Source organism: Acinetobacter sp. F9 (assembly GCF_019195275.1).
Classification (GTDB): Bacteria; Pseudomonadota; Gammaproteobacteria; order Pseudomonadales; family Moraxellaceae; genus Acinetobacter; species Acinetobacter pseudolwoffii.
On sequence record NZ_CP078068.1, the window covers coordinates 202684 to 260354 of the forward strand.

52 protein-coding genes and 2 pseudogenes are annotated in these 57671 nt (G+C 45.0%); 16 read left to right on the forward strand and 38 right to left on the reverse strand.

Translation table 11 applies throughout. From position 1 onward, the window contains the following. Positions 1–91 precede the first annotated feature (91 nt). From fusA to KT990_RS00945, 4 genes are all read right to left on the reverse strand, one after another. Positions 92–2227 carry an elongation factor G gene (fusA, locus tag KT990_RS00930; RefSeq protein WP_005096016.1) on the reverse strand — a complete coding sequence of 712 codons (2136 nt, stop codon included), beginning with the start codon at positions 2225–2227 and terminating at the stop codon, positions 92–94. Positions 2228–2355: 128 nt separating this feature from the next. After that, positions 2356–2826, reverse strand: a complete 471-nt coding sequence (gene rpsG / locus KT990_RS00935; protein WP_004279240.1) for a 30S ribosomal protein S7 — start codon at positions 2824–2826, stop codon at positions 2356–2358. Between the two features lie 178 nt (positions 2827–3004). Then, a complete protein-coding gene (gene rpsL / locus KT990_RS00940; RefSeq protein WP_002050319.1) occupies positions 3005–3379 on the reverse strand; it encodes a 30S ribosomal protein S12 in 375 nt (124 codons plus the stop codon). Positions 3380–3533: 154 nt separating this feature from the next. Further along, complete coding sequence (locus KT990_RS00945) at positions 3534–5036, reverse strand: EcsC family protein (protein ID WP_218208970.1); 1503 nt, start codon at positions 5034–5036, stop codon at positions 3534–3536. 275 nt (positions 5037–5311) lie between these two features. Between KT990_RS00945 and KT990_RS00950 the strand changes: the two genes are divergently transcribed. The 3 genes from KT990_RS00950 to KT990_RS00960 all read left to right on the forward strand — a co-directional run bounded on the left by KT990_RS00950 (position 5312) and on the right by KT990_RS00960 (position 8490). Then, on the forward strand, positions 5312–6541 hold the full coding sequence (locus KT990_RS00950; RefSeq protein WP_218208971.1) for a beta-ketoacyl synthase N-terminal-like domain-containing protein: 1230 nt from the start codon (positions 5312–5314) through the stop codon (positions 6539–6541). 23 nt (positions 6542–6564) lie between these two features. After that, positions 6565–7017: a CopD family protein gene (locus KT990_RS00955; protein ID WP_218208972.1), complete on the forward strand. Its 453-nt coding sequence runs from the start codon at positions 6565–6567 to the stop codon at positions 7015–7017. Positions 7018–7365: 348 nt separating this feature from the next. Beyond that, the gene (locus KT990_RS00960) at positions 7366–8490 is read left to right on the forward strand and encodes a hypothetical protein (protein WP_218208973.1); all 1125 of its coding nucleotides are present in this window, start codon (positions 7366–7368) and stop codon (positions 8488–8490) included. A gap of 111 nt (positions 8491–8601) precedes the next feature. Here the strand turns inward: KT990_RS00960 and KT990_RS00965 are convergent, their stop codons facing one another. The 4 genes from KT990_RS00965 to KT990_RS00980 form a co-directional block, all read right to left on the reverse strand. Next, on the reverse strand, positions 8602–10041 hold the full coding sequence (locus KT990_RS00965; protein WP_180050555.1) for an amino acid permease: 1440 nt from the start codon (positions 10039–10041) through the stop codon (positions 8602–8604). Positions 10042–10193: 152 nt separating this feature from the next. Beyond that, entirely contained in the window at positions 10194–10556 is a 363-nt protein-coding gene (locus KT990_RS00970; RefSeq protein WP_159138579.1) for a RidA family protein, read from the reverse strand. A 45-nt stretch (positions 10557–10601) separates the two neighbouring features. Next, positions 10602–11714, reverse strand: a complete 1113-nt coding sequence (gene alr / locus KT990_RS00975; protein WP_218208974.1) for an alanine racemase — start codon at positions 11712–11714, stop codon at positions 10602–10604. A 23-nt stretch (positions 11715–11737) separates the two neighbouring features. Then, the gene (locus KT990_RS00980) at positions 11738–12997 is read right to left on the reverse strand and encodes a D-amino acid dehydrogenase (protein WP_100328927.1); all 1260 of its coding nucleotides are present in this window, start codon (positions 12995–12997) and stop codon (positions 11738–11740) included. A gap of 138 nt (positions 12998–13135) precedes the next feature. On the opposite strand from KT990_RS00980, the gene KT990_RS00985 reads away from it, so the two are divergent. Then, on the forward strand, positions 13136–13603 hold the full coding sequence (locus tag KT990_RS00985) for an Lrp/AsnC ligand binding domain-containing protein (protein WP_005095994.1): 468 nt from the start codon (positions 13136–13138) through the stop codon (positions 13601–13603). Positions 13604–13721: 118 nt separating this feature from the next. On the opposite strand, the gene lysM is transcribed toward KT990_RS00985, so the two are convergent. The 6 genes from lysM to KT990_RS01015 form a co-directional block, all read right to left on the reverse strand. Continuing rightward, positions 13722–14219 carry a peptidoglycan-binding protein LysM gene (gene lysM / locus KT990_RS00990; protein WP_005095992.1) on the reverse strand — a complete coding sequence of 166 codons (498 nt, stop codon included), beginning with the start codon at positions 14217–14219 and terminating at the stop codon, positions 13722–13724. A gap of 185 nt (positions 14220–14404) precedes the next feature. Continuing rightward, on the reverse strand, positions 14405–14641 hold the full coding sequence (gene acpP, locus KT990_RS00995) for an acyl carrier protein (protein WP_004646101.1): 237 nt from the start codon (positions 14639–14641) through the stop codon (positions 14405–14407). 83 nt (positions 14642–14724) lie between these two features. Beyond that, a complete protein-coding gene (gene fabG / locus KT990_RS01000; protein WP_005172385.1) occupies positions 14725–15459 on the reverse strand; it encodes a 3-oxoacyl-ACP reductase FabG in 735 nt (244 codons plus the stop codon). Next, positions 15456–16442: an ACP S-malonyltransferase gene (gene fabD / locus KT990_RS01005; RefSeq protein WP_005095987.1), complete on the reverse strand. Its 987-nt coding sequence runs from the start codon at positions 16440–16442 to the stop codon at positions 15456–15458. Before fabD ends, fabG begins: the two co-directional genes overlap by 4 nt. A gap of 222 nt (positions 16443–16664) precedes the next feature. Further along, a complete protein-coding gene (gene rpmF, locus KT990_RS01010) occupies positions 16665–16847 on the reverse strand; it encodes a 50S ribosomal protein L32 (protein ID WP_004279227.1) in 183 nt (60 codons plus the stop codon). 77 nt (positions 16848–16924) lie between these two features. Further along, positions 16925–17482, reverse strand: coding sequence for a YceD family protein (locus KT990_RS01015; RefSeq protein WP_074384127.1), 558 nt, complete (start codon positions 17480–17482; stop codon positions 16925–16927). A 97-nt stretch (positions 17483–17579) separates the two neighbouring features. Between KT990_RS01015 and KT990_RS01020 the strand changes: the two genes are divergently transcribed. From KT990_RS01020 to rluB, 6 genes are all read left to right on the forward strand, one after another. Then, positions 17580–18242 carry an elongation factor P hydroxylase gene (locus KT990_RS01020; protein WP_005095983.1) on the forward strand — a complete coding sequence of 221 codons (663 nt, stop codon included), beginning with the start codon at positions 17580–17582 and terminating at the stop codon, positions 18240–18242. A gap of 87 nt (positions 18243–18329) precedes the next feature. After that, complete coding sequence (locus KT990_RS01025; protein ID WP_005095982.1) at positions 18330–18947, forward strand: L-threonylcarbamoyladenylate synthase; 618 nt, start codon at positions 18330–18332, stop codon at positions 18945–18947. Between the two features lie 41 nt (positions 18948–18988). Then, positions 18989–19273: a hypothetical protein gene (locus KT990_RS01030; protein WP_005095980.1), complete on the forward strand. Its 285-nt coding sequence runs from the start codon at positions 18989–18991 to the stop codon at positions 19271–19273. 322 nt (positions 19274–19595) lie between these two features. Continuing rightward, positions 19596–20390, forward strand: coding sequence for a segregation and condensation protein A (locus tag KT990_RS01035; protein WP_180000227.1), 795 nt, complete (start codon positions 19596–19598; stop codon positions 20388–20390). Next, positions 20387–20977, forward strand: a complete 591-nt coding sequence (scpB, locus tag KT990_RS01040) for an SMC-Scp complex subunit ScpB (RefSeq protein WP_159516622.1) — start codon at positions 20387–20389, stop codon at positions 20975–20977. The genes KT990_RS01035 and scpB overlap by 4 nt, the downstream gene beginning before the upstream one ends. A gap of 41 nt (positions 20978–21018) precedes the next feature. Beyond that, on the forward strand, positions 21019–22110 hold the full coding sequence (gene rluB, locus KT990_RS01045; protein WP_074384125.1) for a 23S rRNA pseudouridine(2605) synthase RluB: 1092 nt from the start codon (positions 21019–21021) through the stop codon (positions 22108–22110). Between the two features lie 54 nt (positions 22111–22164). Here the strand turns inward: rluB and KT990_RS01050 are convergent, their stop codons facing one another. The 7 genes from KT990_RS01050 to ftn form a co-directional block, all read right to left on the reverse strand. Next, the gene (locus tag KT990_RS01050) at positions 22165–23901 is read right to left on the reverse strand and encodes an ABC transporter ATP-binding protein (protein WP_218208975.1); all 1737 of its coding nucleotides are present in this window, start codon (positions 23899–23901) and stop codon (positions 22165–22167) included. Positions 23902–23911: 10 nt separating this feature from the next. Continuing rightward, the gene (locus KT990_RS01055) at positions 23912–25063 is read right to left on the reverse strand and encodes an ABC transporter permease (protein ID WP_218208976.1); all 1152 of its coding nucleotides are present in this window, start codon (positions 25061–25063) and stop codon (positions 23912–23914) included. Positions 25064–25070: 7 nt separating this feature from the next. Continuing rightward, positions 25071–26009, reverse strand: coding sequence for an ABC transporter permease (locus KT990_RS01060; protein ID WP_005172401.1), 939 nt, complete (start codon positions 26007–26009; stop codon positions 25071–25073). Between the two features lie 12 nt (positions 26010–26021). Further along, the gene (locus KT990_RS01065; RefSeq protein ID WP_180040307.1) at positions 26022–28028 is read right to left on the reverse strand and encodes a M3 family metallopeptidase; all 2007 of its coding nucleotides are present in this window, start codon (positions 28026–28028) and stop codon (positions 26022–26024) included. A gap of 19 nt (positions 28029–28047) precedes the next feature. Beyond that, the gene (locus tag KT990_RS01070) at positions 28048–29853 is read right to left on the reverse strand and encodes an ABC transporter substrate-binding protein (RefSeq protein ID WP_100534764.1); all 1806 of its coding nucleotides are present in this window, start codon (positions 29851–29853) and stop codon (positions 28048–28050) included. Between the two features lie 22 nt (positions 29854–29875). After that, positions 29876–31633: an ABC transporter substrate-binding protein gene (locus KT990_RS01075; protein ID WP_218208977.1), complete on the reverse strand. Its 1758-nt coding sequence runs from the start codon at positions 31631–31633 to the stop codon at positions 29876–29878. A gap of 518 nt (positions 31634–32151) precedes the next feature. Next, positions 32152–32616, reverse strand: a complete 465-nt coding sequence (gene ftn, locus KT990_RS01080) for a heteropolymeric bacterioferritin subunit Ftn (protein WP_005095949.1) — start codon at positions 32614–32616, stop codon at positions 32152–32154. A 342-nt stretch (positions 32617–32958) separates the two neighbouring features. Between ftn and KT990_RS01085 the strand changes: the two genes are divergently transcribed. Continuing rightward, complete coding sequence (locus KT990_RS01085) at positions 32959–34026, forward strand: SDR family oxidoreductase (protein WP_218208978.1); 1068 nt, start codon at positions 32959–32961, stop codon at positions 34024–34026. A gap of 120 nt (positions 34027–34146) precedes the next feature. Here the strand turns inward: KT990_RS01085 and rlmF are convergent, their stop codons facing one another. The 6 genes from rlmF to KT990_RS01115 form a co-directional block, all read right to left on the reverse strand. Next, on the reverse strand, positions 34147–35121 hold the full coding sequence (rlmF, locus tag KT990_RS01090) for a 23S rRNA (adenine(1618)-N(6))-methyltransferase RlmF (RefSeq protein ID WP_218208979.1): 975 nt from the start codon (positions 35119–35121) through the stop codon (positions 34147–34149). Between the two features lie 226 nt (positions 35122–35347). Then, a complete protein-coding gene (gene ligA / locus KT990_RS01095; protein ID WP_218208980.1) occupies positions 35348–37387 on the reverse strand; it encodes an NAD-dependent DNA ligase LigA in 2040 nt (679 codons plus the stop codon). Positions 37388–37495: 108 nt separating this feature from the next. Then, the gene (locus KT990_RS01100; RefSeq protein ID WP_218208981.1) at positions 37496–38488 is read right to left on the reverse strand and encodes a cell division protein ZipA C-terminal FtsZ-binding domain-containing protein; all 993 of its coding nucleotides are present in this window, start codon (positions 38486–38488) and stop codon (positions 37496–37498) included. A gap of 1 nt (position 38489) precedes the next feature. Continuing rightward, positions 38490–41942: a chromosome segregation protein SMC gene (smc, locus tag KT990_RS01105; protein ID WP_218209364.1), complete on the reverse strand. Its 3453-nt coding sequence runs from the start codon at positions 41940–41942 to the stop codon at positions 38490–38492. Positions 41943–41953: 11 nt separating this feature from the next. Continuing rightward, positions 41954–42649, reverse strand: a complete 696-nt coding sequence (locus KT990_RS01110; RefSeq protein ID WP_074384116.1) for a GntR family transcriptional regulator — start codon at positions 42647–42649, stop codon at positions 41954–41956. Between the two features lie 200 nt (positions 42650–42849). After that, entirely contained in the window at positions 42850–43653 is an 804-nt protein-coding gene (locus KT990_RS01115; RefSeq protein WP_218208982.1) for a sulfite exporter TauE/SafE family protein, read from the reverse strand. 27 nt (positions 43654–43680) lie between these two features. Between KT990_RS01115 and KT990_RS01120 the strand changes: the two genes are divergently transcribed. Together KT990_RS01120 and KT990_RS01125 are read left to right on the forward strand one after the other, a co-directional pair. Further along, positions 43681–44436: a biotin--[acetyl-CoA-carboxylase] ligase gene (locus KT990_RS01120; RefSeq protein WP_074384114.1), complete on the forward strand. Its 756-nt coding sequence runs from the start codon at positions 43681–43683 to the stop codon at positions 44434–44436. A gap of 13 nt (positions 44437–44449) precedes the next feature. Beyond that, complete coding sequence (locus KT990_RS01125; protein ID WP_180040317.1) at positions 44450–45193, forward strand: type III pantothenate kinase; 744 nt, start codon at positions 44450–44452, stop codon at positions 45191–45193. Here KT990_RS01125 and KT990_RS01130 read toward each other — a convergent pair. From KT990_RS01130 to ffh, 3 genes are all read right to left on the reverse strand, one after another. Continuing rightward, complete coding sequence (locus KT990_RS01130; protein ID WP_180050605.1) at positions 45144–45749, reverse strand: RBBP9/YdeN family alpha/beta hydrolase; 606 nt, start codon at positions 45747–45749, stop codon at positions 45144–45146. The two genes, KT990_RS01125 and KT990_RS01130, sit on opposite strands and share 50 nt — an antisense overlap. Before the next feature lie 137 nt (positions 45750–45886). Then, complete coding sequence (locus KT990_RS01135; RefSeq protein ID WP_005095930.1) at positions 45887–46459, reverse strand: RBBP9/YdeN family alpha/beta hydrolase; 573 nt, start codon at positions 46457–46459, stop codon at positions 45887–45889. Positions 46460–46609: 150 nt separating this feature from the next. Then, positions 46610–48016, reverse strand: a complete 1407-nt coding sequence (ffh, locus tag KT990_RS01140; RefSeq protein WP_218208983.1) for a signal recognition particle protein — start codon at positions 48014–48016, stop codon at positions 46610–46612. 138 nt (positions 48017–48154) lie between these two features. Between ffh and KT990_RS01145 the strand changes: the two genes are divergently transcribed. Further along, positions 48155–48964 (forward strand): cytochrome C assembly family protein, encoded by an 810-nt coding sequence (locus tag KT990_RS01145; protein WP_218208984.1) that lies wholly within the window; start codon positions 48155–48157, stop codon positions 48962–48964. Between the two features lie 60 nt (positions 48965–49024). Here the strand turns inward: KT990_RS01145 and KT990_RS13620 are convergent. Further along, a pseudogene (locus KT990_RS13620) lies at positions 49025–49291 on the reverse strand (class I SAM-dependent methyltransferase); the annotation flags it as partial. On the opposite strand from KT990_RS13620, the pseudogene KT990_RS01155 reads away from it, so the two are divergent. Both KT990_RS01155 and KT990_RS01160 read left to right on the forward strand, forming a co-directional pair. After that, a pseudogene (locus KT990_RS01155) lies at positions 49280–49672 on the forward strand (cytochrome C assembly family protein); the annotation flags it as partial. The pseudogenes KT990_RS13620 and KT990_RS01155 sit on opposite strands and share 12 nt — an antisense overlap. 102 nt (positions 49673–49774) lie before the next feature. Beyond that, positions 49775–50251 (forward strand): hypothetical protein, encoded by a 477-nt coding sequence (locus KT990_RS01160; RefSeq protein WP_180076419.1) that lies wholly within the window; start codon positions 49775–49777, stop codon positions 50249–50251. Positions 50252–50306: 55 nt separating this feature from the next. Here the strand turns inward: KT990_RS01160 and KT990_RS01165 are convergent, their stop codons facing one another. The 7 genes from KT990_RS01165 to KT990_RS01195 all read right to left on the reverse strand — a co-directional run bounded on the left by KT990_RS01165 (position 50307) and on the right by KT990_RS01195 (position 57634). Continuing rightward, positions 50307–50906, reverse strand: coding sequence for a DapH/DapD/GlmU-related protein (locus tag KT990_RS01165; protein WP_180076402.1), 600 nt, complete (start codon positions 50904–50906; stop codon positions 50307–50309). A 31-nt stretch (positions 50907–50937) separates the two neighbouring features. Next, a complete protein-coding gene (gene paaX / locus KT990_RS01170) occupies positions 50938–51876 on the reverse strand; it encodes a phenylacetic acid degradation operon negative regulatory protein PaaX (RefSeq protein WP_218208985.1) in 939 nt (312 codons plus the stop codon). A 63-nt stretch (positions 51877–51939) separates the two neighbouring features. Further along, positions 51940–53232, reverse strand: coding sequence for a phenylacetate--CoA ligase PaaK (gene paaK, locus KT990_RS01175; RefSeq protein WP_218208986.1), 1293 nt, complete (start codon positions 53230–53232; stop codon positions 51940–51942). Between the two features lie 60 nt (positions 53233–53292). Beyond that, entirely contained in the window at positions 53293–54504 is a 1212-nt protein-coding gene (pcaF, locus tag KT990_RS01180; RefSeq protein WP_218208987.1) for a 3-oxoadipyl-CoA thiolase, read from the reverse strand. An 11-nt stretch (positions 54505–54515) separates the two neighbouring features. Further along, positions 54516–56069, reverse strand: coding sequence for a 3-hydroxyacyl-CoA dehydrogenase (locus KT990_RS01185; RefSeq protein ID WP_218208988.1), 1554 nt, complete (start codon positions 56067–56069; stop codon positions 54516–54518). Between the two features lie 3 nt (positions 56070–56072). After that, positions 56073–56864, reverse strand: coding sequence for a 2-(1,2-epoxy-1,2-dihydrophenyl)acetyl-CoA isomerase PaaG (gene paaG, locus KT990_RS01190; protein ID WP_159138556.1), 792 nt, complete (start codon positions 56862–56864; stop codon positions 56073–56075). Further along, the gene (locus KT990_RS01195; protein WP_218208989.1) at positions 56864–57634 is read right to left on the reverse strand and encodes an enoyl-CoA hydratase-related protein; all 771 of its coding nucleotides are present in this window, start codon (positions 57632–57634) and stop codon (positions 56864–56866) included. The genes paaG and KT990_RS01195 overlap by 1 nt, the downstream gene beginning before the upstream one ends. Positions 57635–57671: the final 37 nt, after the last annotated feature.

Consider the following 57671-nt stretch of genomic DNA (forward strand, 5'->3'; position numbering starts at 1 on the left):
AGATCTTCCTTTTTAAACTACTCATGCAGGATCACTGCATGAGCACTTGGGTTTAACTATGAATTAGTTTGGGCTTATAGTAATCGAAAGATTACTCGTCGTCACCTTTTTTACCGCCAGACTGGAACTTAGAAATGATGCCTTCAGCCACGTTACGTGGAGTTTCAGCATATTTAGCAAATTCCATAGAGTAAGTCGCACGACCTTGAGACATAGAACGCATATGAGTTGCGTAACCAAACATCTCAGCCAATGGAACTTCAGCACGAATGGCTTTAGTACCACCAGGTAAATCGTCCATACCCTGAACCATACCACGACGACGGTTTAAGTCACCCATGATATCGCCCATGTAGTCTTCTGGAGTTTCTACTTCAACTTTCATGATTGGTTCAAGCAAGATTGGATCTGCTTTCATGAAACCATCACGGAAGGCATAAGAACCCGCCATTTTGAATGATAATTCGTCAGAATCGACATCATGGTAAGAACCGTCGAACAATGTCGCTTTGATGCCCACTACTGGATAACCAGCAAGTACACCATTCTTCATACGTTCTTGGATACCCTTGTCAACCGCGCCGAAGAATTCTTTAGGTACTACACCACCTACAACTTCTTCAACGAATTCGTAGTCTTTACCAGCGTCTTCAGCAAGCGGTTCTAGACGTACGTATACGTGACCGAACTTACCTTTACCACCAGTTTGACGTACGAATTTACCTTCTTGTTCAACTGACTTTTTGATCGTTTCACGGTAAGAAACCATTGGTTTACCAATGTTGGCTTCAACACCGAATTCACGCTTCATACGGTCAACAATGATGTCAAGGTGAAGTTCACCCATACCAGCAATAATGGTTTGACCTGATTCTTCATCAGTACGTACGCGGAATGATGGATCTTCTTTCGCCAAACGACCTAAAGCAACTGACATTTTTTCTTGGTCAGCTTTAGTTTTAGGCTCAACTGCAAGTGCAATTACTGGCTCAGGGAATTCCATACGCTCTAGTGTAATTACGTGGTTTTCATCACATAATGTATCACCAGTCGTTGTGTCTTTAAGACCTACACATGCCGCGATGTCGCCCGCACGAATTTCTTCGATATCTTTACGGTCATTCGCATGCATCTGTACGATACGGCCAACACGCTCACGCTTCATTTTTACTGGGTTATAACACGGGCTACCCGCTTTAAGAACACCTGAGTAAACACGAACGAAAGTCAAGTTACCTACGAATTTGTCATTCATAATTTTGAATGCAAGTGCAGAGAACGGAGCTTCGTCAGACGCTTCACGAGAACCTTCAGATTCGTCTTTGTCGTCAAGGATACCCTTGATCGCTTCAACGTCAGTCGGTGCTGGCAAGAATTCAATTACAGCATCCAACATACGTTGAACACCTTTGTTTTTGAATGCCGAACCACAAAGCATCGGTTGAATTTCGTTTGCCAATGTACGCTTACGGATACCAGCAACGATTTCTTCTTTAGTCAGCTCTTCGCCTTCTAGGTACTTGTCCATGAGTTCTTCTGATGCTTCCGCAGCAGCTTCAACCATATTAGTACGCCATTCTTCAGCAGTAGCAACTAAGTCAGCAGGGATGTCGCCATATTCGAATTGCATACCTTGAGATGCTTCATCCCAAATGATTGCTTTCATTTCGATTAGGTCAACAACACCCTGGAAGTTTTCTTCTGCACCGATTGGAACAACGATTGGTACTGGATTACCGCCAAGACGTGTTTTAACTTGTTCAACTGCACGGAAGAAGTTCGCGCCAGTACGGTCCATTTTGTTAACGAACGCAATACGTGGAACTTTATATTTATTTGCTTGACGCCATACCGTTTCTGACTGAGGCTGAACACCACCTACAGCACAGTAAACCATGCACGCACCGTCAAGAACACGCATAGAACGCTCAACTTCAATCGTGAAGTCAACGTGTCCCGGGGTGTCAATTACGTTAATACGGTGTTGTTCGAACTGGTTCGCCATACCTTTCCAGAAGCATGTTACAGCTGCTGAGGTAATGGTAATACCGCGTTCTTGCTCTTGTTCCATCCAGTCCGTAGTTGCCGAACCTTCGTGAGTTTCACCAAGTTTATGGCTCTCACCTGTGTAGAACAAAATACGTTCAGAAGTGGTTGTCTTACCTGCGTCAATGTGCGCAGAAATACCAATGTTACGGTAACGAGAAATTGGGGTTTGACGTGCCATGATTTCTAGCATTCCTAAATTTTGTTGTTTAAAACAGGACGCTTTAAGCTGCATAGCAACTTAAAGCGCTTTGGTGACAAAACCATGACGGTTTTAGCACTTTCCTGAATAGGGCCTGTTTTATCTGCTTAGAAACGGTAGTGAGAGAATGCTTTGTTGGCTTCAGCCATACGGTGCACATCTTCACGTTTCTTAACCGCAGCGCCTTTGCCTTCAGATGCATCAAGCAACTCGCCAGCAAGACGTAAAGCCATAGTTTTTTCAGAACGCTTAGCAGCAGCATCTACTAACCAACGCATAGCTAGGGCAGTACGACGGGATGGGCGTACTTCCATAGGTACTTGGTATGTAGCACCACCAACACGGCGTGCTTTTACTTCGACCATAGGACGAACTTTTTCAAGAGTAGTCTCGAAAAATTCAACTGGGTCTACTTTAGATTTTTCTTGAACGCGGTCTAAAGCACCGTAAACGATACTTTCAGCAATAGATTTTTTACCATCTTGCATTACGTGGTTCATGAATTTAGCGATTGTTTGGCTGCTGAACTTAGGATCCGGAAGGATTTCACGAGCAGCGACTACGCGACGTCTTGGCATTTTAAACTACCTATAAAGATGACACTTCAGGTTTATCCAGCATGAGCACAAAGTGTCATGTGCATTCGCTGGCCTTACTACACGTCGCTTGAATTTCACAAAATTAAATGCAGAAATCAGACAAGCGAGACGATAAAGGATTGCGGTTCTACGTTCTTAAAATTTAATTCTCGACGAATTATTTCTTAGGACGTTTAGTACCGTATTTAGAACGAGACTGGTTACGATCTTTAACACCAGCACAGTCTAAAGAACCACGAACGGTATGGTAACGTACACCTGGTAAGTCTTTAACACGACCACCACGGATAAGAACAACACTGTGCTCTTGCAGGTTATGGCCTTCACCACCGATGTAGCTAGAAACTTCAAAACCTGAAGTTAAGCGAACACGGCAAACTTTACGCATTGCTGAGTTAGGTTTTTTAGGTGTAGTTGTGTAAACACGTGTACAAACACCACGGCGCTGTGGACAAGCCTTCAACGCAGGAACTTTAGATTTTTCAACTAAAGTCGTACGACCCTTACGGATCAACTGATTTGTTGTTGCCATTTGGCAATTCTCCCGTTAATAAAAAGCCCCAAAAACATACTGCTTTTTGAGGGCATGCAATTGTAATTCAAGATGTAAAATTGGTCAACCTGCTCAGGTCGACCAAATATAATAACAACTATACGCTATGCTGCTATTTTCTCTCAGAATTCATTTACTTTTTCGGATTCTTCGCAGTTTTTTTTGTAACATCTTGAGCTTTAGATGTTGTTGAGGCTGTTTCAGATGCAGAATCAGGATCCTCCTGCCCCTCTAGCCCCTCATTTTCCACGGTCTCCGATTCATTTTCAGCAGTATTATCTGCTTGTATCTCTGCTTCCACGTCAGGATCAAAAGAAGTTTTGGTTAAAGCAGGCTGTTGCGATTGTTTATCTGCCACAGGTTCAACCAATTCATCACTGAGGGCATCTAGACCTTCACTGACTTTTTCATCTTTTTTCACTTCAGCTTCTTCAGAACTGAGATCATTCTTTTCTTTCTTAACCAGTTTGACCTGAGTAATTGTATCATTGCCTTCAATTGCAATATCCTGATCCAGAATTGGCTCGTCTTTTGGCGCCTCGATCGACTGAGATGAACTGTCTAATAATTTAGGTGCAGCCTGTTGCAATAAATTGACTGCTTTTTCATAGGCCGCATAGGGAGACAATTGCGAATCTTGATGCTGAATCAGATATTGTCGAGCATGTGAGAAAGCTTCTTGAGCTTTCTGATTTACATCATCAACAAAACGGTGACTATAAACTGCTCCGATTCCAGCACTTGCCAATGGTGTCAATTTCGTTAATTTTTCTAAAATAGAAATTTTTGGCAGATTGTTCACCCATTCCCATTTTGCCTCGCCCTCATGGTTGTTTAACCATTGCTTGATGGCATTCATATCATTATCAGAACCCAGCATGGCCTGAAGCTGGGAAATATCGTGGGTTTTAATTGTATTACTCAGCGCTTTTAAGCCCAATAATAAGGTTTGCTTTTCAGCAATCAGGCCGAGGTCCAGCTGTCTAAAGATATGTTGTACGATTTCCTGATCATCATCTTTGCTCAGGTCAAAACCATAAGAACGACCGACCTGATAAATGGTACGTAGCGCCATTAACAAAGAAGCCGGAATATCAATCGCTGTACCAAGCACCCCAGAAGCACCGCTGATTGCACCCTGTACCGTTGCAATCCATTTGTTTTGCTCACCCAAAGCCTGTGAAATTCGCTTGGAACGATCGACATCCTGAGTCAATTCTTCCAAGTCTTTTGCCCCTGCTTCATTCAGAATGGCATCGACCGAACTGCTCTGGTTACTAAACTGGTTAAGGCGGTCATAAAAATAGTCTGATACTTTCTCCGTCAGTTCAGGAGAAACAAAATGCGCCACGTTATTGACGGTATTAAAACGGTGTCCTAGAAGTTGGCGAGATACATTTGGCAGATGTTCACGAAGCATTTGCTGTGGATTATCATATTTTTTAGCCGAAAAAACGCTTTTTGTCTTCGCCGAACCGTCAATCACCTGACCGGAATTTGACGGCTTAAGTGCTTTCGTCACCGAGTCTGGTACAACATGATTCAATAAATCCAATCCGGTTGAACTGAACTTTTTCGCCACTCCAAAGGCATCCGAAATCAGACCATTAGATTGTTTATTATTAGCATTTACCATTTTTTACCTCAGCATTCACGTGCTTGTATTTGATATAAATACTAGGTGTAGTCAGCATTTATCTCAACTTTATTCTGTGTCATTTAGTAAAATCCCTACATGCCGACTCACAAACCCAACCGACTGTCACACGGCATAACATTTGCCATAAGATTTCAAAAGTCTTTCTGCTATCATGTTCTCCATCATGAAATAAGGCTAGAGGCCGGATTTGGCGATTTTATATAGCCCATTTTCTGCCACTGGACGTAGAGCTAAACTATAAGGATCTGTAGATGAAACGTGTTGTCATCACTGGCATGGGTATTAACTCGTGTATTGGTAATACATTAGAGGATGTAAACCATTCTTTACAAAATGGGATTTCAGGAACACGTTTTAATCCGACTTATGCTGAACTCAATTTCAAAAGCCATGTGAGTGCTGCGGCCGAACAGGATTTCGACGGTATTGACCGTAAACTCAAACGCTTTATGGGCGTATGCGCAATGTATGCCTACAATTCGGCACTTGCTGCAGTTGAACATGCCGGTTTAAAGGTTGAAGATCTAGCTGGCAAACCACGCTATGGTATCGCGGGTGGTTCAGGTGGCGGTTCAACTGCTTCTGTTATTGAAATGAACGAATTATTGCAAACCAAAGGTGCGCGTAAAGTCGGTCCTTTCTTTGTACCACGTAACATGACCAACACCATTACGGCTAACGTTGGTGTTGCTTTTAAACTGCAAGGTGTAGCACATACCATTACCAGTGCATGTGCAACCTCTGCGGATGCGATTGGTTATGCCTACAACCTGATTCAACTCGGCAAACAAGATTTAATGCTGGCAGGTGGCGGTGAAGAAGATCACTGGTCACAAAGCTTGTTGTTTGATGCGATGGGCGCACTTTGCTCTAAATACAATGACAGCCCTGAAACAGCATCACGCCCTTATTCTGCAGACCGTGATGGTTTCGTGATTGCCGGTGGTGGCGGTTTTGTGATCCTTGAGTCTTTGGAACATGCGCAAGCGCGTGGTGCAAATATCTTAGCTGAAGTGGTTGGTTATGCTGCAAACAGTGATGGTGCTGATATGGTTGCACCATCTGGTGAAGGTGCAACACGTTGCGTACTGATGGCTTTAGAAGAAGCAAAACAACACGGTGTCGATAAAATTGACTATGTAAACACACATGGTACTTCTACTCCAGCGGGTGACATCACAGAACTTAAAGCAATGGAACGTGCTTTTGGTGAAGGTCAGGTTCCTCCATTAAGCTCAACCAAATCAATGACGGGTCACAGTCTGGGTGCTGCTGGTGTTCAGGAAGCGATTTATTCGGTTCTGATGATGCAAAATGACTTTATTGCGCCAAACATCAACGTGACCGAGCTGGATGAAGGCGCGAAACCGTTTGATATCGTGCTTGAAAAACGTGACGCAAAATTGAATACTGTGATGAGTAACAGTTTCGGTTTCGGCGGCGTAAATGCTTGTCTCATTTTCAAAAAATGGGAAGGCTAAGCTGCCCAGTTTAGGGTGACTTGATGGATGCTCCTTCTGATGCTTTCTTGTGGGTAAAAGCATTACATATTATTGCGGTGGTTTGCTGGTTCGCGGCTTTGTTCTACTTGCCACGGTTATATGTTTATCATGCCATGAGCGAAGATGCTGTGAGCCATCGACGCTTTGAGATTATGGAACGTAAGCTGTACCGTGGCATCATGTGGCCAGCCATGTTGGCTACCTTGGTTACGGCGCACTTTCTGGTGGATTGGGGTGATGCAACGCGTCACTATCATGAAGCCTTATGGTTTTACCTCAAAGTCGGTCTGGTCGGCTTATTGGTGATTTACCATCTGATATGTGGTTATTACCGCAAGAAGCTGATTGATAATGCACATTACAAGTCACACAAGTTTTGGCGTTATTTTAATGAGATGCCAACCCTGATCTTATTTGCCGTGGTGATTTTAGTCGTGGTTAAACCGACTTTCTAATTCATTTGCGCAATAAAAAAATCCCCGATCAGTCGGGGATTTTTTATGTCTGAATATTTAAATCTGCACACAGCTGTCCGTTTTAAGATTCAATTCAGAAAGTTTGTGTCTTGGAAATGACTGCACTATACATAACTCTTCCTCTTTTTGAGAAAATTACCTGTATTTTGAAAACTTGATTACTTTATTTTTATTCAATTTTTAATATAATATCTTAAAAATCAAAATACTATAAAAATGAAATCAGACTCATGTACACAACAAAAAAAGAGTAATCTGGATATTTCTGAACGGACTCTTTCCTTTAGCTAACACAAAAACAAGATCATGAAAAATAAAAGGTCAATTATGCAGAACTTTTCATCCGCAGAAATTAAAACAGCCTCAACACCTGAAGCTCAAAAATTATATTCAGATGCTGTGAAAAACTTTAAAAAATTGCATGGCCCAAAGCTTAAGCTTCATCAAAAAATAAAAGCTCGCTTTCATTGGATTTTTGCTATTGGCGCGATTTATCTTGTATGGAATTCTAATAATCCACAACTGACTATTTCTGTACTTTTTCTTGGGCTGTTTACATTAAATGAAATAGAGGGTTTGTATCTATGGCTATATGCTCGAAAAACACGAAAACAATATTCCGACCAATACCTCAAGACATTTGGCAAGATCACCAAAGTTTCAAAATATGATCCCAAATTAAAGCAGCTTAATATTGAACTTAAATTTTATGATTTAAAAAATGAAACCCATAAAAAGACTTTTAATATTCGCTATCCCGATTTCTTAATTTTACAACCCATAGAAGTTAAACCTGAACAACTTGTAGGTCAATCAGTTGAAGTGTGCCTTACACCTGATTTAGCTCTTATTTTACAAATACGTGCTTATCATCCCAACCCTGACGAATTGCCAATTTTCACCCATAATTTCCACAAACACCCACTGTGGCAACGGCATGAAAATTATCTACTGCACCCAAGTTATTTTTATCCAGAATCCATGTTATCGATTCATTTTATCCGCAATGAATACGCTGGAAATTTTCAGCTTGTCTTTCAAGATTTGAATCAGGATTTTAGTGTTAGCACAGCATCACCAAGTTTAGAGCAGATCGAAAATTATATTTTTGCCTCATATTCGGATTTTTTTATGAAGCATGATGCCTTACAGCCCGCTTATAGTGAATACCGACAACTTAAGTTTAGCAATGAGCCAATAAAAATCGAATTGTGGAAAAATCAGACTAAACCAATGTCAAATCAGGAAATTCAAGTCGTTGTAAAACAAAAAAAGAAACGTGTATTGGTATGGATAATCCCGTGTTTGCTCATCATCCTTTTATCATCTTTGTTTGTTTCGCCAGTAGCAAGGCTTGCATTATTTATTCTATGTATTTATACCTGTTTAATTTATTTCGAATATACATCCAATCAAAGTAAATTTTATCAGCGCTGTGTTCCTCAACTTTAATTATCTGAATGATGATTTGGCTTTTTTAGAAAATAGAGGAAGGATGATTCACAAATGATTCATCACACCATAAAAAAATCCCCGATCAGGCGGGGATTTTTTTGAGCTATTTTATTGTGTTTCTAATGCCGCTTTTCTCGCGGCTGCGACACGTGGCCGATACAGTACATAATAAGTCACTGCCAAAATAATCAACCATAATGGACTGATTTTTAATGCATTGAATGTATCTGGCTCCAAACTTAAAATGACCAGAGCGAAAGCCAGAAAAGTTAGTACGATATAGCTCATCCATACCCCACCCGGCATTTTAAAGGTGGAGTTGGCATGCTGTTCAGGGCGTAATTTACGGTAGCGTAGATAACACACCATAATTAAGCTCCAAATACTAATAAACAAAATCACGCACAGCGACGTCGCTAAAGTAAAAGCTTCCAAGGTATTGGGCACGAAGTACTGCAAAGCTGCACCAGCCATAATAAAGGCACATGAGAACATTAAACCCTTGGCTGGTACAGAACGTTTCGATAGATGCGCCAAAGCGGCAGGTGCCTGTTGACCACGCGCCAATCCGAAAAGCATACGACTGGTGGAGAATACACCACTATTCATGGAAGACATGACGGATGACAAGACCACCAGATTCATGATGATCGCCGCCGCACCAATACCGGCATGCATGAATAAGCTGACAAAAGGACTTTGATCCGCAGGAATTTTAGCCCATGGAGTCACTGACATCACTACAAACAATGACAACACATAGAACAAGATAATACGCGTTGGAATTGCATTGACGGCTTTGGGTAAATTTTTCTCAGGATCTTTGGTTTCAGCTGCCATCGTACCGAGCAATTCCACACCCACAAAGGCGAATAAGGCAATCTGGAAGCCTGCCAGGAAGCCATCCGCACCTTTGGGGAACATACCACCCGACCAGACATGGCTAAAGCTTGCAGTACTGCCATCTGGTGCCTGAAACTGGTTCAACACCATAAAGCCGCCAATAAAGATCAGGCCTAAAATGGCTAAAATCTTAATCAGGGCAAACCAGAATTCAATTTCACCAAACAGTTTGACCGTCAGCAAGTTCAAACCCAGAACCAGCAATACACAGCCGACACTGATCAGTGCCTGCCCGATGGGGGTAAAGGCCACATCCTCGGGCAACCAGAAACTTAGATAATTAATAATCGCTGCTAAATCGGCAATCCCGACCAGAACCCAACCGAGCCAATAAGACCAGCCAATATAATAGGCCGCGCCCGGACCTATCAGGTCGCGCGCCATATCAATAAATGATTTGTAATGTAAATTAGCCAACAATATCTCACCCAATGCGCGCATCAGGAAAAAAAACATAAAGCCAATAATCATATAAATAAATAAAATTGAAGGGCCGGCCAAAGAGATAGTTTTACCCGATCCCATAAATAAACCGGTACCAATTGCACCACCAATGGCAATTAACTGCAGATGCCGATTGGAGAGCTTGCGTTGTAGCTCATGTTGCGACGGCGCTGCGTCATCTTTAGCGGATGTTGTATTCATGTTTAGTTCCTTTTTTTGCATCAGACCCTTGCTCATCTGATCGGATTTCTTCCTGAAATCCTGAATGCAGATGAAGTTCCATTTAAAAAGCTAAATGACCGGATCTGATGTCCTTACAAAATTAAGTTGGGAGATATAAAAACCAAAACAACTCAAGCCTGTGCTGCAATCACTGCAATTTCAATCAGCCAGTCAGGATTGACCAGATCTGCCTGAATGGTGGCACGTGCCGGAGTTCCCTGTCCTTGCAACCAGTGAATCCAGATCTGGTTCACGGTTTGAAAATCTTCCAGATTTTTCACAAATAGTTGTGCCGACAGCAGTCGGCTTTTGTCTGTTCCTGCCAGCTTGAGCAGCTGATCAATTTTCGTCAGCACTTCCTGCGTTTGACCGCTAATATCCTGACGGGTGCTATCCGGCACCTGCCCGGATAAATACACGGTCTGGTTGTGAATGGTGACAGCACTCATGACCTGATTGCTGTTAATACGCTGGATATCGGTGTGTTCCATCATCATATGTCCTCTCAATTTCTTCCGTTATTTGGTCAATATTTAGTTTTAGCTTTCGATCCGAACCGGTACACGAGCCGTAATCGCACACATCAATTCATAGCCTACGGTTCCTGAACCGGCCGCGACCTCATCAATTGATAAAATTTCACCTTGCGAAGATTTCCCCCAAAGCACAACTTCACTCCCCACAGTCGCCTGAGGGACAGCGGTCAGATCGACGGTAAGCATATCCATACTGACCCGACCAAGAACTTGAGTCTGCACTGAATCTACCAGAACTGGTGTACCTGTGGCTGAAATGCGCTGATACCCATCGGCATATCCACACGCCACTACACCAATGCGCATCGCCTGCTCCGCAACGAAGTTAGAACCATAACCCACACTTTCATCAGCCTGAATATACTGAATCGCAATGATTTCACTGCGCAGGCTCATGCCGGGCTGCAGATTCCAGTCATCAATAGTATGGTCAGGATAGTCAGGCGAACTGCCATACAGCATGATGCCACTACGCACAATGTCGGATTGAATATGGTGATGATGGCGCAGGATGGCTGCACTATTACTGACAGAAGTTTTCCCTGCTAAGGGTTCAATGATTTGCGTGAACATTGAATATTGATAATCAATGCCGTTCTGGCCAAAGCGCTGACCATCTGCATCGGAAAAATGCGTCATATGGCTAACTGAGCGCACATTGCCCAGTGCCTGGACTTGCTTAAAAATATCCGTATATTCGTGGGCCTGAAAACCCAAACGGTTCATACCGCTGTTAAGTTTTAAGTACACATCAAATTTTGCGTCTGGATTGATCTGCTGAAACTGCGTTAACCAGGTGATTTGATGCTGGCTATGTAGACTAAAACTTAAATCTAATGCAGCACAGACGTCTAAATCGTCTACAGCAAAAATTCCTTCGAGCAGTAAAATTTTGCCCTGCCAACCGAGCGCACGCAGACGCTGCGCTTCAGCCAAATCCAGCAAGGCAAAACCATCGGCTGATTGAAATACTGAATAGACTCGCTCAATACCATGACCATAGGCATTGGCTTTAACCACAGCATAGACTTCGGCACTGGGCGCTGCGGCTTTGGCGATCTTCAGGTTATGCTGCAATGCATCTAAGTGCACTACAGCTTGAATTGGGCGTGGCATAGCTTCTTCCTTGAAACAGCAATTTAGGCCGCGTGTGAATAACGTCCGAGTGAAAGTCCTTCAGTGCTGATTTCGGTTTTATGATTCAACACCATGTCACTGATTAACTTGCCCGAACCACAGGCCATGGTCCAACCCAGGGTGCCATGTCCAGTATTCAGGAACAGATTTTTAAAACGCGTTACACCAATAATCGGGGTACTGTCTGGGGTCATTGGACGTAAACCGGTCCAGAAACTCGCTTCTGCCAGATCCCCGCCTGGGAACAATTCCTGAGTGACCATTTCCAGAGTGGCACGGCGATTGTCTTTCAAATTGTGGTTAAATCCACTTAGTTCGGCCATGCCGCCAACACGGATCCGCTGGTCAAAACGCGTAATGGCAATTTTATAGGTTTCATCCAGCACCGTAGATTGTGGTGCAAAGTTGGCATCAACAATTGGAATGGTCAGTGAATAGCCTTTGACTGGATAAACCGGCAAATCCAGATTCAAAGGTTTTAAGAAATCACGCGAATAACTACCGAATGCCAATACATATTTATCAGCCGTCAGCACTTCACCATTGACCACGACACCCTTAATTTCATCGCCTTCAATCACCAAACGCTCAACATTTTGGTTAAATTTAAACTGCACGCCCAATTCTTTGGCAACATTGGCTAAGGCATTGGTAAATAAATAACAGTCGCCTGTCTCATCATTGGGTAAATGCAAGCCGCCCACCAGTTTATCCTGGGCATGTGCTAGGGCTGGCTCAACTTTGGCCAGATCAGCGCCCAACAACAATTCATGCGGTACGCCGCATTCTCGCAATACCGCAATATCACGTTGCACCATCTCTAATTGCGCTTCGTTACGAAAGACTTGCAAAGTACCTTTAGAACGGTGCTCATAGCTGATCCCGGTTTCTTTACGCAATTCACGTAAACAGTCACGGCTATATTCAGCCACACGAGTCATACGTTCTTTGTTAATCGCATAGCTGGCTGGATTACAGTTTTTCAGCATTTGTGCCATCCAGTTCAACTGCCACATACTGCCATCTAAATTAATGGCCAAAGGTGCATGATGCTGGAACATCCATTTCACTGCTTTAAATGGAATGCCCGGTGCTGCCCATGGCGTCGAATAGCCCGGAGAAATTTGTCCGGCATTGCCAAAACTGGTTTCTTCAGCCGGCCCGGTTTGACGGTCGAGCACTTTAACTTCTGCACCCTGCTGCGCCAGATAGTAGGCACTCGCCACACCGATTACACCACTGCCTAAGACCAAAACGCGCATCTTACTACCCTCAAATTTTTCTAGTTGATTTAACTAGTATATTTTTGGATCAATAGTGAATTTAACTATATTGAGATGATATATTTAGTGAAATAAACATTTTTTTCGGGCAGAATTAAAAAAAAGAGGGAAATATTGATGCGTAAATTAGACCGCATTGATCGCATGATTCTGGATATCTTGCAACGCGATGGCCGGATTGCCATTAGTGAGCTGGCAGCACGTGTGAACCTGTCAACCACACCCTGTTCAGAACGGGTAAAACGGCTGGAGCGCGAAGGCATTATCATGGGTTATTACGCGCGCTTAAATCCGGAACTGCTAGAACGCAATTTGCTAGTCTTTCTGGAGATTAAGCTTTCTGCAAAATCGGGTGATGTATTTGATCAGGTGGCGCGTAATCTGACCGAAATTCCAGAAGTACTGGAGTGTCATTTGATTTCCGGTGACTTTGATTATCTGGTCAAGGCACGTCTCAAAGAGATGAGTGCCTATCGGCGTCTGTTAGGCGATTTGCTAAAAAAATTACCTGCTTCTGCCTCCTCACATAGTTATGTGGTCATGGAGGAAGTAAAAGAAAGTCTCTATCTGGATCTTGGCGGGTAATTATTTTTATCTTTCAACATTCAGCGCTCAAGCTGTTTCCAAAAAAATAATGCCCCAAATGGGGCATTATGGTGAACAAGATATTTAGATATTTAGATATTTATTTTCGACTTAAAAATCAGGCCGGAATACGCAATACCTGTCCCGGGAAAATATCATCAGCATCTTTGAGCAATGGGCGATTGGCCTCAAAGATCTTATTGTACTGATTGGCATCACCATAAAATTCTTTCGAGATTTTTGACAAGCTATCCCCCGATTTTACCGTATAGAATTTGCTTTCCGGTTCAGGGCTGCTGACCGTAAGCTGATCATCCACTTTGGCCACATGATCAATATTCCCCACCGCCAGAATAATTTTTTCACGATCGGCCTGACTTTGCACCTGACCTCTGACCGTGGCCAGATCCGAGGTTGAATTATAACTGATGGATAAACCAGTGATCGGAAGACCCAGACCTTTTACATGACCAAGTAATTTATTTGCGACTTCTTGGGCAGAAGGCTCTGCGGGCTGTGCTGCTGCGGCTGGAGTAGTATTTGCTGGTGCGGCCTGCGGCTCTGCGGCAGCTGTATTTTTCTTACCGATACCTTTTACAAAATCAAAAAGACCCATATGGAACTCCATTCTTGTCGTTAATGTCATATCACTCTTATTTTTATAATGAAAATAGCCAAGGCATAGTTAGTCATTGGTGACAGAAAGGTAATCGATTGTAAAATTTCCATTTAGGTGAAAAGCAGACACAAAAAAACCACCGAGAGGGTGGTCTTTATGCTCAGCAAAGCTGAAATCGGCGATTAACCCAGTTTCTTAGAAACATAGTCAATTGCAGATTGAACAGTTGTGATTTCGTTAGAATCTTCATCAGGAATCGTGATGTCGAAATCATTTTCGAAAGACATAACCAGTTCAACTAGATCTAGAGAATCTGCACCTAAGTCATCCATGAAAGACGCTTCGTTTTTAATCTCTTCGATTTTGATACCAAGTTGTTCTGCAACTGCTTGCTTAACACGTTGTTCGATATCGCTCACAGGAATTCTCCTCATTGCTTGTGGCGTTTTTAATGCCGTTAGTTTAATTGAATCTAAAAAATTTGGAAAGTTTATACTTGAGCTTAGCTCATGTATAAGCCCCCATTTACATGCATAACTGTACCAGTAATGTAACTGGCTTTGTCTGAAGCCAGGAAACTTACAGCATTTGCGATATCTTGTGGGTCACCCAAACGGTTTAACGCCACTTGCTCAGTCATTTTTTTACGAATTTCTTCGCTTAACTGTTCCGTCATTTCAGTTGCAATAAAGCCTGGTGCGACCGAGTTAACCGTAATCTGACGGCTACCCATTTCTTTGGCCAAACTACGACTGAAGGCTTCAATTCCGGCTTTGGCAGCAGAATAGTTGGCCTGCCCCGGGTTGGCAAAGTGTGCCACCACAGAGCTGATGTTGATGATGCGTCCGAAACGTGCCTTGGTCATGCCTTTCAGCACACGTTTAGACAGACGGTAAACGGCTTTCAGGTGAATATTTAAAATATCATCCCAGTCATCTTCAGACATGCGAAGCAATAAGTTGTCTTTGGTAATACCGGCATTATTAACCAACGCCAGCACTGGACCATAGTTCTGTTCGATCTCCGTCACCAGTGCATCAATCGCAGCACCATCACGTACATCTAAAACTTTGCCCGCACCATTTTCAGCAAACTGTGCAGATAATTTTTCAGCGCCCGCTTCAGAGGTCGCAGTACCCACGACAAAATAACCATCCTGAATCAACTGTTGTGCGATCGCAGCACCAATACCACGACTTGCACCTGTTACCAAGGCAACTTTCGGTTCCTGTGTCATGCAATTTTCCCTTCTGCCGTCAATACGGTGTTCAATGCATCTTCCAGACGAGATTTGCTATCCAGTGGAAGTGCTTTTTCGATATTCGGTAGGCGTTTCGCCAAGTTACTCAATACATTGCCCGGACCACATTCAACGATGTACTGAATGCCTTCATCTTGAAGGAATTGCAGGGTTTTGGTCCATTGTACTGATTCATAAAGTTGCGCTGTTAAAGCCTGACGCAATGCAGGGACATCAGCCGCAGCTTCAGCGCCTACATTTTGTAATACAGGAATGCATGGCAGCTCAATGGCGGTTTGTTCCAATGCAGGCGCAAACTGTTCTGCCGCAGGTTTCATCAGTGAACAATGCGATGGAACCGATACCGGCAATGCAATCGCCTTAGCGCTATTTTCTTTGGCCAGTGCCATCACTGCTTCAACGCGATCTTTATTGCCTGCAACCACAACCTGCCCTTGGGCATTGTAGTTTGCCGCTTCAACAGAACCTTCACCTGCTGCAGTTGCCTGTGCACACAGCTCAATCACTTTGGCATCATCCAGACCCAAAATGGCAGCCATTGCACCGACACCCTGAGGTACAGCCGTCTGCATCAGTTTACCGCGCAGGTTGACCAGTTTGACTGCATCACCCAGGCTTAGGCTACCCGCTGCCACCAGCGCGCTGTACTCACCCAGTGAATGGCCTGCCAGATATTTCGGTGCCACACCGCCAGATTCCAGCCACACACGCCATAAGGCAATACTTGCAGTCAGCAATACCGGCTGGGTAAATTCAGTTTGATTTAAGTTTTCGCCAGTTTGCGCAATCTGCCACAGATCGAAGCCGACAGCTTCAGAGGCTTCTGCAAATGTCTCACGAATAGCAGAAAACTGCTCTGCAAGTTCAGCCAGCATGCCGGCTTTTTGTGAGCCTTGACCCGGAAATACAAATGCAGTTTTCGTCGCTTGTGCTGCTTGTTCGAGTTGTGTCGCAGACATAATAAAATCCTTTCATTCAAGAGGTGTCATCTTCAGTTGTAGCAAGAAGACTGGCCAATAAAGCCACCTAAATCATTGTGGAGCGCAATTTAGCATGTAATTTTGCTGGCGGTAATTGCCAAATACAACAAAAAACCGATGCAAGCAAAAATCAAGGACAAAAAAAAGGGAGCTAAATGCTCCCATTTTTTCTACTAAGCTTGACGCTTAATACATCATCAATTATTCAGCAGATGCTTTAGCGAATAATTGACGACCACGGTAGATACCATCTTTAGATACGTGGTGACGACGGTGAGTCTCGCCAGTAGCTTGGTCTACAGTTAATGCATTCTCGGTTAAAGCGTCATGTGAACGGCGCATGTCACGGCGAGAGCGACTTTTACGGTTTTGCTGAACGGCCATGATGGCTCCTTACAAAGATCGAAAAAATGGATCAGAACAAATTCGATTGTCTTATACACAAGAGTATAACACAAAAATTAGTTAAGTTTACCCTTCAGAGCTGCCAAAACATCAAACGGATTATCTCGTTTTTCTTCGACAACTTCTTCTATGGCAGGCTGATGCTTATGTTCGCAAAACTCATGTTTAGGCGACAACGGCACCAACAATAACAGTTCATCTTCTATCAGCGCGAGCAAATCAGCGGTCGCAGGTGCATCATAGTCACCTTTGGTCGTTGCTTCACTTTCACCTAGGACGATGAAATCAGCATCCTCATCCAAGCGCTCTATCAGTGACTCATCATCCACAAGTGCCAAATGGAACGATGAAACCAGTTCAATCTCTACAGTTTCCAGACAACGCTGGCATTCCATAGGAACTTTTGTTTCAACGTGACCATCTAGCCATGCAATACGATGATAGGCATCCATTGATAGCTTACAGTCTATGTTAATCAATTGATCATCAATTGATCCAACAGCTTCACGAGCGATACGAACAAAGCGGGATAAAGGCAGTTGACCTGACCATTTAAAGCCCTGTTCAGCCCATTTAAACGGCTCAATCTGTGCCGGAAAGGTATTTGCTGACATAATTAAGGCGGCAATTCTACAAATTCATCAGTACTCTGTCAAAGATTAAGATACAATTTTGTACTTATTTCGACAGACCATTTGGGTAACTCAAGTCATGCATCTGTTGCAGCCGCAAACAGAAGTGAATGTTTCATCACTCGTTAGCACAATTCCAAGCCTTGATTCTGACAGTTCAACACAACAAGTGCAACTCTCGCCATGGACGAATTTATCGTCAGAAGCGCAGCAGGTGGACTGGCTCATCTTACACTTTAATCACTGGTTTTCCCATTTAAATGTGACTTTAGTCCGTGGCGAATTTGAACCTGAATATTTTCCTGCCGATGCCGATACTCCTGCCCGGATTCAGTTTGCACATGGATTCTTTAATAGTGCCTTGCATGAAATCAGCCATTGGACAATTGCCGGGGATAAACGCCGGGAACTTCCGGATCTTGGTTACTGGTATGCCCCGGATGGGCGTACAGCCGAACAACAAGCGCTGTTTGAACAGGTAGAAATTAAACCGCAGGCAATCGAGTGGATGTTTGCCCAGGCCTTTGGGCGTAAATTTCGGGTGTCGCTGGATAACCTGACTGGTGACGGCGGTGACGGAACCCGCTTTAAAGATCATGTCTATGCACAAGTGCAGGCTTATTTTCGTGGTGAGGCAAAATTGCCACGGGATGCACAACGCTTTATTCAATGTATCTGTGCCTGTAGCAGAGGTGGCAAAAGTTTACAATCTGATGAGTTTATACGTGAAATGCTTGATTAAATTACACAAATCTACCTTTTTGGTGATTGCCAGACGCTGCCTGAGCGCCACATAATAAGCCATCAGCCCAAGCTTGGAGTAGCCTCTATGCTGCATTTACGCGTACACCCCGATAACCCGCAACCGCGCTTAATCAGTCAGGCGGTAGAACGAATCCGTGCTGGCGATGTGGTGGTCTATCCCACGGATGCTGCCTATGCGATTGGTTGCCAGATTGGGAATAAAAGTGCCATGGAACGCATTGCGCAGATTCGCGGACTTGGCCCAAAACATCAATATGCAATTTTGTGCTGTGATTTATCCGATATTGCCACCTATGCCAAAGTGGACAATGCCATGTATCGCTTACTCAAAAACAATACACCAGCAGTCACCACTTTTATTTTACCGGCCACCAGTGAAGTGCCGAAACGCTTGATGCATCCCAAAAAGAAAACCATTGGCCTGCGCATTCCGAGCAATCCGGTGTGTCAGATGCTGCTCAAAGAACTGGGTGAGCCTCTCTTGACCTCTACCCTGATTTTGCCGGACCAGACCGATCCGCTGGATGATCCTTTTGAGATTGAAATGCAATTGGGCAAACGCATTGATGTGTTTATCGATAGCGGTTTAGGTACATTAAGCACCACCTCGATTATTGATTTATCTGGTGATCATCCAGAAATTATTCGTCGTGGCGTGGGTGATGTCAGCGCATTTGAATAAAGAATGCCATCTTATTTCCAGCCGACTGCAGGAGTCAGTCTATGGATTTATTTTATATCCTGCTGAATCAGCATGAATTCTCTGCCCAATATTGTATCTATGCAGAACTGCCTTGGACACTTCAATCCAGGGCCATCATGATCGAAGCATATCCTTCGCCCAGTCCCACTCTAAACATTGATGCTACTGAATATCAGTTTTTCATGAATTTGGCTTTGCTTCGACAGCTATTACAGATCTATTCAAGCCAGAACCTATGCCTGGCAGAGACTTGCCAACGTATGATTGAGTTTGCACTGAGTGAATATCCTTCCTCACCGCGCTGAAGTTCTTAGCACTCAGATAGGTATTAATCATATCGCAGGATACTAAAACAGATACTAAAACATGGATATGGTCATAGCTTCCACCCGTAACACATTGACTCTTTGCCCCGCTTATCTGGCTGTTTTTTTGGGGCCTTCTTTTAAATTGCAAATAAATTCCATTATTTTTTCAAGTTTTTATGCCTTTGACTCCTTATTTAATTTATTTAGAGTTACTTTTCCAGTACAATGACGGCACTTAATTCTATGCTTTTTCTTTCGATGAGATACCGAAGATCAAGCCTTTGCATGCCTTTGAAAATTCGCGTGGCCTATAATTGTAATGACTCAAATTATCCATAACACAATGGAATCTGCTCCGCACATTCGGGTTCTGGATGAATGGCAGGATACTATTCCAGAGGATCTGTATATTCCTCCCGCCGCATTTGAAATCTTGTTAGAACATTTTGAAGGCCCACTCGACTTTTTAATTTACCTGATTCAAAAAAACGGTTTTGACCTGTTGCAAGTCGATATCGCGCCGATTGCAGCGCAATATTTATCCTATATGGATGCAATGAAATCCCTGAATATTGAGCTGACCGCAGATTATATGGTGATGGCTGCTTTATTGGCAGATCTCAAATCGCGTCTGTTATTGCCTAAACCGAAAAGCCTGTCTGCGATTGAGCAAGATCCAAAACAAGAACTGATCGACCGTTTAGAAAATTATTTAAGAATTAAACAGGCAGCAGAACGTCTGGGGCAAATGCCTATTCTGGAACGTGATACATTCCTGACCCATGTCAGTCTGGGCGACGTTCAGCAGAATAATGAAGGCTATTCGATCGATTTACTGCGTGATGCCTTGTTGTGTGTTTTTAACCGTCCTGAACCGGTGATTCATCAGGTGCAACAGGAACCGGTACTGCTCGAAGAACGGATTGCCTATATTGAAAGCTGTCTGGAATCTGGCGAAGTCTTATCTTTTGCCGATTTACTCAAACCGAGTCAGGGACGCATGGGTATGGTGGTGACCTTTATGGCAGTGCTGGAGCTGACCCGGCAACAAAAAATCCAGATTATTGCTACAGGTATTGAAGCCCCGCTCGCAGTTCAAGGAGCCAGTCAATGACACTAGAGCCAAATACGCTGTTTTCTGCAGAAGATAATCTGCATGAGGTGTTGATGCAGCTTGAGGCGATTATTTTCGCCAGCGACTCTGCGGTTTCACTGGCGCGTCTGAAAGAGGCTTTTCAGGATCGCTATAGCAAACAGGAATTACGTCAGTATTTACAACAACTTTCCATGTTAATGCATGGCCGTTCGATTGAACTGATTGAAACAGCACAAGGTTACCGTTTTCAAGTGCGTGCAAAATATCGTAATATTATTGCACAGACCTGGCCTGAGCGACCAACTCGCTTGTCGCCAGCCTTACTTGAAACACTTGCAGTGATTGCTTATCACCAGCCGGTGACCCGAGCCGATATTGAACAAATTCGTGGTGTGACGAATAACAGTCAGATTTTGCGTACGCTATTTGACTGGAACTGGATTAAAGAATCCGGATTTCGTGAACTCCCTGGAAGACCTGCGTTGTTAATGACAACGCCACAATTTTTAAATGCGTTTGGCTTGAATTCTTTAGGCCAATTGCCTCCCCTGCAGGATGCCAAGGAAGCTTTTATGGCCCTCGATGCAAATGCACCGAAGTCATAAATAGGTGAACTGTTGATAATTATTTCTAAGGTTATGCTGTCATGAGTGAAAAATTGCAAAAGGTGCTTGCACGCGTTGGTTTGGGTTCTCGCCGTTATATGGAAGAAGTCATTGCCGCGGGTCGTGTAAGCGTCAATGGGCAAATTGCCCAAGTGGGTGAACGAATCGAACCAGGTGATGAGCTTCGCATCGATGGTCGTAAAGTTGCATTTCAGATTGAAGACGAAATTCGTCGTCGTGTGATTATCTATTATAAGCCTGAAGGCGAGATCTGCTCACGTAGCGATCCTGAAAACCGCCCGACCGTGTTTGAACAGTTACCTGCGATTCCGGGCGATCGCTGGGTGATGGTCGGCCGTCTGGATATTAACTCGACCGGTCTGTTACTGTTCACCAATGATGGCGAACTTGCCAACCGCTTGATGCATCCATCCAATGAAATCGAACGTGAATACGCAGTTCGTGTCATGGGTGAAGTGACACCACAAATCAAAAACACCATGCTTAAAGGCGTGGTATTAGATGACGGCCCAGCAAAATTCGAATCGTTCTCTGAACTCGGCGGTGATGGTATTAACCGTTGGTTCCAGGTCGTAGTAAAAGAAGGGCGTAACCGTGAAGTACGTCGTATCTTCGAATCACAAGGTCTGAAAGTGAGCCGTCTGCTGCGTACCCGCTACGGTACTGTGATTCTGCCACGCGAACTGCGTACCGGTCGCTGGATTGAACTGGATAAAAACGATATCGACAACCTGACCAAAGCTGTGGAACTGAAACCACGTCAAGGTACAGGCCTGTTTGGTATGGCGAAACGTCGTAACGAGCGTATGCAGGATAAACCGATGGCTGCACGCCGTGGCGGTTTCTTGCGTCAGCAACGTCGTGACAGTGATGAACAACAACCACAGAATAACCCTGGCCGCGAGCGTCGTGATGACAATGCTTATGGTCGTCGTGACAGAAATGAAAACCAAAATGGTACGCAGTTCGTTCGTCGTGACAACCGTGATGGCAATACTCAATTTCCTCGCCGCGAAACTCGTCCAGATCAAGCTTTTGGTCGCCGTGAAGAGCGTGATGAAAATGCGCCACGTCGTCCATACGGTGTCAATAAAGGCTTTAAAAAGTTTTAATTGATATAAACAAAAAAAGTCAGGCAAATGCCTGACTTTTTTATGCATTATGTATCAGGCGCTTTGTGGAATCCCCTGCGGAATGGCACTGAGTAAACGCTTGGTATATTCATGTTGTGGTGACTGATACAATTCATCTGAATTGGCAATTTCCACCAGTTCCCCATGATTCATCACCATGATCTGATCTGAAATATACTTCACCACCGATAAATCATGTGAAATGAAAATATAACTGAGTCCAAATTCATCCTGCAAATCTTGCAGTAAATTCAAGACCTGTGCCTGTACCGATACATCCAGCGCCGAGACGGACTCATCACAGATTAAAATCTCAGGCTTCAAAGTCAGGCAACGCGCGATCGCAATTCGCTGGCGCTGACCACCGGAAAATTCATGTGGATAGCGATAAAAAGCTTGGGCAGGCAAGCTGACCCGCTCCAACAGATCCAAAGCCATTTGCTTGCGCTCTGCATCATCCTGACCAATTTTATGAATCTGCATTGGCTCCATCAGGATTTGCCCCACGGTAAAACGCGGATTTAAAGAAGCATAAGGATTCTGGAAAATAATCTGGATTTTACGTTGATACTGGTTAAATTCCTTTTCAGACATGGCCAAAATGTCTCGCCCCTGAAACAGCGCTTTACCGCCTGTTGCCTGTTGCAAACGCATCAACAACAAGCCAATGGTGGTTTTGCCCGAACCGGATTCTCCGACCAGCCCCAAGGTTTTACCTTTGGCCAGCTGAAAAGAAACTCCTTTCACCGCCTGAAATTCATCTTTGCCAAACAGACCTTTGCGGCTATAAAAAGATTTTTTCAGATCACGTACATCCAGAATAATTTCTTCTCCGCCCTTGAGTCCGCGTGAGCGTTGCGGAAGTTGAGTATTCAGGTGGATATCGTCCAGCCAGGTTGAACCATCCTGTTTCATAAAATCACTGATCATCGGCAAACGTAACGGACGTTGCGACAATTGTGGACGGCAATGCAATAAAGCCCGGGTATACATATCCTGAGGTCGATCCAGTACGTCCTGAACCAAACCCTGTTCACGAATTTCCCCATGTCGCATCACAATCACCTGATCGGCAATTTCCCCCACCAAAGCCAGATCATGAGTAATGAACAGCATCGACATCTGACGGCGCTGACGTAGCGATTCCAGCAAGTCCAGAATCTGCTTTTGAATGGTGACATCCAGGGCAGTGGTCGGTTCATCTGCAATCAACAGTTTCGGTTCACAGGCAATAGCCATGGCGATCATGACCCGCTGCTGCTGCCCCCCCGAAAGCTGCCCCGGATAGGCATCGATTTTAGTTTCAGGTGCAGGAATACCCACTTCTTTGAGCAGTTCCAGAGTACGTTGCCGCGCCTGTTTTTTATTCATGCCTAAATGTAGTTGCAAGATTTCTGCAATCTGCATGCCTACCGTAAATACCGGATTTAGCGAAGACATTGGCTCCTGAAAAATCATGGCAATGTCTTTGCCGCACATCTTGCGCATTTCACGGGTTTTAAGCTTGAGCAGGTTTTTCCCTTCAAAGATGATCTGGCTGTCTTCGGAAATACGTGCGCTTTCTGCCGGAAGCAGGCCCATAGTGGCGAGGGAAGTGACCGACTTGCCACTTCCCGATTCGCCTACCAGTGCAACTGTGGTATTGGCCGGAATCTCGAAAGAAACCCCTTTCACGGTTTCGATATATTGTTTATTTTCACCTTTAAAACTGACTCGCAGATTTTCTACGCGAAGTAGCGCAGGTGCTGTGCTTGGATTGATTTCAGACATCGTTGCGCTCCTATTTCAGTTTTGGATCTAATGCATCACGGAGTGCATCGGTAAACATCGAGAAAGCAGTTACCAATACCGCCATGGCAATCGAGGCTGCGGCCAGTTGCCACCATTTCCCTAAAATCAGCTCGCTTTGCGCTTCATTCAGCATGCTTCCCCAAGACACTACTCCGATTGGCACGCCAAAACCGAGGAAGCTGAGAATCACTTCAGATTTGATAAAAGCCACCACCAGAATGGACATTTGTACCAAGGCAATATGACTGACATTCGGAAAAATATGTACAAACATACGCCGTAAATTACTCACCCCAATCGCCTTGGCAGCCAGTACATATTCACGCGCCGTATGTTTCATGTACTCGGCACGAACCAGACGAAAAACCCCAGTCCAGCCGGTCAGACCTAAAATCAGGATGATTGATAAAATCCCTTTCTGTTGTAACACCGCAGCAATTGCCAGAACCAGCAGTAAATAAGGAATTGAAGTAAAGACATTATAAAACCAGTTAAGGAGATCATCGACCCAGCCACCAAAATAACCGGCAAGTGCACCAAGTACGGTGCCAATGATCACAGCGACCAAAGCCGCAACCAGTCCGACCAGAATCGAGGTTTCCGCACCTTTAATGGTTTTCTGTAAAACATCCTGTCCCCATTTATCCGCACCAAAGATCAGACTCTGTTTTAATTCGCTGTCCTGATCCATCAGCTGACCACCGAGCTGCTGGTTAATGACGTGCATGTCTTCTGCCAGCGGATCTGTTACACCATAATAATCGATGCTGCCCCCCATACTTTGCTCTGCAGCAATTTCAGCATTGAGTTCTGCAATCACCTCTTTTAAAGGATCGACTGGATTGACCGGTAAAACGACCGATTCTGCTTCCTGTTCTTCACCGGAAACAGCCGGCACCGGCGCTGCACTGATAAAACTTGGCGGTGCATAACTGACCGCCACTTCTTTATTCCAGTCCTTGGCAATAAAACCGCTCATGGAAAGCAAAAGTAGCAGCAAATAAAACAGCACCACATACAGGGAAAACATGGCAATCCGGTCACGTTTCAAACGGCGCATGGCCAGTTGCCATAATCCTGTCGAAGTAGACTCAGGCACGGCTTGAGCGTGTTGCTCTTTTTTAAATATCGCACTCAGCATAATTCACCTACTTCAACTGTACGCGTGGATCGACCCATTTATAGATCAGATCGGCAATCAGGTTGAATATCATGGTCGCAGCGGCAACATAGACCGTAATCGCTTTAATCACCGGGAAATCCGAACGCTCTACGGCAATAATCACTTCACGGCCAATCCCCGGAATACCAAAAAAACGCTCAATCAGGAAAGCACCGATCAGCAGTGCCGGAAGCCCGGCCATCACGTCGGTAATAATCGGAATCGAAGCATTGCGTAGCACATGCACGCCCAGAATCCGGCTTTCGCCCAGACCTTTGGCCCGTGCAGTACGCACATAGTCCTGATTGACTTCATCCAGTACGAAACTGCGGTACAGACGTAAGGTCGGGGCAATACTCACCACCAGCATAATCAGTACAGGCAACAAGGCGTATTTGAAAAGATTGTCAGCAAAATTATCACTCCAGCCCTGCACCGGAAACCAGCTCAGCTCATAAGCGAGGAAATACTGAAACACAATGATATAGACCAGAATACTGATCGACATACCGATGGTACACAGCATCATGATCATGCGATCGGTCAGACTGCCGCGAACTGACGCCACACCCAAGGCTAAAATGATGGAAATAATGGTTTGCAAAATGGTCAGTGGAATCAGAATGGTCAGTGAGGGTCCCAGACGCGTACTAATAATTTGCGCCACTGACTCGCCGGTACTCCAGCTCACCCCATAATCAAAGGTTAAAATCTGCTTGATGAAAATCCACAGTTGCACATAATACGGTTGATCCACGCCAAGCTGTTGCCGGATGTTTTCAATCTGTTCTGCATTGGCCATTTTACCGGCGAGGATATAGGCAGGATCGCCCCCCACCCAGTTAAACAGCAGGAAGATCAGCAAAATCACCCCGAGCATGGTGGGGATCATTTGCCAGAGCCGTCGAATAATATATGCCAGCATCGCTTGCCTTCCTTAATTTTTTCCAGAGATTTCATTAAAGAAAGCTTTGCTGTCCGGATCACGACCCAGAAAGTCTTTCACCATCTGCTCGCCATGTTTTTGTCCGCCTTGTGCCAAGACCGTATTGCGATAATGCGCACCGACTTTTTTATCCATCAACTGATCGCCAAAGGCAGAGAGCATATCCAGCGCAATCACTTCGGACCACATATAGCTGTAATAACCTGCCTGATAGCCGCCCATCACATGCCCGAACTGTCCCGGGAACTGCTGACCGGGTACATAACCCAAGGCAGTTTTGCTTTCCATCTCTTGCCATAATTTTAATGGGTCGGTCTTGAGGGCATCTTTACTGTGTAAGGCCATATCGTACTGCGCATATAAAGTCTGACGCGCATAATGCAGACCGCGACCATAGTTTTTTACGTCTTTGAGACGCTCAGTCATGGCAGCATCGACACGTGGACAAGCCGGTTCACAATAATCGGCCACTTTTGATAAGGTTTCCAGACGGCGTGCCCACTCTTCATACATCTGTGAAGGTGCTTCCACCAAGTCACGCTCTACCGATGTACCAGACTGTTCGGAATAGCGGGTTTTCGATAAAATCCCGTGTAAGGCATGCCCCATTTCATGCACAAAGGTTTCCAGCTCGTTGCTGTTCAAACCTTTGCGGTTGAAGTTGGTGACCAGTACCGACACCGGACGACGCTGATTCAGGGTACTGCCACCATAGGCGCCCCAGACGGCCGCGTGTCCATATTTACCTTCACGCGGGTATTTATCGACATATAATCCGCCCAAGAATTCACCTGAGGCAGTGTCATGTACCGCATAATATTCCACTTCATTGTGCCAGGCCTTGACTTTCATCGGCCTGAAATCAATCCCGTACAGTTCTGATGACACAGCAAATAACCATTTTTGTGCCGCTTCGGTCGGGAAGTAATCGCGCAGTTTTTCCTGATCGACCTTATATTTGGCCTGACGCAGTTTTTCACTCCAATAGCCCTGATTCCAGCGAGTAATATCTGCTTTCTCTCGTGGAACTTTTAAGGCCTCGGCTTTGAACTGGCGTAACTCCTCTACATCTTGCTTCTCTAAAGGTGCGACTTTGCTATATACATCCTCTAGAAAAGAATTCACCGCTTCAGGTGTTTTTGCCATACGAAATTTAAGGGCTGAATGTGCATAGCTTTCTTTATCAAAAAGTTGGGCCATCTCATAACGCAGATCAATGGCTTTTTTCATAAATTGCAGGTTTTGCTCTGTCCCACGGCGGGTATAAGCCATCTGATAGCGTTTGCGTGCTTCATCACTTTCTGCCAGCTCCATAAATGGCTGGTATTCCGGATAGTCAAAGCCAAGCAGATAATTGCCTTTTTCATTTTTCTTTAACCCCGCCATATAGCTGTCTGGCAGACCTTTCATTTCTGCTGGGGTAAATTCGACTTTATGCGGATTATCACGTACATTTTTGGCGAAATCCTGAGACAGCTTGGTCGATTCTTCGATGATGTCTTTCAGGCGCTTTTGTTTTTCTGCACTGAGTTGTACCCCTGTTTTTTCAAACTGCTCCAGAATATCTTGCAAGAATTTTTGATCAATCGGATCGCTGGCCTTCAGTTTCTTGAACTGGGCATACAGTTTCGGATTCTGGTACAGCGTAGTCTGGTACTTGCTGATTTTCAGCTCACAGTCATCTGCTGCCTGACGCAATGCAGGATCTGGATCGACATTACTATACAATCCGACTGCTGCACCAAAATCCCGGGCTTTGGCATGCAATTCATCCCATTCAGCCAGATAAGGCCCTGCCTTGGCCTTATTTTTAATTTTCTGATTTTCAAATATCTGAATATCTTTTTGCATGCTGGCCAGATTGGCATCACATAAAGATGGAATCTCTGCTGCCTTAAATAATGGCAGTAGCTGCGCTTGAGTCTGTGCCGCTACCCCCTGATATCCCCCCATTATGACTAAACATAAACTACTTAATTTTAAAGACTTCGATTTCATATTTATCTCCAGATTTTTCTTACTTTTTGCTATCAATATCGATGTACATCCACTCTGAAGACAGAATCGGATGGTTTTTATAACCAATGACCCGAGGTTGCGACAAGACATTACGATAGGTGCTATATAGCATCAGTACCGGCATATTCACTTCCAGAATCCGGGACATTTTGCGATAGATTGCATCACGTTCAGGACTGGCTGGCATGCTTTGGGTTTGCTCATACAGGCGGTCAAATTCAGGATGTTTGAAGCAGGCATTGTTGGTGACATTGACATTTTTGCCATAAAAAAGCTGCATGAAGTTGTCGGCATCCGGATAGTCAGCAATCCAGGCCGAGCTTTTAAACATGGTCTTACACTGTTTTTCCAGCTTGATCGCCTCGGCAAATGGCATGGCTTTGCTGACCATCTTGATCTGAATATTGTCCAGGGCTTTTTTCCAGAATTCTGCCTGTTGCTGACCACGACTGGTATTACCGACAATCAGTTCAATCTCTAAAGGCTTACCATCGGGTTGTCTGCGCCAGCCATCGGCCCCGACTTTGTATTGATAACGGTCAAGCAGCATATTGGCCGCCTTGACCGAATAGGGAATACTGCTTTTATAATCCGGTGAATAACCAACCACTCCGGGTGGTACCGGCATCTGTAACTTATTGGCATCGCCCTTGAGCAAGACACTGATCATATTGTCGGTAGAGTAAGCCATGGCCATGGCACGACGTAGCGCAATTTTTTCCTTGCTGAACCCACCGACCACAGGATTCTGCATATTCCAGTAATGGTAGCCAATCAGCGGATCGGTAATCCTAGATAACTGAACCCCTTTTTGTTTTAAGGAGGGTTTGAGTAGCCCATTTTCAAGCGCCTGAACCACCATATCGCCGTCGATTTCAGTCATGTCCAGTTCATTTTTATTAAAGGCCAACCAGCGTGACTGGGCTTCTTCAATGACCCGGATATCAATCGTGCCAATTTGCGGCATTTTTTTGCCTTGCAATGCATCCACAATAGGCTGGTCTTCGCTGCTACTGGCTTTAAAATTCCAGACAAAACTCCGGTAGTTCGGACTGGCTTTTAAAATAATGCGTGAACCCGGAGTCCAGCGTGACAATAAATAAGGGCCTGTACCGACTGGTTTGTCCATCGCAAAGCCTGCTTTATTACGGTACTTTTCAATAACTTCACGGGCAACTGCAGCCGCCGGGCCATGTGCCAGTAACATCGGAAAGTTTTGATCCGGTTGGGTCAGTTTCAGAATCAGGGTATAACGGTCTGGCGTTTGAATGCCTTCAAAGGGGTTTTCATAGACTTTGCCATTCTTTTTGCCTAAGGCGACCCATGCTTCCAGCCCTTTAATCCGGCCATCCAGCAACCAGCTATTTGGTGAATGCAAGTTGGGATCGATCAGACGTTTTAATGAATAGGCATAATCATAAGCCGTCAGTTCACGTTTCTGACCTTTAAAAACGGGATCATCGGCGAAGTAAATGCCTTTTTTGATTTTGATGGTATAAGTGAGACCATCTGCACTGACTTCTGGCATGGCAACCGCGGTATTAGGAATCAGCTTGGCTGGGGTTGCCAGATAGTCATAGCTAAACAGGTTTTCAAAAATCGCGCTATTAACCCGGGCTGAATAGGCATCGTGCGTTGCGGCGGGATCAAATCCGGTTTCTGCCACCGGAAAAACATCCCGAATCACCTTGTTAGGATCTGCAGGATTAATGGCCCATGCAGAAACGATCCCCGAGCAGAGCAAACTTCCCAGCAGAACACTACCCGTCAGTTGCTTGAATTGCTTTGATAAATTTCCCTTCATCATACTCTTCATCTAAATAGGTTTATTTTTTGACTGGTTCAATATCGAGATATTGCCAAACGGAGTTCATGATTGGATGTGCCTTAAAGCCTTTGACCTGAGGATGAATCAGCCAGTTACGCACCCGGGTATTGTGTAAAATCCAGGGATTATCGGCTTCGATTTGCCGGTTCATTTTTTCATAATAGGGCGTACGCTGATCTGGTGGCAGTTTCATGGCAGCCTGATACAGAGCATCATAGGCTTTTGAGGTATAGCAGCTCAGGTTGCCCTGCTGTGCATTTGGGCCATATAAGAGTTGAGCAAAATTTTCACCCTCCGGATAATCTGCAATCCAGGCGCCGCCCCACAGCATATGTTTACATTGCGTGGCTTCTTTCAGGTTGTCGGCGAAATTGCTGATTTTAAATTCAATACGTAGACCAACTGCATCCAGATTTTTTTTCCATAATTCGGCTGCAATCACTGAAGAGCTGGAACTGGTCGAGTTCATTTTCAGTGTCAAAGGTTTGCCATCAGGTAAAGTCCGATAGCCATCTGCACCTTTTTTATAACCGAAACGGTCGAGCAGCTTGTTGGCCAAGAGGGGATTATAGGCAATACTATTTTTATAAGCTGGATTATGCCCATTCACGCCTTCGGGAATGATCATTTCAGCTTTATCTGCATGTCCCTTATACAGCTGTTTAATGGCTTCATTCTGGTTATAAGACAAGGCGATTGCCCGACGCAGAGCGATTTTTTCTAGTGAATTTCCACCGACCACAGGATCGCGCATATTCATGATGGTATAAGTGATTTCTGCGTCTTTATTTGGATAATGCAAAATGCCTTTTTGCTTGTATTCGTTTTTGAGCTGTTTATTGACCAGGGCCTGTTCGGCACCGCTTGCAGTGAGCCGGTCATAATCCAGTTGACCCGATTTCAGCGCCAGCCAGCGCGATTGTTCTTCTTCAATAATACTGACCTTGACCATCCCAATTTGCGGCATTTTTTTGCCACTCATTTCTTTTACCAGACGTTGATCCCAGGCCGTATTTTCACCCTTAAAATTCCAGCTAAATCCCCGGTAATCTGGATTGGCCTTTAATTCAATCCGGCTACGCGGCACATATTTATGCAATTGATAGGGCCCTGTCCCGACTGGATGCTGACCTGCACGCGCGCCATAATGCTCAATGACTTCTCTAGCGGTACCGCTAAAAGTGACATAGGCCATGATATAAGGGAAATTAAAGTCGGAACGCGTGAGCGTGATTTGCAAGGTATATTGATCAAGTGCCTTTAGTCCTGCAATTGGCGCATCGTAATTAAATTGACCAGAACTTTTGGCTTGCTGAATGGCAGCATCTGCACCGAGAATTTTGCCCTCAATAAACGAAAAGGTCGGCGAATGATTTTTAGGATCCATCACCCGCTTCATGGAGTAAATATAGTCCTCGACAACCAGTTCACGTTTTTTGCCCTTAAATGCCGGATCAGCACTAAAGTAAATTCCAGGCTTAATCTTGAAGGTATAGACTTTGCCCTCCTGCTCGATCTTGGGTAAGGCTTCCGCAGTGTTCGGGGTTAAAGTGGCGGGTCGTGCCAGATAGTCGTAGCGTAATAAGGGTTCAAAAATCGCTTCGGCAATACTGCCACTATAAAAATTATAGGTCTTGACCATATCAAAACCGTCATCAGGCGCTTCAAATGCAATATTTAAAACTTTATCTGACTGCGCAGGCGATTTTGCCAAGACCGCCTCCCCCGATCCGATGGTCAGTGCTAAAACGGTCATCTTTAACATTGCTGATTTCAAAGTCATACCTATTTTTATCTTAATGTTTTATTGATCTAGGAAGTTCTTAACCTAACGCCCTATATTTGTTGCAATTTATGAATCAAAGCTGAATAGAGAAATTAAATTGGACAAAGCAAATCTCATATCTTCAAAAACAACTATTTTTTCAACTTCTACCGAGAAAATTTATTTTTATGCACTTGCCCTTATTCTGCCTAACCAAATATTTTTAATGAACCCTTTATGTCATTTTTATCTTTAAAACGCCGATTCGTCTTCTCTTCACACAAAGATAAATAAGCTTTTTTTTAGAGAATTCACATGGCCTTGATCTTAGAACCCAGAAATTCATAATAACCAACTGCTCACTAAATGTCTCTTTATGCAATCATCCTATTCTTTGTGCAATGTTTATCAACCCCACATTGTCCCAACTGAAACCAGAATAGTATTACCCTCAATTTCTACCCCATAAAAAAAACCCAGCATATGCTGGGTTTTTTCTCAATCCGATTTTACATCTGTGATTGAATATAATTTTGCAAGCCAATCAGTTCAATTAAACGCAACTGTTTTTCTAACCAGTAGGTATGGTCTTCTTCAGTATCTGACATTTGCTGGCGCAGCATATCACGGGTGATATAGTCACCTTTTTCTTCGCACAGCTTGATGCCTTGTGCCAGTTTTTCCCGCACATGGTATTCAAGTTTCAGATCGGCTTTCAGGCAGCTTACGACATCTTCACCAATCTCAACGTCATCGCGTTGCATGTTCGGTGTACCTTCAAGGAACAATACACGGCGGATAATCGCATCCGCATGCTGGGCTTCTTCCTGCATTTCATGGTCGATACGTTCAAAGATTTTGGTTAAACCCCAATCTTCATACATCCGAGAGTGAATCAAGTATTGGTCACGAGCAGCCAGTTCGCCACCGATCAACATATTTAAATAATCTACGACTTCTGGATTACCGCGCATTTGAATTACTCCCTGCCTTTATCTGGCTATTATGGAGAAACTCAAAAGATTTTGCAAAGCCTAACATTGGTTAAATATATGATTTTTATATAATTAAAATGAGAAGTACTTGCATTTACAGTTCGATCAAGACTAATTCCCATTTATAAAACAATACTTTGCACTGTCACGACTATTCACTTTAAGCAGAATCTACCGGATAAATGCATCAGTTAAGATTTGTAAGTATTCATTAAAACCCGCAAGATTGCTTATTTTTGTATAAACATCACCGATTTGGCGTACTTAATGCATAAATTTCGCTTATCATTCAGACAAATTTAAAACAACAACGGTTTAAATATGACACATCCACATACAACAGCACCTGTTCTGGTCACCGGTGCATCGGGTTATATTGCCAGCTGGGTCATCCAGAAATTACTCACGCAAGGCTATACCGTACATGCTACGGTGCGTGACCTGAATAAAAGTAAAAGCTTTGCTCATTTAGAAAAAATTGCCGACAGCACGCCGGGAACTCTTAAGTTATTTCAGGCCAATTTATTAAGCCCAGGCTCTTTTGATCAGGCGATGCAAGGTTGTGAAATTGTCTTTCATATGGCCTCGCCTTTTGTGGTCACCAACTATAAAGATGCAGTCAAAGATATTATTGAACCTGCGGTGTTAGGCACTGAAAATGTACTGAATAGTGTCAATCAGACCGAATCAGTGAAACGCGTGATCGTCACATCGAGTATCGCATCCACCTATGGCGATGCCATTGATATTCTACAGACTGAAAATAACAGTTTTGATGAATCACACTGGAATACCACCAGTTCGGCCACGCATCAGCCTTATCCTTATTCCAAAGTCATGGCAGAGCGTAAAGCCTGGGAAATGGCTGAAGCGCAAGATCGCTGGGATCTGGTCTGTATCAATCCAGCGCTAGTCTTTGGTCAATCCCTAACACCAACTACTCAGTCGGGCAGTGTCGAAGTCTTGCAGCAATTTGCCAACGGCATGATGCTGCTTGGCGTTCCACCGATGTGGAATGGCGTGGTCGATGTTCAGGATGTCGCTGAAGCGCATATCCGTGCTGCATTTAATCCGCAAGCGCATGGTCGTTATATCATTTGTAGTGAAAGCTTGAGCCTGCTGGAAATGGGCCAAATTCTACGGGCACATTTTGGCAATAAGTTTCCGTTCCCACGCAATCAACTGCCTAAAGCAGCCTTTAAACTGTTCGGGCCTGTAGCAGGTTTTAGCCGCAAATTTGTAGAACTGAATATGGGTTATCCAATTTTCTTTAATGCTCAGAAAAGTAAGGATGAACTCGGTCTGGAATATCGTCCGGTGAAAGAGAGTCTGGTCGAGCACTTCCAGCAATTACTAGATGATGGTGTGGTGAAAAAATATATTCCTTAATCGTACTAGCTCAAACTTGATCTGACAGTTACCGATTTTTTATTGTGTCTGTCAGATTAAATTTGAGCTACTACAACGACTTATGCGCCCACAAGCTCACTATTCCTGCCTAAAAACAAGCTAAGCAGAAGTCCAACGCGCATTTTTCCACGCTTGCTGTTGCTTTGCATCTAGAAAAGTCCAAGCCACAAAACGACTCTCTTTTTGCCCCTGCGTCATTTTAATGGTTTTTACCTCCACTGCACCGCACTTACGCAAGGTATTTAACAGCATAGGCAATGTGGTTTTCTTAGAAACCAGTGTACTAAACCAAAGACATTGCTCAGCAAACTGTGTGCTCTCTTGTACCATCTGGCAAACAAAGCGTTCTTCTCCACCGTCACACCACAGTTCGTTCTTTTGTCCACCAAAGTTTAACACCACTTTAGACCGATCAACCGGTTTGCCAAGTTTGCGTAATTTTTGCGTTGCTGTGGCATTTGCTTCATCTTGCGAAGCATGAAATGGTGGGTTACACAGGGTCAAATCAAAACGATCTGAAGGTTTAATCACACCTTTGAAAATATTGCTCGGTGTCTTTTGCAATCGAATCTGAATCCCCTTCCTGAGATTTGGATTTGCCTCCACAATAAATTGAGCACTTTTAACCGATGCAGGATGAATGTCTGAGCCAACAAATTTCCAACCATAACTACGATGACCAATAATCGGATAAATACAGTTCGCGCCCACCCCAATATCTAATACCTGAACGGCGTGTCCTGTTGGAATCTGACCTTTATTGCTATCACTCAACAAGTCCGCCAAATAGTGAATATAGTCGGCTCTACCCGGAATAGGTGGACAAAGATAATCTTGAGGAATATCCCAATATTGAATACTATAAAAATGCTTGAGCAATGCTTTATTGAGCATTTTCACAGCTTGAGGATCAGAAAAGTTGACTGAAAGATCGTTATATTGATTCGGGCTGACAAAAGGCGCAAGTTCCGGACAACTCTTGATTAACTGAGGAAAATCGTAACGACTGCGATGCAGATTTCGTGCATGTAATTGCGATTTTTGTTGCAGAAAAGATTTCTTTGCTTGAGCCATGTGTATGTCAATCATCAACGGGAGAACAGAATCAATAAGGCAGGATCTATACCTGCGAATGAATCGATATTGTACGTGAATTCAACTCACATTGCCGAACCCGTCCTTGTATTTGTCTATCCTCCCCCCTCTCATTCACCTATAGTTTTGAACTAGCAATAAAAAAGACACCTCAAGACTCATCATCCTTAGTGTCTTTTTTATTTAAGTCATTGTTTAGAACTGATTAGTCTTCGATTTGCCCATGCTCTTTCATCAGGGCAATGAACTGTTCCTCATTGATGACCGTTACACCCAGCTTTTCTGCCTTGTCCAGTTTAGAACCGGCTTTTTCACCAGCTACCACGCATTTGGTTTTACTGGATACACTGCCGCTGACTCGCGCACCCAGTGCCTGAAGTAATTGAGTCGCTTCATCGCGCCCCATACTGCTTAAGGTTCCGGTCACGACCCAACTTTCGCCATTGAGTGGCTGACGGGTCGGTGCAACTGGCGCATCCCAGTGAATGCCCGCGGCCAGTAAACGGTCTAGAACTTCCAGATTATGCGGTGCCTGGAAGAAATCCAGAATCCATTCAGCAGTAATAGCGCCCACATCCGGAGTTTTCTTTAATGCCTCCAGATCTGCCTGACGCAGTGCCTCCAGTGTCTGGAAGTTATTGGCCAGCATACGTGCTGTGGTTTCACCGACGCCACGAATACCGAGTGCATAAATAAATGCGGCCAATGTGGTTTTCTTACTGTTCTCAATAGAGTCTATTAAATTCTGAACCGATTTGGCTCCCATCTTTTCAATACCGAGCAAGGTCTCACGATGTTCATGCAGGTGGTAAATATCCGAGACATCTTTCAGCAGATTTAGATGCAGCAAAGATTCTGCCCAGCGATCCCCCAGACCTTCAATGTCCATGGCCTTGCGCGAAACAAAATGACGAATCGCCTCAATCCGCTGTGCGGCACAATACAGTCCACCCGAACAACGTGCCAAAGCTTCACCTTCAGGCATCACTACCGGTGAATCACAGACTGGACATTTTTCTGGTAAATGCACTTCAACGGTATCTACCGGACGGAATTCCGGCCAGACTTTTTCGACTTTAGGAATCACATCACCACTGCGGTAAACACTGACCGTATCGCCAATGCGTACATCGAGACGGTGAATTTCACCAATATTATGCAGGGTCACATTAGAAACAGTCACGCCGCCGACCGCGACCGGATTCAAACGCGCCACTGGCGTTAATGTACCAGTACGTCCCACCTGCCAGTTAATATTTTCAACCGTGGTCAGTGCTGCAACTGCGGGGAATTTATAAGCGGTGGCCCAACGCGGCTCCCGGCTCAGAAAACCGAGTTGCTGCTGCTGTTTCAGGTCATTGACTTTAATCACCATGCCATCGATTTCTACACTGAGGCTGGCACGTTCCTCAATGATCTGTTCATAGACTTTTTGCACGTCCTGGATACTGTCACAGATAAAGTGACGCTCGCCAACCGCAAAACCGAACTGATGTAACCATTCCAGACTGGCAGACATTGTGCCTTGCCCATGATGCGGTACGCATTGTGCAATTCCATAAGCATAAAAAGCCAGTGGCCGTAATGCGGCAATATTCGGATCGAGCTGGCGCAAACTTCCTGCCGCGGCATTACGCGGATTGGCAAAGGTCTTTTCACCTTTTGCTGCATTGGCGGCATTCAGTTTTTCAAAGCCCGATTTCGGCATCAATACTTCGCCGCGTACTTCTAACAAATCGGGAATGATGCCATTCACTGCTGATAACAGCTTCGGCAGATTGCGAATGGTTCGGACATTCTGGGTAATGTCTTCACCGGTTTCCCCATCACCGCGGGTCACACCACGGGTCAAGACACCATGCTCATACCACAGGGAAATGGCCAGACCGTCAAATTTCAGCTCAACATCATATTCAATTTTTTGATTCGGCAAACGCTCTTCAATACGGCGGGCAAAAGCAAACAGGTCGTCCTGATGAAAGACGTTGCCCAAGGACAGCATTGGAACAGCATGCGTAACGGTGACAAATTTTGAAAGTGCTTGCCCACCGACTTTATCGGTCGGGCTATCGGACTGGATCAGATCGGGATATTGTTGTTCTAGGGCTTTAAGCTGATGAAAGAGCTGATCATATTCACTGTCTTCAATGCTCGGTTGATCCATCACATAATAAGCATGGTTATGCTTGGCAAGCAGTTGAATCAGTTGACGCATTTGCGCAATGACAGTGGCATCTTGGGTCATAATTTCACCATAAAAAAGGGCGGAAAATCCGCCCTGTAGAATATTCAGCTTTTGGCTATTATAAAAATTGCAGTCTCCAGATTCAACTTGGAGATTGAACAAAAGTGCTTAAACTTCTGTCGGTTGACCGGCACGATAATCAATCGCTTGATGGCGCCAGAATTCACGTAATTGTGGGGTAAATTCCTGCTGGTTCTGATCATAGACCAGACCATCGACTTCACGGGCAATCAGACGTGAAATACTGTCCATGGTATCAAAGGCATTTTGTACATCGCTATGCGGTAAAGCCAGGAAGAAAGCCAGACCTTTGACTTCCTGAGTCGACAATGTTTCCAGATCAAAGCCTTCCATACCCGTATCGGTCATTTGCAGTACCGAAAATAGCAGTTTTGAATCATCTTCACTATAACGGTGGAAACAGGCCAGTTCGCCATAACGCAGACCATATTTGAGTAAAACTTTCAGGGTCTTATCGCCTGAAAGTACACGGCCTTGCGGATAGATATGCAGAGAAATAATGGTTTCAGCACTGGATAACGCACTTTCTTCATCCACTATTTTTTGCTCATGCAAATGGGCATCCAGAATACTGCTTTCATCATTAAATTCAGAAATTTCTGCTTTTTCGATGTTGCTGTTCAGACTAAATTCGGTAGCTGTATCTTTATTTTCAGGCTGGTTATTTTCCGCTTCTACTTCGGCCGGCTTTTGCTCCAGTGATGTTTCGGCTGGTTCTGTAGTTGCAGAGCTTGCCACCACTTCAGCTTCGGTCATTGGACTCGGCTCGACCGCTGCAGCTGTCTCAAGCACTGCTGGCTCAGCCAGATTCGGTTCAGGCTTGCGAAATGCCGAGGGTTTTTCAGGAGCCTTTTCTTCTACGCTCAGGCTCGGCTCTATACGTTGTGCCGGATCTGCGTTCTGCTTTGCCAGTTGCGATCGTACATGCCGAGGAATGACAGGGGTCTGGCTATCCGGATCGATATGCAGGTTAGCATCCAGTGAAGGGACTGCCTCTACAGGTTTTTTGAGCAGCATTCTAATGCCCAACAGCATGATGATAATTGCAATAACAATCCCGATAATGGTGGTGATTTCCATATTATACCTCCGCAGCTAAGCCGTATTCTTTTGCCTGTTCCAAATTTACTGTCACTAATTTTGAGGTTCCCGGTTCAGGCATGGTTACACCTAAAAGATCAGTCGCCATCATCATTGCAAGTTTGTTATGGGTAATATAAATAAATTGCACGTGTTCAGAAAGCTCTTTGACTAAATTACAAAAACGTCCCACATTGGCATCATCTAGCGGTGCATCGACTTCATCGAGTACACAAAAAGGTGCCGGATTTAAGCGAAAAATCGCGAATACCAGTGCCAATGCAGTTAAAGCCTTCTCCCCACCGGAGAGTAATGCCAAGGAGCTGTTACGTTTACCCGGTGGTCGGGCCATCAGTTTTACACCCGATTGCCATCCATCTTCAAGACTTAAACTCGCCTCGCCCCCTTCAAATACTTTCGGGAACAGGTTTTGCAGTTCGGCATTGACTTGATCAAAAGTGTGCATAAACAGTTTGCGGGTTTCCTGATCAATACTTTTCATCGCAGCTTGTAGCTGTTCCACAGTATTTTCCAGATCCTGCATCTGGTGGCTCAGTTCCTCATAGCGTTTCGAGACTTCTTCATATTCTTCAGAAGCCGCCAGATTCACTGCACCGAGCTTATCGAACTGCGCCTGAGCTTTTTCCAGTTTCGCCTGATGGGTTTTGACATCAATAGTTAAACCGCTGATGACTTCATGATTCAGTTCTTTTAATTGTTCTGAATAATGCTGCAAATCAGATTTGGCTGCCTGCCAGGCCAGACGTTTGGCTTCCAGTGCTGTACGCAGTTTTTCATCCTGCTGCTGGAAACTGTGACGCTGTTCAGTCAACTGCTGCTGCTTGCTCTGCACCTGATTTAATTCGATCTGCCAGTCGGCCCAGGTTTTTTGCAGCTTTTCAGTGATCTGCGCCTGTTCATTAAACTGGCTCTGTAAAGCAGGCAATTCCAGCTGTACCGGATCGACAAATTTCTTGGCTTGCTCGATTTGTAGATTAATTTGTTGATACTGTTCTATTAAAAATACCTGATCTTTTTCCAGCAATTCAATCTGCTGCTGGCTCTGTACACTTTGACGGCGTAACAACTCCAGCTCCTGTTGAGCCTGTTGACTCAGCTGCTGCGAGTCATCTAACTGAGTGCTCAATTCTTCCAGCTGGAATTGCAGGATTTTATAATTCGGTAGCGCCTGCTCCAACTTGATATTCAGGGCATGCAGGTCAATTTCCAGATCGTCTTTCTGCATGGCATCTTCTTCTAGCTGCTCATCCAGTTGTTGCAGCTGATGCTGTAATTGCTGCTTCTGTAATGCGAAAGCCTGAGCACTACTTTGAACTTTGGCAATATTGACATCGAGTTGTTGCAGTTGCTTTTGTGTGTGCTTGTACTGCTCACTGATCGTTTGAATCTGGGTTTTTAACTCCTTCATCCGAAGATTCAGTTCAGGCAGCTGCTCTTCAGCCTGACTAAGTTGGGTATTCAGTGCTGATAACTGAAGCTCGATTTCCTCCAGACGGATACGATGACTCAATGCGCCCTGAGCGGCTTGGCTCGATTCATCATAATCCAGCGCAATCACCCAATCAGGCCCAACCTGATAGCCATCCAGACTGAGTAGGGTCTGACCTTGCAAAAGCCCAGTTTGAAGTTTCAAGGCTTGCGCTAATGAATCTACAACTGCAACCTGCTGCCACAGTGAATACTGTGGAGATTCAATCCAGTCGGCCAGAGACAGCGTATTGGCAAGTTGAATTTCATCTTGCACAGTATATGGCTTTAACTGACGCGCCCGATCTTCAAGAAAGTTTTCACCCTCTGCCAGAATCTGGGCAGACAGCCATTTTGCCAGAAACTTTTCGATCAGCTTTGCATGGTCTTTGCCTGCATCGTTGAGCTTAAGTACATGCATTAGCTGTAGTGCATCGGCCTTGGCATGTGGATTGGCTTTGGTCAGCAATTGACTGAGGTTTTTCTGTTCTGAATGCAGCACCTGAATTTCAGATTTTAACTGCATCAAGCACTGCTGCTGTTCTGCCTGCTCGGTCTGAACTTGAGCCAATTGATCTTGCAATACAGTGCGTTGCGCTTCACATGTGAATAGCTGCTGTTCGATCTCAGTCTTGTCTTGTTGATATTGCTCTAGCTCATCTTGTTGCGCTTGATGCTGAATCTGTATGCTCTGTTGCTGTACGGTCTGTTTTTGCTGTTCAATCCGCTCAATATTCTTGGCTAGTTGTTCACTTTGAGCCAACATTTGTAATTTACGCTGCTGCTGCTGTTCGACCTGAGTTTTGATTTGGGCAAATTGTGCCGCGACTGTTGTATGTTGTGATTTGAGATCAGCCAGATTTTGGCTCTGCGCCTGATTCTGGCCATCTTGCTGCTGCAATTGTGCCTGCTGATCTTCAGCTTGTTGCTGCAAGGTATCGAGTTGCAGTTCAATCAATTGCAAACGCTCTTTGGTCTGAGCTTTTTGCTGTTCCAGCTTGACCAGACTGGTGGAATTTTGCTCGAGCAGAGACTGCTTTTGCTGCAAGGTCATTTCCAGTTCGGCCAGTTTTTTCTCGGCCTGTTGCCATTCACTTTGCAAAGGTGTCGATTGCTGAATCAGACGCTGAAACAGTTCACTGGTACGACCTAAATCATGTTCAACCGTAGTCAGCTCGGAACGCACCAGCTTAAAATTATCTCCGAGAGTATTCATCTCCACGGTATATTCTTCTTGCAAGCGCTGGCTTTGTTCACACTGGAAAGACAGGATTTCAATCTTGATGCTGCAAATCTGTGCTTCCAGTTGCTTATATTGAATCGCGCTTTCAGCCTGACGTTTCAGGGTTTTTAACTGAGATTTCAGTTCAGAGGCAATATCTTCCAGACGCGACAGGTTTTGCGTGGTGTGATCCAGATGCAGCATGGTTTCACGGCGCCGTGCCTGATAACGCGAAACCCCGGCAGCTTCTTCAATATAGACCCGCATTTCATCCGGTTTGGCATCGACCAGACGGTTAATCATGCCCTGCTCAATAATCGCATAGGAGCGTGGCCCAAGCCCAGTCCCTAGGAAAATATCGGTAATATCACGACGCCGGCATTTGCTGCCATTCAGGAAATATTCAGACTTGCCATCGCGGTTGACCTGGCGGCGTACTGCCAGTTCATTATAGGCATTATAAGCACCGCCCAGCTTGCCATAGGTATTGTCAAAGCGCAGTTCCACACTGGCCATGCCCACCGGTTTACGCTTGGCAGTTCCGGTAAAAATCACGTCCTGCATGCTGCCACCACGTAGCTGGCGCGCACTGGACTCGCCCATGACCCAGCGTATGGCATCAATGACGTTGGATTTACCACACCCGTTCGGTCCCACCACCGCAGTACGATTATCTTTAAAATGTAAAGTGGTACTGTCGGCAAAAGATTTAAAGCCTGAAAGTTTTAAACTGCTTAAACGCATAGTGTCCTGATTTAACGTCGTGAGCGTCTGGCCCACGCGAGTTCAATTTGTTTCATCCGTGTCAGAGATTCCAACACAAGGTTGCGCAAGTGTCGACAAAAATCTTCCATAAATAAAGCGGCCTGATGGGTTTTTCGTATCAAAATTGCTTCAGTGACCAGTTTAAACAGGTCGAAAGATTCCTGTAACTCACGTCTGGAAATATTCAGGGTCAAAAAATAGCTGCGCCGCAAGCAAGGTAATAGTTCCTGATAGTAGCGCATCAGATAGGGATTTCCGACCATCTCATGCTGCTGGGCCATGCCCTGAAAGATCAGATCATAAAACTTTTCTGTATGTCCTTGGCGAGTTTCTGCGTCTAATTGTTCTAATAATAGCTGAATGCGCTCGGCTTCATGACTTCGCCAGGTTTCCGCCATCCGGTGCACCATCTGTCCGAGTAATAATGAAGTGATGTCAAATAAGGCACGAACCTGCAAGGCCGACATTTCCGATACAATTGCACCACGACGCGGATAGATTTCAATCAGTTGGGTACGTTCCAGCAACAGCAGTGCTTCACGGACCGAGCCGCGACTGACGTCCAGCTCGGCAGCAATCCTGAGTTCCTGTATGCGTTCGCCTTCGACCAGCTCACCGCGAATAATCTGTTCACTGATATGCTTGGCAATCTGCTCAGACAAACTGTGCGCTTCTTCTAATGCCATACCATTCCTGTCTTTATTTTTATGGATACTGGTTTAGCCCTTCACTCGGACTATTGCACTATTAGACAGATTTTTAGCAAGGAATACTTTGACATTGTCAGACAATCTTGTGTCTGTACAGCCAACTCAAGCTGAGAAAAAAGGAGAATAGTCACCTATTCTCCTTATGCAATCCATCAGCTCAGCCGAAAAATATTAAATCAGGCCATAAAACCCTGATAGATAAAGTACAGACCGACGGTGGTCAACAGTGCGGCAAAACATTTTTTCAGCATTGCCGGTGAAAGCAGATGTGCTACTTTTGCACCGAGTTTGGCAGTAAAAAAGCTCATCATGCTGATGCCAATAAAGGCATAAATATGGATATAACCAATCGTATTTGGTACCTCGACCTGCGCCTTCTGACCAAACCAGATAAAACCAAGTGCGCCTGCCACGGCAATCGGCAAGCCACAAGCCGCAGAGGTCGCGACTGCTTTTTGCATCACAATACCGCAGCGATTCAGGAAAGGTACGGTCAGACTACCGCCGCCAATGCCAAAGATCGCGGATGCCACACCAATACCGCCACCCGCCGCAAGCTGTAGCGGGGTTGATGGCAGCTTTTTGTTTGGATCAACCTGGACATTGGCACCTTTAAACATTCTAAATGCCACCCAGACTGCAAAGAACCCGATCAACAGCTGCAAGCCTTGACCAGATAAATAGTCAGCAATCCCTGCGCCCAGGAAGGAACCAATAATCAAGCCGGGTGCCAGATTACGAAATACCGACCACAACACGGCACCTCTTTGATGATGCGCCATGACAGAACTGATCGAGGTGACAATAATGGTAGCCAGAGAAGTCCCCACCGCCATGTGCATAATCACGCTGGGATCGTACTGGAGCTGGGTAAAAACAATGTACAGAATCGGCACAATAATCAAACCACCACCAACCCCAAACAGGCCAGCGGTAAATCCTGCAATTGCACCAATCAATAAATATATGATTAACTCCATAACGATATTTACCACGTTTAGATTCAAATGGATGTAGAAACTCGTGAACTGCAACAACGATTAAGCGATGCAGGCCAGCTTCCGGAAGTATTGCTCATCAAACCGATTACCACATCGACCAATGACGATGTGCGGGAATTGGCAACCAAGGGGGTACAGCAGGTTCTGGTCTGCAGCCATGTGCAGACCCAAGGCCGTGGACAGCGCCAGCGTCAGTGGATTTCACCTGAAGGGAATATCTATTTAAGCACATTGCTGCATACACAAAAACCCATCGATGGCCGTTTGGCTCTGGAAATTGCGTTAAATATCCTGCAAATGCCCAGTCTACAAGGGCTGGACTTGCAAGTAAAATGGCCGAATGACCTGTATAGCGTCAAAGGCAAATGGGGCGGCATTCTGGTGGAACCGATTTCACCTACGCAGGTGGTGGTCGGGGTCGGGATCAACCTCAGCCCAATGTCTGCTGAGGTTCCCGAGCAGCAAGTGACCTCATTGAATGAGTTGGGCCTGCATCCGGGTTCACGCATTCAGCTGATTGCAGAACTGTATCTGGCGATTCAGCAAGCCGGACAATGGTTTAGTTATGGCAGCCAGAATCTGTCTGGTCGTTTCAATCGACATGCCGCTTTTATCCAAGAGAGGGTTGAATTTACCGATCTGCAAGGGCAATATTCAGGAAAATTTCTGGGTATTCAGGATGATGGCGCGGTTAAAATCGTGACTGAAACAGGTGTCCACATCTTTTACCAAGGTCAATTACGGCTCAAAAATAATCCTTGAACAGGCATAATCCATGAAGAAACTATGGCTAGATATTGGCAATACCCGACTCAAATACTGGATTACCGAACAAGATCAGATCATTGAACATGCAGCGGAATTACATTTACAATCCCCTGCCGATTTGTTACTTGGCCTGATCCAGCACTTTAAAACGCTGGATCTGGATCAGGTCGGATTGTCTTCGGTTCAGGACAAAACCAATAATGAGCGCATTCTTAGTATATTAGATGGTCTGCATATTCCAGTGATTTTTGCTCAGGTGCAGGCCCAATATGCTGGCCTGATTTGTGGCTATGATGAACCCGCACAACTGGGGATTGACCGCTGGCTACAGGTACTTGCTGTCGCGACCCAGCCTCATGAGAATTATTGTGTGATTAGTTGTGGTACAGCGCTGACCATTGACCTGATTCAAGGACAACAACATTTAGGCGGTTTTATTCTGCCAAATTTATATTTGCAACGTGATGCACTAATTCAGAATACCAAAGGCATTAAAATTCCGGATGCCGCATTTTCTGAGCTCAATCCCGGACGCAATACCATCGATGCAGTACATCATGGCATTCTGCTCGGTCTGCTCAGCACCATTGAAAAAGTGCTGCATGATTTTCCGGCACAGCTGGTACTAACCGGTGGAGATGCTCCAGTGTTTGCCCAGCATCTTGAGCCGTATCAGCCGAGGATTGAACCTGATCTTCTGCTTAAAGGTTTGCAGCATTTTGCGGCTCATTTGCCAGACACAGTTTCATGATTTCGAGCAATTGAGGAAATTCGGTAAATCCATCACATTTGTTAAAATGTCCGGCTTTTTTAATCTCAAAAATTTGAGCATTTAAGCTGTGGGCCAAGCGCAAGGAAACCGGTGCAGGTACAAAAGGATCATTACTGGAGATCAGCATGACCGCGCGTTTATAGCTATACGGCAGGTTGTTCAGATCCAGTCGTGTCGCCTGCAGCATTTTATTCAGTTCCGACCAGGCCACCAGCGGTGTATCGAAAGCTGAAACCAGAATGACCCCGCCGATCTTGCGGTGCTGCTGGAGATAATGTTGCTGTAAAAAACTTAAAACACTGAGTCCACTCAGGCCATGGGCAACTAAAAACGTATGCTCATCCAGATGTGGAATATGCAGTTTCAGATTCTGCTGCCATTCTTCTAGATCAGGCTGAAAAGGATTGGCCAGCATAATCCGTTTTGAATCAACACCGACATTTTTGAGTTGGCGACTCAGCCACGGATACCAATGGTCATTTGAGGTGGCCTGATAATCAGGCACGATATAGACTTTGTTGATTATATTTTTCATCGTGTTTTACTTATTATAATTGAGCACAAAGTGCTTTGGCAAAAAATACTATTAAACAGTCTGAAGATGAAATTCAAGTAACTTTTTGCATCCCATCTCAGACTCAATTTGCAAATTGAACGAATCCAACAACCTGCTTAAGATTCAGCTTTAATCAGATAAGGCTCAATCACTTTCCAGAGTTCTGGCAGGTCGGTACAGCCTTCTGAATCGATAAAATGTCCCTGATGCTTGGCACTCACCACAATCGCATCCAGACTGTCTGCCTGTTCCAGGCTAAATTCAGGCTCCACCCGATCATCGCCTTCAGAATAAATCACCACACGTTCTGCCACCTGCTGTTTAAGCAGATCAAAATCGATCTCAGCGGCATCAATAAATGGGTTTACTTCATCTAAACGACCCAAGCGGCCATTAAATCCTGCGATCAATACCAATTGCTGAATCTTTTGCTGTTTTAATTCTCTGGATAAGTAATGCAATACAGCCACAGTTCCCAGGCTATGCCCGATAAAAATACTGTCTTCATCAATCCCCTCAATCTGCTCACGCATTTGCTGGTCCCACACCTCCAGCTTGGGTGTGGTCGATGGGTCAAGTCGCAGTACTTTTAAGCTGACATTTTCCTGTTGGGCTTTTTCCTGAATCCATGGAAACCAGTTTTCTTCAGGGCTTGCAGTATAACCATGAACGATGATCACTTGAGCCATTTTAAATTTCTCTTTGTTTTGTGCTGATATTCCTGAGTCTGCCTGATTGGATTTTTATTTTGGGTAAGTAAATGTTGTTTTGTTTAAACCGGTTTTCTGATTGATACATAATAAAAAAGGCGCATTTCGCGCCTTTTTTAAATCAGAATCTTATTTCTTGTCATTGCCGCCGAACAGTGGGCCCATGCCGCCACCGCCGCCAAACTGTTTCTGCAAACCACCGAGTGATTTCATCATTTTTGCCATACCTGACGGATTGGCAAACTTCTTCATCATCTTGGCCATTTGCGCATGTTGTTTAATCAACTTGTTGACTTCCGCCACTTCCATACCACAACCTGCTGCGATACGTTTTTTACGGCTTGGGTTCATCAAGTCTGGATTACGGCGCTCTTTGATGGTCATCGACTGGATAATCGCTTCCATTTTCTTGACCTGCTTTTCAGGATTGGCCTGGGCCAACGCATCTTGCAGACCGGCATTGCTCATGCCAGGAAGTTTGTCCAGGAAGCCCATCATGCCGCCCATCTTGTTCATCTGCTCAAACTGCATCAGCATATCTTCAAAGTTGAAGCTGCCGCCTTTTTGCAGTTTTTTCGCCATTTTTTCGGCTTTTTCTTTGTCGACCTTACGCTCAAGTTCTTCGACCAAAGAAAGGACGTCACCCATACCCAAAATACGCTGCGCGATACGTTCAGGATGGAATGGCTCCAAGGCATCAAGCTTTTCGCCCATACCCAAGAATTTGATTGGCTTACCGGTAATGGCACGTACAGACAATGCTGCACCACCGCGTGCATCACCATCGGTTTTGGTCAGGATCACACCGGTTAAAGGCAAGGCATCATTAAAGGCTTTGGCCGTATTCGCCGCATCCTGACCGGTCATGGCATCGACCACGAACAGGGTTTCAGTCGGGTTAATCGCTGCATGCAGCTCTTTGATTTCACCCATCATGTCATCATCGATATGCAAACGACCTGCCGTATCGACAATCAGCACATCGGCAAACTGGATTTTTGCCTGTTCAATCGCACGATTTACAATCGTAATCGGTTTTTCGTCTGCGCTAGATTCCAGGAAAATCGCACCGACTTCGCCTGCAACCGTTTGTAGTTGCTTGATCGCTGCGGGACGATAGACGTCGGCAGAAACCATTGCCACTTTTTTCTTTTGACGTTCTTGTAAGAAGCGTGCAAGTTTCGCTGCAGTTGTTGTTTTACCTGCACCTTGCAGACCTGCCAGCAGGACAACCACAGGTGGTTTTGCGGCAAGGTCAAGGCTTTCATTGGCCGCGCCCATCATTTTGGTCAATTCGTCATGAACGATTTTGACAAAAGCCTGCCCAGGAGATAACTGAGTCATCACTTCCTGGCCCAATGCTTCTTCCTTAACTTTCGCGATGAATTCACGAGTTACAGGTAACGCAACATCGGCCTCAAGAAGCGCCATACGCACTTCACGTAACGTATCTTTAATATTGTCTTCGGTTAGCTGCCCTGAGCCAGTAACATTTCTTAAACTCTGCGTGAGTCGTTCTGTTAAGGTATCAAACATTGCAAAATCCGCTTAAAATAGCCATGAGCAAAAAATTGTTTCTTAAAATAGAAAATTTATGCATAGAATGCTATAGGATACTGTAGTTCGCAGCGAATTTATATAAATGAATATTCATCACCCTTAAAAAGGTTTGACATGGTTAGCCTCCCCTTGGTTTACACGATCTTAGCATTAGTCGCTTATACCGCTTCCTTCTGGTATCTGTTCATTCATTTAATGTCTAAACGTACTCCTAATCAATGGTTTGTTTCGCTAACTGCCCTGCTTGGACTGGGCTTACATGCGCTGGTTTTATATGGCGATATGCACACCCCGCTTGGCATCAATTATGATGTCTTTGCCCTGTTTTCCTTTACCTCTGGTCTAATGCTGTTACTCAGCATTATTTACAGTACTTATCGTCCAATTATTGCCCTAAATCTGATCGGAATTCCAGTAGCTGCCACAGGTTTGATCCTCGGTTTTGTCTTTACTCAGCCTGCAAAAATCATCGCACAAAACTCTTTGGGTCTGGATATTCATATTATCCTGTCTTTATCTGCTTATGCCGTATTGCTCATGGCGACCATTCAGGCCGTGATTTTGCGACTGCAGGATCGTGAACTCAAAAAGAAGCAAAAACGCCGGGTTTGGGTCAGTTTGTTGCCTTCTTATCAAGACATGGAATCACTCCTGTTTGATATGCTGATGACCGGTTTTGTTTTACTTACCCTCGCTTTGAGCTTTGGCTTTTTTACCATCGACAATTTCTTTGCCCAGCATCTGGCACATAAAACAGCGTTCAGTATTATTTCCTGGCTGGTTTATGGTTCACTATTAATCGGACACTGGAAGTTTGGCTGGCGTGGCCAGAAAGCCGTGCGCTTTACCCTACTCGGTTTTGGTTTGCTGGCACTGGGTTTTATTGGTTCTAAATTCGTGCTGGAAATGATCTTGGGGCGATAATTCTGAGCCTTGAAATATTCAATTCATTGTTCAATGAAAAGGCTTTAGCTTGAGTATTCTTTAAAGGATTATACGCCCCGCACGCACTGATAATGGCCAGCGAATGACTCTAGGCAATTCTGGATCTTCCCATTCTGGCAATAAAGCATCTGCCAGTACATCCAATGGATTATGTCCAAGTGCTTTAGTGGCAGCTTTCACGGCTGACCAGGTACTCATATAACCAATTAACTGATAAAAGTTCCATTCAACCTGTAATACCGGTGGCTGAATCGTAATTTCCTGAAAGGGAAATGGTAGATTTTTATATCCTTCATCTACATGGCGACCATTCAGGCCGTGATCTTGCGACTTCAGGATCGCGAGCTGAAAAAGAAACAGAAACGCCGGGTCTGGGTCAGTTTATTACCTTCTTATCAGGACATGGAATCACTGCTGTTTGATATGCTGATGACCGGTTTTGTTTTACTTACCCTCGCTTTGAGCTTTGGCTTTTTCACCATCGATAATTTCTTCGCCCAACATCTGGCACATAAAACTGCGTTCAGTATTATTTCCTGGCTGGTTTATGGTTCACTATTAATCGGACACTGGAAGTTTGGCTGGCGTGGCCAGAAAGCCGTGCGCTTTACACTTTTAGGTTTTGGTCTGCTGGCACTGGGTTTTATTGGTTCTAAATTCGTGCTGGAAATGATTTTGGTACGTTAACATACGCTAACCTAAAGCCCACACTACGTTTGAGTGCCGTCATCAAAATGTCATATTCAAAAATTATGGTTAAAGTGCATTAAAAATACACCAAGGATCATGATGATAAAATTACTTTCAAGTTTAGCACTACTTTGTTTATCAAGCGCAAGTTTCGCAGATTATCACTGTCACGGTAGCATTAAAGATCGCACGATTGATGATAATGTCAGTATCAGCCAAAACTGTCAGATTGATAATGCCACCATTAAAGGCAATGTCATGCTGTATCAGGGTGCTCAAGCAGTAATTTCAAATACTGCGATTGATGGCAATCTGGAATCGAAAGGACGTTTTAGCTCGGTTCTGGCACAACATAACCGGATTGACGGCAATATCCAGCTAGAAGGCGGTCAGACGATTCAGCTCACTGCCAATCAGGTAGAGGGTGATATCCAGCTGAAAAAGAATACCCAAAAAATTACTGTAAATGACAATGTGGTGGACGGTAATCTGCAATGCGAATCCAATCTAATTCAACCGATCGGTGGCAATAACCGGGTCAATGGTGACAAAGAAGGTCAATGTCGCCGTTTATAATTTTTATAAATGAAATAAAAAACTTGGCTGATACAATCATCAGCCAAGTGCTAAATTAATGATTCTTTTTAATTTGATATTCCGCATCAAAGGCCTGATAGTTCAGGCGATCTGCTGAATCTTCAGACAACGGTTCAACTTCCTGCATCGAGGACAAGCAGCGCTCTGTCAGCTGAATATATTCCTGCGTCCCTTTGCTTTTCCAGGAAATTTCTTTGGCATCCAGAGGACGAATGACCCGCGCCGGACTACCGAGCACCAGTGAATTTTCCGGAATTTGAGCTTTGGCTTTAACCGTGCTATTAGCACCGATAATGGTATTTTCACCAATTTCGGCTTCATCCAGAATCACGCTGTTCATGCCGACCAGTACATTTTTGCGAATGATACAACCATGTAAAATCGCGCCATGTCCGATATGGCCATATTCTTCGACTAGCGTGACGCTACCGGGAAAGCCATGAATGGTACAGGAATCCTGAACATTGGCATTTTTCTGGATATGAATCCCGCCAAAGTCGGCTCTTAAAGTAGCAAAAGGCCCGATATATACACCTTCTTCAATCACCACATCCCCGATCAGAACGGCTTGCGGATGCACATAAGCACGAGGGCTGACCACAGGAATCACACCATCGATAGCATAACACGGCATTATTTTATTCCTTTAAAAATGCAGAATTAGATTAACTGACGGCTTCTAGTCGCAAACCGCCAAAACGTTTATAAAATTGTGGATGTACCGGCGGCATCGAACCTTCCGAAGTCCGCGCGATTTCCATAAAGAATTCATCACCTGCTGCAACCACGGTTTGATATAAATTGCTGCTCAGATTACGAGCATTCAGGGAAAGCCAGTTAGATGGCAATAACTCAAAAGGCAGATTCGGATCTTTTAATAAAATCCGGCGGAATTGATGAATCAGCAAAATACGCAACTGAAATGCCTGTAGCGGATCTAGCTCATCTTCCTGTTCCACCAGATGAAAGAATTCCCGAAAATCGGTGATAAATTTCTCATAACGCTGATGTAATTCCTGCACCGGCCAGTTGGTAGCAACCATGCGCTTCACAGTTGGATAAGATTCCTGCCAGAGCTGTAAGGTTTCGGCTTTAAACACCACCACCTGATCGGTCATTTTCAAATTCAGCAGCAGGTTTTGCAGTTTCTGGTGGTCACAGCCCGGATAGGCCATAACATTGGTGGCGATATTGGCAAAGCCCAGCCATTCCAGTTCTTTTTTCAGAATCAGTTTATTTTCCAATTCCACCGAACTGAGCAGCACCAGATCCCATTTCTGATCCCATTCGGTGTGCTGAAAACTGTAAATTTTTTGATCCGCCATAATAAAACGCTGGCGGCTGCTTTCGGTGACACGGTAATAACTGGTGCGGCCAATTTTCTCCGAGACCAGCCAGCCATTTTGTACCAGACGAAATACAGCAGTTCTTACTGAACGTTCATTGAAGCCGAAGACATCCATGAGCTGGATCAGGCTGGCCAGACTGATAATGCCACCGCGGTGAAAAATACAGTCACCGAAGATGGTCATGATTAATGAGGTTCCGCTGAGTGCTTCATTTTGAATAAAGTCATCAATGATTTGTTTTAATTTCGGATTCATTACGCTTAACTTTACCTTGTAGAAACTGGATGATAGACCATTTAGTCATCATCCAGTAGGACTTCATGCAGACTTGCGGATATCGAAAACGCGCTGTGCCTTGCCTTCAGAACGTGGCAGACTGCCTTCTGGCAAAACTTCGACACTGACACTGATACCAACCATGGTTTTAATCTGGCTTTTTAGCTGAGTTGCCAGCTGGTGCGCCATAATATCACTGCTATCTTTACGCATTTCGGTACGGATATGCAATGTATCCAGATGTCCCTGTTTGCAAATCTGAATCTGATAGTTTGGGATGAGTTGCTGGATCTGTAAAATCTGCTCTTCAATCTGCGACGGGAACACATTGACCCCACGAATAATCATCATGTCATCACTACGGCCGACAATCTTGTCCATACGGCGCATGGTGCGTGCCGTGCCTGGCAATAAACGGGTCAGGTCACGGGTACGGTAACGGATTACCGGCATGCCTTCTTTAGTAATGGTGGTAAAGACCAGTTCACCCAGTTCGCCATCTGGCAGCACTTCGCCAGTTTCCGGATGGATAATTTCAGGATAGAAATGATCTTCCCAAATGGTTGGGCCATCTTTGGATTCCAGACATTCCATCGCTACGCCCGGCCCCATCACTTCTGATAAACCATAAATATCCAGCGCATCAATGCCTAGACGCTCTTCAATTTCTTTGCGCATTTCATTGGTCCATGGCTCTGCACCAAAGACACCGGTTTTAATCGAACAGTTTTTGGCTGTGCCAAATTTCTTCTCAAGCGCTTCAATAATGTTCAGGCAGTAAGATGGCGTAACCATCAGTGCTGTTGGTTTAAAGTCATGAATCAGTTGCGCCTGTTTATCGGTTTGTCCGCCAGACATTGGGATCACCGTTGCACCCAAGCGTTCAACGCCATAATGTGCACCTAAACCACCCGTAAACAGACCATAACCATAAGACACCTGGATGATATCTTTACTGCTCAAGCCGGCTGCACGTAATGAACGCGCCACTACATCTGACCAGACATTAATATCATTCTGGGTATAACCGACTACGGTCGGCTGACCGGTGGTGCCAGAAGATGCATGCACACGTACAATCTGTTCCTGTGGCACAGCGAACATGCCAAACGGATAGTTATCACGTAAATCCTGTTTGGTGGTAAACGGGTATTTGGCCAGATCTTCCAGTGAGTTAAAATCGTCTGGATGCACGCCAGCATCATCGAATTTCTTTTTATAAACCGGGCTATTCTGATAAGCATGTTGCAACGTCTTTTTCATACGCTGTAGCTGAACACTGCGTAACTCATCAACCGATACTTTTTCAATTTTTTCCATTGCATTGTTATTCATATTCTTACTCCTGACGCAGTCTTCCTGACCACGGTTTAATTCATTGATTGAATGATGTGTTTAATCCATATTTTCTAAAACCAGTGCAACACCTTGACCGACACCGACACACATGGTGCACAGTGCATATTTGCCTTTACGGCGTTTCAGTTCATGCATGGCGGTAATCACCAGACGGGTGCCACTCATACCCAGCGGATGACCCAAAGCGATGGCACCGCCATTCGGGTTAATTCTGGAATCATCGTCTTGCAAGCCGAGTTCACGAATCACGGCCAGCGATTGCGCTGCAAATGCTTCATTTAGCTCAATCACGTCCATCTGCTCCAGACTCAGGCCAGTCTGTTTCAGCACTTTCTGTACCGCTGGAACCGGCCCAATACCCATATATTTAGCTTCGACACCGGCGCTGGCTATCCCGATCACTTTAGCTTTCGGGCTCAAACCATACTGCTCGGCAAACTGCTGATTCCCAAGTAATACGCAAGCCGCCCCGTCATTGACACCCGAAGCATTGCCAGCGGTGACTGAGCCGCCTTCTTTACGAAATGGGGTTTTTAAGGCGGCCAGATTATCCAGCGTCGTCTCTGCGCGCGGATGCTCATCTTGGGAAATGGTCAGAGTGCTTTTCTTCGGACCTTTGACCTCTACTGGCAGAATTTCTTCGGCAAAAATACCCTTCTGCTGGGCTACTGCGGTTTTCTGCTGGCTGTGATAGGCAAACAGGTCCTGGTCTGCACGGCTAATCTGATACTTTTCAGCGACGTTTTCGGCCGTTTCCGGCATGCTGTCAACGCCAAACTGTGCTTTAAATTTTGGGTTGATAAAACGCCAGCCAATTGTCGTATCATAAATTTCAGGGGTACGGCTAAAGGCAGTTGTAGGTTTGGATTGCACGAAAGGCGCTCGGCTCATGGATTCTACGCCACCCGCCAAAATAAACTGTGCTTCACCCGATTTGATGGCACGGGCTGCAATTCCAATGGCATCCAGACCTGAAGCACATAAACGGTTTATGGTGAGTGCTGGAACAGATTCAGGCAACCCTGCGAGTAAAGCAGCCATACGCGCCACGTTGCGGTTATCTTCACCGGCCTGATTGGCACAGCCTAGGATCACTTCATCCAGTTCTGCCCATGGCAAGGTAGGATGCTGATCTTTCAGATATTGAATCGGTAGCGCTGCCAGATCATCAGCACGAATGCTGCTCAGTCCACCGGCATAGCGTCCGATCGGGGTGCGAATTCCAGCAAAAATATAAACCTGTTCCATGATTCTTCCTTTTAGCCAGCAACGCGTAATGGTTGCTGCTGAGTTTTCTGTGCATGTCCCTGCACCGCTTTCTTTGCTAAATATATACTAGTTCTATAGCGGTCTTCACCATAAATACGATACATATTTTCTAAAATTTGTAAAATTGTGTAATATCCAATTTTATCTGCCCATTCGAATGGACCACAAGGATAATTAACGCCATATTTCATAGCAGAATCAATATCTTGTTCTGATGCAATATCATGCAATACTGCTTCACAGGCTTCATTCACCAACATGGCAATACTACGTATAACATAAAGACCGGGATGATCCTTAGACCAAATAGGTATCATATCCATACCTATGAGGAATAGCTCCACTGCCTGGCGCTGTTCAGCACTACACGCCGGTGATGCAACGACTGGAATCGCTTGAGCATTTGTCCAATCTGAATGCCAGTCCATCAACACCACAGGCTCATGCGGATAGGTAAGTTCAACTGATTCGCCAAGCGATAATCGCAGAGAAAGGTCACCAATCAGGATTTCATTCTGTTCTGCTGCCTGAAAACTCAGCTCTACATGAGAGGCCTGTTTTAAACGTTCAATCAGTACTGAGGAATGTAGCCATTCACCTTTTACTGTGACTTTGAGCTTATTCAGCGACTTGGCATAACACACTGGCAATTCATATACAGGTGCAGGCTTGGCCTGAGCGTAATCATAAAAACCCTGACCGGACTTGCGACCATAACAACCGGCATCGACCAGTTCTTTTTGAATCAAGGACGGGCGGTAGCGTGGCTCATAGAAAAATTCCTGATAGACACTTTGTGTGACCGAGAAATTCACATCCTGCCCAATCAGATCTGTAAGTTCACACGGCCCCATGGCAAAACGGCCACATTCGCGCATGATGTAATCGAGCTGTTCCGGGGTGGTGGCATTTTCCTGCAAGGCACGAAAGGCCTCGGCATAATAAGGTCGTGCGACACGATTGACGATAAAACCGGGGGTCGATTTGGCTCGCACCGGAACCTTGTTCCAGTCCTTCATCAGATCAAATACTGCATCGGCAATCGCTGCTGAGGTTTTCAGTCCGCGGATAATCTCGACCAGTTTCATCACCGGCGCCGGATTAAAGAAATGCAGACCAATCACTCGCTCGGGATGTGGAATCGCCGAGGCAATTGCGGTAATGGAAATTGAAGAAGTATTAGACGCAAAAATCGTCTGTTCCGGGCAAATGGCAGCCAGCTGTTGAAACAGGTTTTGCTTCACTTCTTTCTTTTCAACAATGGCTTCAATAATCAAGCCCGCATCGGCAAGCTGCTGAATGTCCTCTGCCACAATCAGATTGGCGAAGGTACTCTCCAGCAATTGCTGGGTCATTTTGCCATTCTGTACCCGCTTGCCAAGCTGCGCCTTTAAAGCAGTCAAGGCACTCTGAACTTTGCTGCGATCGAGGTCAAACACATAGGTCGGATGCCCGTGCATGGCGGCCAGTTGCGCAATGCCAATTCCCATGGTTCCCGCACCCACCACAGCAACTTTGACGTGTTCCAAATTGATCTGCTGCATGATTTAGCATCCTTTATATTCAGGTGTACGCTTCTGCATAAAGGCTTGTACACCTTCTTTATAATCACTTGAACGTCCAGCCAGACGTTGCAGGTCACGTTCCAGAATGAGCTGCTGATCCAGATTATTGTCGGCTGCGGCATGAATGGCTTTTTTGATTAGTGACAGGCCATAAGTCGGCTGCTTGGCCAAATGCTCGGCCAGTTTTTTCGCTTCCACTTGCAGTTGCTCATCTTCAACCACCTGCCAGATCATGCCCAGTTGTGCTGCGCGCTCAGCCGGAATTTTATCGCCGAGCATCGCTAAGCCCATCGCCTGGGCACGCCCGACCAGACGCGGTAGGAACCAGGTACCGCCTGAATCTGGCACCAAACCTAGACGACAAAAGGCCTGAATAAAGGAAGCCGATTTTGCAGCAACTACAATGTCACAGGCCAGTGCAATATTGGCACCGGCCCCTGCCGCCACACCATTCACCGCACAAATCACCGGTTTTGGCATTTCAGTAATCAGTTTGATTAAAGGGTTGTAGTATTTTTCAATTGACAGGCCTAAGTCCGGTGCATCAGCATTCGGATCGACCACACGATCATTTAGATCCTGGCCGGCACAGAAACCACGGCCTTCAGCTGAAATCACCACGGCACGAATCTGGCTGTCTTTGGCCCAGGCCTTGATGACCTTGGAGACTTCCTGATGCATGGTTTCATTAAAGCTGTTGAGCTGTTTCGGACGGTTAAAGGTCAGATAGCCCACTGCATTTTTTTCTTCGACAATAATTGTTTGATATTCCATTACACACCTCTAAATTCTGGTTTTCTTTTTTGTAAAAATGCATTGATGCCTTCTTGGCGATCTTGGGTCGCCGCCAGCCAGACAAAATGCTGACGTTCCAATTTCAGTCCCTGACTTAATGTCACTTCATGAATCGACTTTAAAGATTGCTTGATGGCGCGAATGGCCAGCGGTGCCTGCTTGGCAATTTTTTCTGCCAGTTCCAGTGCGTATTGCACGGTCAATCCTGTCGGACAAATCTGGCTGCTAATACCATGTTGCAATGCGGCTTGTGCTGAAATCATTTCACCGGTCATGGCCCAGCGCATCGTCAATTGCTGACCGACTAAACGTGCCAGACGCTGTGTGCCACCGGCGCCCGGCAACATGCCTAAACCAATTTCAGGCAAGGCAAACTGGGCATTGTCGCCAGTTAAAATCATGTCACCATGTAGAGCCAGTTCAAACCCTGCACCAAAGGCATAACCATTCACCGCCATGATTACAGGCTTGGAAAATTCATCAATTTTTTTCCAAAGCAGTGGCCGCTGATCCTGCTGGATGCTGACCACATCTAACTGCGCCAATTCATTTAAATCAGCACCGGCAGCAAAGCATTGCGTATTTCCGGTAATGACCACGGCTTTCACGGCAGCATCTGCTTCCAGGTTCTGCAAACAGGCTGCAATACCTTGCAAGGTCGCATTATTTAGGGCATTGCGCTTTTCCGGGCGATTCAGCTCAATCAGGACTACGCCGGGTTTTGGTGAGCTGGTTTTAATATAGGTCATCCTTGAACTCCTGCTGTGCTCAGTGCTGTAAATTCAG

What these genes read in the sequence shown, in the direction of transcription:
- KT990_RS01165 (WP_180076402.1), bottom strand. Translation starts at nt 50,906, where the DNA reads ATGCCGTGTTATGCTATCGATGGTGTGATTCCTGTGGTCAGCCCTCGT.
- KT990_RS01085 (WP_218208978.1), top strand. Translation starts at nt 32,959, where the DNA reads ATGACACATCCACATACAACAGCACCTGTTCTGGTCACCGGTGCATCG.
- KT990_RS00945 (WP_218208970.1), bottom strand. Translation starts at nt 5,036, where the DNA reads ATGGTAAATGCTAATAATAAACAATCTAATGGTCTGATTTCGGATGCC.
- KT990_RS01050 (WP_218208975.1), bottom strand. Translation starts at nt 23,901, where the DNA reads ATGTCTGAAATCAATCCAAGCACAGCACCTGCGCTACTTCGCGTAGAA.
- KT990_RS01075 (WP_218208977.1), bottom strand. Translation starts at nt 31,633, where the DNA reads ATGACCGTTTTAGCACTGACCATCGGATCGGGGGAGGCGGTCTTGGCA.
- smc (WP_218209364.1), bottom strand. Translation starts at nt 41,942, where the DNA reads ATGCGTTTAAGCAGTTTAAAACTTTCAGGCTTTAAATCTTTTGCCGAC.
- KT990_RS01015 (WP_074384127.1), bottom strand. Translation starts at nt 17,482, where the DNA reads ATGTCAGCAAATACCTTTCCGGCACAGATTGAGCCGTTTAAATGGGCT.
- KT990_RS01110 (WP_074384116.1), bottom strand. Translation starts at nt 42,649, where the DNA reads ATGGCATTAGAAGAAGCGCACAGTTTGTCTGAGCAGATTGCCAAGCAT.
- KT990_RS01100 (WP_218208981.1), bottom strand. Translation starts at nt 38,488, where the DNA reads ATGGAAATCACCACCATTATCGGGATTGTTATTGCAATTATCATCATG.
- rpsG (WP_004279240.1), bottom strand. Translation starts at nt 2,826, where the DNA reads ATGCCAAGACGTCGCGTAGTCGCTGCTCGTGAAATCCTTCCGGATCCT.
- KT990_RS01020 (WP_005095983.1), top strand. Translation starts at nt 17,580, where the DNA reads ATGCATCTGTTGCAGCCGCAAACAGAAGTGAATGTTTCATCACTCGTT.
- KT990_RS00985 (WP_005095994.1), top strand. Translation starts at nt 13,136, where the DNA reads ATGCGTAAATTAGACCGCATTGATCGCATGATTCTGGATATCTTGCAA.
- KT990_RS01160 (WP_180076419.1), top strand. Translation starts at nt 49,775, where the DNA reads ATGATAAAATTACTTTCAAGTTTAGCACTACTTTGTTTATCAAGCGCA.
- KT990_RS00950 (WP_218208971.1), top strand. Translation starts at nt 5,312, where the DNA reads ATGAAACGTGTTGTCATCACTGGCATGGGTATTAACTCGTGTATTGGT.
- lysM (WP_005095992.1), bottom strand. Translation starts at nt 14,219, where the DNA reads ATGGGTCTTTTTGATTTTGTAAAAGGTATCGGTAAGAAAAATACAGCT.
- rpsL (WP_002050319.1), bottom strand. Translation starts at nt 3,379, where the DNA reads ATGGCAACAACAAATCAGTTGATCCGTAAGGGTCGTACGACTTTAGTT.
- KT990_RS01055 (WP_218208976.1), bottom strand. Translation starts at nt 25,063, where the DNA reads ATGCTGAGTGCGATATTTAAAAAAGAGCAACACGCTCAAGCCGTGCCT.
- KT990_RS01185 (WP_218208988.1), bottom strand. Translation starts at nt 56,069, where the DNA reads ATGCAGCAGATCAATTTGGAACACGTCAAAGTTGCTGTGGTGGGTGCG.
- paaG (WP_159138556.1), bottom strand. Translation starts at nt 56,864, where the DNA reads ATGGAATATCAAACAATTATTGTCGAAGAAAAAAATGCAGTGGGCTAT.
- KT990_RS01060 (WP_005172401.1), bottom strand. Translation starts at nt 26,009, where the DNA reads ATGCTGGCATATATTATTCGACGGCTCTGGCAAATGATCCCCACCATG.
- KT990_RS01135 (WP_005095930.1), bottom strand. Translation starts at nt 46,459, where the DNA reads ATGGCTCAAGTGATCATCGTTCATGGTTATACTGCAAGCCCTGAAGAA.
- KT990_RS00980 (WP_100328927.1), bottom strand. Translation starts at nt 12,997, where the DNA reads ATGCGCGTTTTGGTCTTAGGCAGTGGTGTAATCGGTGTGGCGAGTGCC.
- KT990_RS01030 (WP_005095980.1), top strand. Translation starts at nt 18,989, where the DNA reads ATGGATTTATTTTATATCCTGCTGAATCAGCATGAATTCTCTGCCCAA.
- KT990_RS00965 (WP_180050555.1), bottom strand. Translation starts at nt 10,041, where the DNA reads ATGAATACAACATCCGCTAAAGATGACGCAGCGCCGTCGCAACATGAG.
- rlmF (WP_218208979.1), bottom strand. Translation starts at nt 35,121, where the DNA reads ATGGCTCAAGCAAAGAAATCTTTTCTGCAACAAAAATCGCAATTACAT.
- KT990_RS01130 (WP_180050605.1), bottom strand. Translation starts at nt 45,749, where the DNA reads ATGAAAAATATAATCAACAAAGTCTATATCGTGCCTGATTATCAGGCC.
- alr (WP_218208974.1), bottom strand. Translation starts at nt 11,714, where the DNA reads ATGCCACGCCCAATTCAAGCTGTAGTGCACTTAGATGCATTGCAGCAT.
- KT990_RS00955 (WP_218208972.1), top strand. Translation starts at nt 6,565, where the DNA reads ATGGATGCTCCTTCTGATGCTTTCTTGTGGGTAAAAGCATTACATATT.
- rluB (WP_074384125.1), top strand. Translation starts at nt 21,019, where the DNA reads ATGAGTGAAAAATTGCAAAAGGTGCTTGCACGCGTTGGTTTGGGTTCT.
- KT990_RS01145 (WP_218208984.1), top strand. Translation starts at nt 48,155, where the DNA reads ATGGTTAGCCTCCCCTTGGTTTACACGATCTTAGCATTAGTCGCTTAT.
- KT990_RS01065 (WP_180040307.1), bottom strand. Translation starts at nt 28,028, where the DNA reads ATGAAATCGAAGTCTTTAAAATTAAGTAGTTTATGTTTAGTCATAATG.
- ftn (WP_005095949.1), bottom strand. Translation starts at nt 32,616, where the DNA reads ATGCGCGGTAATCCAGAAGTCGTAGATTATTTAAATATGTTGATCGGT.
- scpB (WP_159516622.1), top strand. Translation starts at nt 20,387, where the DNA reads ATGACACTAGAGCCAAATACGCTGTTTTCTGCAGAAGATAATCTGCAT.
- paaK (WP_218208986.1), bottom strand. Translation starts at nt 53,232, where the DNA reads ATGAATAACAATGCAATGGAAAAAATTGAAAAAGTATCGGTTGATGAG.
- KT990_RS01070 (WP_100534764.1), bottom strand. Translation starts at nt 29,853, where the DNA reads ATGAAGGGAAATTTATCAAAGCAATTCAAGCAACTGACGGGTAGTGTT.
- KT990_RS00960 (WP_218208973.1), top strand. Translation starts at nt 7,366, where the DNA reads ATGCAGAACTTTTCATCCGCAGAAATTAAAACAGCCTCAACACCTGAA.
- pcaF (WP_218208987.1), bottom strand. Translation starts at nt 54,504, where the DNA reads ATGGAACAGGTTTATATTTTTGCTGGAATTCGCACCCCGATCGGACGC.
- fusA (WP_005096016.1), bottom strand. Translation starts at nt 2,227, where the DNA reads ATGGCACGTCAAACCCCAATTTCTCGTTACCGTAACATTGGTATTTCT.
- KT990_RS01120 (WP_074384114.1), top strand. Translation starts at nt 43,681, where the DNA reads ATGGATGTAGAAACTCGTGAACTGCAACAACGATTAAGCGATGCAGGC.
- fabG (WP_005172385.1), bottom strand. Translation starts at nt 15,459, where the DNA reads ATGACACAGGAACCGAAAGTTGCCTTGGTAACAGGTGCAAGTCGTGGT.
- paaX (WP_218208985.1), bottom strand. Translation starts at nt 51,876, where the DNA reads ATGAATCCGAAATTAAAACAAATCATTGATGACTTTATTCAAAATGAA.
- KT990_RS00970 (WP_159138579.1), bottom strand. Translation starts at nt 10,556, where the DNA reads ATGATGGAACACACCGATATCCAGCGTATTAACAGCAATCAGGTCATG.
- KT990_RS01125 (WP_180040317.1), top strand. Translation starts at nt 44,450, where the DNA reads ATGAAGAAACTATGGCTAGATATTGGCAATACCCGACTCAAATACTGG.
- ligA (WP_218208980.1), bottom strand. Translation starts at nt 37,387, where the DNA reads ATGACCCAAGATGCCACTGTCATTGCGCAAATGCGTCAACTGATTCAA.
- KT990_RS01115 (WP_218208982.1), bottom strand. Translation starts at nt 43,653, where the DNA reads ATGGAGTTAATCATATATTTATTGATTGGTGCAATTGCAGGATTTACC.
- KT990_RS01025 (WP_005095982.1), top strand. Translation starts at nt 18,330, where the DNA reads ATGCTGCATTTACGCGTACACCCCGATAACCCGCAACCGCGCTTAATC.
- KT990_RS01035 (WP_180000227.1), top strand. Translation starts at nt 19,596, where the DNA reads ATGACTCAAATTATCCATAACACAATGGAATCTGCTCCGCACATTCGG.
- rpmF (WP_004279227.1), bottom strand. Translation starts at nt 16,847, where the DNA reads ATGGCCGTTCAGCAAAACCGTAAAAGTCGCTCTCGCCGTGACATGCGC.
- KT990_RS01195 (WP_218208989.1), bottom strand. Translation starts at nt 57,634, where the DNA reads ATGACCTATATTAAAACCAGCTCACCAAAACCCGGCGTAGTCCTGATT.
- ffh (WP_218208983.1), bottom strand. Translation starts at nt 48,016, where the DNA reads ATGTTTGATACCTTAACAGAACGACTCACGCAGAGTTTAAGAAATGTT.
- fabD (WP_005095987.1), bottom strand. Translation starts at nt 16,442, where the DNA reads ATGTCTGCGACACAACTCGAACAAGCAGCACAAGCGACGAAAACTGCA.